Raw genomic sequence first — 57,671 nt, 5'->3', positions numbered from 1 at the left:
CTCCTTTAATAATGGCATTGACACTTTGTTTTTACCGCTAATGTTTATACCACGTAAAAGAGCAATATATTTTTCCAACCTAAAGAACCTCCATCTATTATAAATAATCTTCGCTTACCTCCAATGCTTAAATACTACAATCTCAGCATCAGAACCATAACCGCTATACTCAGATACCATGAGATATTTTTCGTCAGCAATAATTCCATAATATCTGTCACTGTCTTTTTTGCAAAGCTGATTTCCAAAATAAATTTGTAAATTTTATTTTATCGAGTACGCCTTATCCACTTAGTGAGTATTTTACAGTGGATAGGCTTACATCTTTTTCACAGGTCTAATGTACTTAAAATACTGTTCTGGGTCATAATAAAAGTACATGATTCTTCCAGGGGTAATATCAGGACAGTAACCCTTACCAGTGTAATCAAAAGTTGCCATAGCCGTTTCAATCTTTTCTTCCACACTGCAATTTTCCTGTTCATAATTAAACGGACCATGTTCAAAGATAATATACTCAGCTTCGGGAATATCAACCATAAGCATTTGTGGTGGCAGTTCCCCTTTATAATCAAAAGGAAGTCGTACGCCCCAACACTCTGTACGAAGAATACCCCAATCGCAGAGCCTGCCGTCCGAATCGTTCATGTAAGCCATAATCTGACCGCTTCCGCAGTTAACTTCACTTCCACCATCATCGTCCAATTTACCCTTGATACTGTCGAGCAAACCACAAATTGTTTCGTGGTCCTGTTCTGGAATAAGGCTTTGCTTTCGCCAAAAATCCCAATACCCGTTACTCTCATTGTTTTTAATGTACAAAAATTTGTGAGCAGGTATGGTTGCGAAATAAATCTTGACACCATCTGTTGATTTAATCATACCTATTTCTCCCAATCCTAAAAAGTAGCGGTCAAAAGGGGTTATTTTTGTACGAAGAACGACTGGCTTAGGATTTTTTCGATATTCACTCGGAGTTACACCATAAGTTCCTTTGAAAGCTCTGGTAAAAGCTTCATGCGATGAAAACCCATAATCAAAAGCAATATCCAATAGACTTTTATCACTGTCCCGAACCTCTTTTAATGCAAAGGCTAATTTTCTATTCCGCAAGTAATCTCTAAACTGTATACCCGATATTTCTTTGAATTTTTTCGTTGTATAAAACTCAGAATATCCCAATTTGCGAGAAAGAAAGCGTAGCGTTAAGACTTCGCCATTGTAATTTTTAATACATTTGTCAATCTCGTCAATGATTATCTGAATTTGTTGTTGCCACTCATACATTTAACTATTCACCTCGTTTCAATCACTCTATATTCATTATAACGAAATAAAGAAGTTATAGCTTGATTTTACTTGCTGTCACTTGATTTTAATTCTATTCATTTATGTATTGTCTAATTTACGATATTATGTTACATCGATATGACAGCTTAAAAGCAGGCTTTAATTTGCCTTGGTGTTAATTTCAACTTTTAATAGTGAAAATGACCGAATAGCTGATAAAATGAAGCTATTTAGATATATAAGAAGATTTAAAGAAATAATCAAAAATTTAGAGAAAGTTTACAAAAACTCAACAGGAATTAGGAATTATGGACTATTGACAAAGTATAAATTTAGCAGTAAAATAATTGCATGAGCAAATAGATTATTGCGCTCGCAATTAAAATATAAATAACAATATAAGGAGAAAAGATGAGAGAGCTATTAAAATGGGTTTCCATTATAAATAGATATAACACAAACTATATTGACAGAAAATTGGCTGATATTGGAATTAACAATAGCCAATATTTTTATGTATTACACATATGTAGTAATCCAGGTATTACACAGGATACTATATTTAAAAGAATTCTTGTAAATCCTAGTAACATAACAAGAGCTTTGGCAAACCTAGAAAAAGAAGGATTTATCACTAGAGAGCCAAGTGTTAAAGATAAAAGAACGTGGCATTTGTATCCTACAGAAAAATCTTTGGCATGTTACGATGAAATAATAAAAATAACGAATGGGTATGTAGAAGAATTGTTAAGTTCATTTGAAAAAGAAGAGCAAGAGTTGTTCATGTCAATGTTAAAAAAGACTGCTTTTATAGCCATTGATATGAATGAAGAAGCAAAATTGGAGGCGAAGGAAGATGGAAGAAAAATATAAAGAACCATTGGAGTATGAGAAAGTTTCAAAATTATTGACTAAGTATGCAATACCCAGTATTATAGCGATGTTAGTAAGTGCCTTATATAACATTGTTGACCAAATCTTTATCGGGCAAGGTGTTGGGGTATTAGGTAATGCTGCTACAAATGTTACCTTTCCACTAACAACAATATGTACTGCAATTGCTTTATTGTTAGGTATTGGAGGAGCATCTAAGTGTTCATTAGAATTAGGAGCTAAAAATTCAGAAAAAGCTACAAAAGCAGCAGGAAATTCTATTTGCTTGATGGCTATATTTGGAATAAGTTTATTTATAATAGTATCAATATTTTTAACACCACTGTTAAAATTCTTTGGTTCCACATCAGAAATATTACCTTATGCACACACATATACAAAGATTACATCAATTGGATTGCCATTTCTTATAATGTCTACTGGAATGAGTAAGTTGATACTTGCTGATGGAAAACCAAAAGCTTCTATGTTTTGTATGTTGGTAGGAGCAGTTATCAACACCATTTTAAATCCACTATTCATATTTGTGCTTGATATGGGAATTGCTGGGTCTGCTTTAGCTACTGTTATTGGGCAACTTATATCTTTTGGAATTAGTGTTTATTATGTAATGAATTTTCAACATATTAAATTACATAAGAAGAGTTTTAAATTAGAGAGTATGATTTATAAACATATATTTGCACTAGGTTCAAGTTCATGTTTTAACCAATTAGCAATGACTGTAACACAAATAGTTATGAATAATACACTAGCATATTATGGAGCAATGTCAGTTTATGGAAGTGAGATTCCACTTGCTTGTGTTGGTATCATTATTAAAGTAAATATGATTTTTATATCTATAATTATTGGTATATCACAAGGAATGCAACCAATCATAGGATACAATTATGGGGCTGAAAAATATAATCGTGTAAAAGAAGCTTATAAGATGGCAGTAGGAAGTGCAACTGTTATATCTGTTATTGCATTCTTATGTTTCCAATTATTTCCACGACAAATTACATCTATATTTGGTAATGGGAACGAAACTTACTTTATATTTGCAGAACATTACTTTAGAACTTTCTTGTTATTAACATTTATAAATGGTGTTCAAATAGTATCATCAACTTTCTTTACATCAATTGGGAAATCAGTACTGGGACTTTTTACTTCTTTGACTCGTCAGATTCTGTTTTTAATTCCATTAATAGTGATTTTACCGATGTTTATGGGTATTGATGGAGTAATGTATGCAGGGCCAATAGCTGACGCCGCTGCTGCAATGGTATGTATATATTTTGCAGTTCATGAAATGAAAGCATTGACTATAAAGCAAAATAAAGTGGTGAGTAATCATAAGGAGATTGTAGAGGTATAAGATAATCTTCAATAGTTCTAGTAGTATAGTAAGCAAATTATTTTTTATGGTAAGTAAATTGTTTTTATTGAATTTACTTACCATATTTTGGTTATAAATAGTTATTTATCTCCATTCAGTTACATCATTTAATTTTAATCTAGGTCTTTTTGATGGTTGTTCATCAGGATAACCTAAGGATATTGCTGCAACCAATTGACTATTTGTATCTAACCACTCACATAATTCATGATATGCAAAGTACACATCACAAATCCAAAGACTACCTAGGCCTAACTCTACAGCTGTAAGAGACATATTTTGAATTGCAGCTCCAATTGATTGTATATTTGCCATTTCATAAAAACGTTCTTCAGCAGATAAGTTTTCTAAAGGTGACTTTCCTAACTTGTTTAAAATAAAAATTGTTATGGGGGCTTGTTTCATAATTTCAACAGTATAATTTGCTCCTGCAATATGTTGGCGACTTTCTGGAAGAAGTCCATTGTTATCAATTTCATTTTGAATACCTTTGCTCATAGCTCTAAGCATAGATTCTTTTTCTTTTTCAGTGACAACAATAAATTTCCATGGTTGTCTATTTTTAGATGAAGGTGCATTTATTCCAGCTTCAATTATTTTCTCTATAGTTTCATGTGAAATACTTTGATTTTTATATTTTCTAATGCTACGTCTTTTCGATATAGAATCGCTTATCATTGTAGTAACCTCCATTTAGTTTTGTTAATTTTTTCAAGTATGGTTTTTTATTTTAAAGATTATATTAGTTTTAAACATATATTTACATAAAATATGTTTATATAAAATATATTTACGTTATGTTTACATAAAACATATTTGCATATAGAAAAATTGTTTTAATTATTTTATCATTAATTTAGAAAAAAGTCATTGTCTTTAGAAGTAGAGCATAAGAATTCTGGTAAAAATAACACTAAAAATTTAATATAGTTTTATCAAGGTATTAGTACTTGTATATTTACATTAAGTGATTAATATACTATAATTATCTAAACATAAACATAAACATAAACATAGACATAAAAACAAATATAAATACTGATGAGGTGATGTAATGAGATTGGATATGGATAATCTGTTGTATATACTAATTTATATGACATTATTAGTATCTATCCTTGGATGCATAATTTACTTTTGTAAAGACCTCTTATATCATAGAGTTAAATATGTTTTGATAAGAAATATATTTATAAATAGATTTACATATTCTGAAAAAAGATTGCCTAAGCATTATATTGTTTTTCAAAAATATGATATTTGGAGGTATTATAGTATATTTTAATTTGAAATGATTCTATTACAGTTCAAGAATTTAAAATAAAAGGAGAGAATAGAATGGATTTCATTTCAAATATACTACAAGAGGTATTAAATATATTATTTAGTTTTACAGGAGATTTTGGGATTGCAATAGTACTTATAACTTTAATAGTAAAGTTGGTACTAATGCCATTGTCATTAAAACAAAGATTTTCTATGAAAAAACAACAAGAATTGGCAGAAAAAATGGAACATATAAAAGAAAAATATAAGGATAATGCTAAAGAACTTGAAAAGCAACTACAGATACACTCTGTAGAAAGTATGAAGAGTATGATTGGGTGTTCCACGATTTTACTACAAATGCCAGTAATATATGCACTGTATCATGTATGTTTAAACATGCCAAAGGGATTTACAACAGTTATAATTCCTTGGATTGCTAATTTAAATACAGCTGATAATTTATTTATACTACCTTGTATATACACATTAACTATGCTAGCTCCAAATTTGATAAATTATATACCATATTTTAAGGTGAATTCTCAAAGAACATTTAATAAACAAACGGTTATAATGACTACTATAATGAGTCTTATATTAACTGTTAGAACTCCAGTAGCCTTAGGTCTATATTTTATAACAAGTGCAATTTATACATTAATTGAAGAAATTTGTTTTAGAATATATTTTAATCAAAAAAATAAACTAGCATTAAAATAATATAATAAGTATTTTTAAAATTTTTAGCCTGCCAACATGAAGCAAAGTTGGCAGGCTATTTTTATAAATTGGTAGATTATTTTTATAAACATGTTATTTTCTAAAAAACAGTTACAAAATAAATAAATTAATATAAACTAAAATAAAGTTAAAAAGCTGAGGTGATAAAATAATAATGGCTAAAATACTAGTTGTAGAAGATGAAAAAAGAATGCAAGATATTATTGTAGAATATATGCAAAAAGGAGGGTATACTTGCATAACTGCTGATGATGGAGTAGAAGCACTTACAATACTAAAGAATACTGATATAGATTTAATGATATTAGATATTATGATGCCGTATTTAGATGGATTCTCAGTATGTAGAGTTTCACGTGAAATTACTAATATACCTATTATTATGTTGACAGCTAAAGGTGAAGAAGAAGATAAATTAAAAGGCTATGAGTATGGAGCTGATGATTATATAACAAAGCCATTTAGTCCAAAGGTACTATTAGCAAAGGTGACAGCCTTACTTCGTAGGTATACTGTCGATATTCCAAAAAGTTCATTAAGTGTAGGGAAGATATTTATTATACTGAAGTCAAGGCAAGTATATGTAGAAGATAAACTTATTGATTTAACATATAAGGAATTTGAATTATTACGTTTATTTGTGGAAAATCCTAATCAAGTTTTTTCTAGAGATAAACTATTGAATTGTATATGGGGATATGATTTTGAAGGAAATACGCGAACTGTAGATACACACATAAAAACTCTGCGTAAAAAACTTGGTAATGAAGGTCATCATATAGTTACATTAATTCGTTCAGGATATAAGTTTGAGGTTAAATAATGGATAATTTAAGAAAGTTTATAAATAAATTAAAGAATGTAAATATGTCAAATTGGCTTAAGACAAATTTTGGATTATACTCAGTGAGAAAGAAAGTATTTTTTCTTTCTAAATTAGCAGGAGCAACTATTATATTGTTTTATCTTATTGTTGAGGAATTTCCAATAAATAGTAAGTTTGGATTTTGGATTTGGTTTATAGTAATGATTATATTTATTTTAGGTATTGATTTTTTATTGGGAAGGTTTATTTCAGAGCCAATTACTTCTATAAATAAATCTGCAAAGAGTATGTCACAACTAGATTTTTCTAATCCGTGTACTGTTAATACGAATGATGAATTTGGAGAGCTTTCTAGGAGTCTAAATACAATGTCTACAAATTTACAACAGGCTTTGTTAGAACTGGAAGATGCAAATATCCAACTTGAAAAAGATGTAAATAAGGAAAGAATGTTATTAGAGCAAAGAAAGGAATTAGTGGACACAATTTCACATGAAATGAAAACACCACTTGGTATTATTCGTGCCTATACAGAGGGTCTTATGGATGAAGTTGATGAAGAGAAGAAGAAGCTTTATATGAACATCATTATAGAAGAAACTGATAGAATGAACAATATGATTGTATCTTTATTGGATTTATCTGCTTTAGAAGCAGGAGTCTCTAAACTCAATCCAGAGCGTTTTGATTTTATAGAATTTGTTGAAACTGTAGCAGGGCGTCTATTAATTGATGTTCCAGATATTGATTTTTATTTTACTTATGATTTGCCAGAAAATAAAGTTTTTGTTGTTGTAGATAAAATGAGAATGGAGCAAGTAGTAGAAAATTTAATTATCAATGCAAAAAAGCATGTTAAATATAATGGCAATTTAGACTTATCTGTTATATGCTGTAATGATTTACTTGTTTTTAAGATTTATAATGATGGTAAGACTATAGATTTAGATGAGATTCCAAAGATTTGGTCTAAATTTTATCGTAGTACTGAATCTCAAAGAAAAGGTGGTTCTGGTCTAGGGCTTGCTATTGTTTCACAAATACTTACAATGCAGGGTTTAAAATATGGAGTTAAAAATCGTGATAAAGGAGTAGAGTTTTATTTTATGATTCCAGTTGATGATGAGTGAAGAATAGCTTATAAATCATAAAAGATAAAAAATAAAAATACCTAATAAAAAAATTAATAAAAAGTTTTGATGTAAAGTATTTAATAAAAAGTATTTAATAAAAAGTCCTGTTTTCTTGGTGAAAACAGGACTTTTTATTATTTCACTTCAATTTCACAAGAGAGACACTTTGATTTCACTTGATGGCAATAAAATAAGCTAAAGAAATAAATAAGATAATGGTTAAGTAAAACAGGAGGGTGGGGTATTTGTGAAATGGTATACATGGTTAATTATTGTATTAATAGTTTTAATTTCTATTCCATTTAAAGTTAAATTTATAAAATGGTGGGATAGGCGACAAAAAGAAAAAAAGGACAAGGAGGATTATGATATATGATAAAAGTCAAAGAACTGACATTCTCTTATGGAAAAGATAAACAGATATTACATGGGCTTTATTTTGATGTAAAAGAAGGTGAGATATTTGGATTTCTTGGACCTAATGGTTCAGGAAAATCCACAACACAAAAAATTTTAAATGGAGTTTTAAAAGGGTATGGTGGTCAAGTGTCTCTTTTTGGCAAAGAAGTTGAAGAATATACAGACTCTTTATATCAAAAGATTGGTGTCCTATTTGAGTTTCCTTATTTATATACAAATTTAAGTGCAATTGACAACCTTGAATATTTTTCATCTTTTTATCCTAAGAGACAGAGAAGAGATATAGGTGAGATTTTAGATTTGTTAGAGTTTAAGAAAGAGTTCATAAACAAGCCTGTATCATCTTATTCAAAAGGAATGAAACAACGTATCAGCATGGCAAGGGCATTGATAAGTAATCCAAAACTGTTGTTTTTAGATGAGCCTACTAGTGGGCTTGACCCATCTGGAGCTGTATTGTTCCGTAAAATTATTGAAGAGGAACGAAAAAAAGGAACAACTATATTTTTAACTACTCATAATATGTTGGATGCTGATTTAATGTGTAATAGAGTAGCTTTCATTGCAGATGGCAAAATCATAGCAATAGATAGCCCTAAAAATCTAAAGGTGAAAAACAGTAATAATAAGGTTGAAGTTGAGTTTATACATCATGGTAAACGAGATGTTAAGAGTTTAGATATAGAGGAATTGGAATCTGGTATGACTTTTGAGTATGATGAAATAGTGAGTGTGCATTCAAAAGAACCGACCTTAGAAGAAATTTTTATTAAATATACAGGAAGGATGTTATATTGATGTATTCTAAATTTTTTACTTTAATGAAAAAAGATTTACGGATGATTATTTATGGCAAATTCTTTATATTAGCATTTTCATCTCTTATACTTTATTCATGCTATATTAATTTTGGCTATATAAAATTTATGGATGAAGATTCCTATCACAATAGTGTTTATATGTACGAACCAGAGAATACAAGTGTGTATGAATCTCCATTAATTCATCCTGTTTCTTCTATTGATGAATTAAAATCAAAACTATCTGAAGATACAAATGCAGTTGGGATTGATGCTAGTGGGAATAGAGCAAAAGTAATTTTGCATGAAAGTCTTGAAAGAGTTGATAATTATAGAGCTGATTATGCATTGTCCTTGTTACTATCAGAAAAAGATAATGATGTAAAAACATCAGGAAAAGATGAAGTAATTCAAATCGATGATAAAGAGACATCTGAGATGAAACTTAGAAAAGAAATGACTTGTGAGATTTTGTTTTTTGAAATTGTAGCAATTGGATTTTTAGGTATTGCTTCTTTACTATTTAAAGAAAAGCAAATGGGTGTAATGCGCATAACAGGTATTTTGCCTGTAAAAAGAAGTCTTTTTATATTATCAAAAGTATCTATATTTCTGATATGTGACCTATGTTTTACAGTGCTTTTGTTAATAATTAATGTTGGATTGTTTGAAGGAATAAAAATACTACCTCAGGTACTAGTTCAAACTGGAATTTTATCCATAATTATGTCTTTAGTTGGATTTGGATGTTCAATGTTATTAAAGGATTTCAAACAATTCTCTCTTGCATATCTTTTAGTTGCAGTGTTTATAACTACACCTGTGTTTTTATCTGCAAATACATCTTTTGAAATAAGTTGGATTAAATATCACCCTTTTTATCATGTTTATAATGAGTTAAAAAATGCTTTTTTTATAAGTTTCTCAAGTGAAATTAGTTATTTTATTGCATGCTTTCTGACAATAATAGTTCTTTTTTTACTTGTTAAATATGTTTTTGATAAAGAATTGATTAGGGAGGGATAGTGTTGATTGGATTACGATATCAGTTGAAGAGTATAAGAAAAGATAAAATGTGCATAATTTCCTTCTTTTTACCAATTGTTATGGCTGTTTTAATAAATCTTGTTGGAACTATTGATATATCCTCAATAGGAGAGTTGCAATTTGGTACAATAAAAAACAACCTTTCTACACAAACAGAGCAATGGCTAAGTAGATATGGGTCAGTGAAACAATATAAAACTAAGAATCATTTAATAAGTGAAGTTAAAAACATTAAAACAAATACAATTGGGGTTATTAGTAATGGTGAGGGGATTCAAACTATACTTTATGGAAATGAGATTAATGCTATAAAAAATGTAGCAAAGATGTTACCTAAAATTTTTATACTAAAGGGAAATTTAGAAAATATTGAGGTTACAATACTACCTAAAGATAATGTGTTAAAAGAATTTCAAAATATTTTTATTGCTATGATTCTAATTACAGCTATGTTTATGGGATGTACTTTTAATGCAATGAATATCATATCTGAAAAAGAAGATGGAATTTCATTTATCAATGAAATCTTACCACAAACTAGGAGTCAATATATTATTCAGAAAATATTTATAGGTTTTCTATGTGGGTGTCTATCTTCAATTGTAACTGTATTTATATGTCTAAGGATTTCAATATTAGATATGGTAATGATGTTGTTACTTATCATATTTTCGACATTTATATCATCACTAATAGGTTTATTTATTGGTAAACTATCAGAAGGTCTTATGGTAGGGATTATTTATATTAAGCTAATAATGATTTTATTTATAGGGACTCCATTATTGGTATACATTTTAGGCGTTGATATTAGAGGAATAGGCAATTTATGTTATATAATGCCATCAATAGCAACATTTAAAGGAATTATGGAAATTATTGATGGAAATATTACTGTTATAAAAGAAGTTGTAGTTTTAGTGGGACATTGTATTGTATGGTTTTTGCTGTATATGACTTTAGATAAGAAAAGAAATCTATTTTTTAGTAGATAATTAAATCTAATTGCTTGATATACTTATATTATATGTTTATTATATGATTAAGATGGATAGATAATTTGATTATAAAGACTTATGATAAGTGAAAATATCTTATTAAAATGATTTTTTATAATGATACTGTTCAAAAACTTCATGATTCCAATAATTAGAGTTGTTCAAGAATTAAGAATACTATAGAAAGGTATAATATATTATGAAAATGCCCAATAAGATTGAAAATATTATGCTTGCCCCTTGTGGTATGAATTGTAAAGTCTGTTATAAACATTGTTATTCAAAGAAATCTTGTCAGGGATGTTATGTAAGTGATTTAGGGAAACCAGAACATTGCAGAACGTGTAAGATAAAAGAGTGTGCAAAGATAGAAAAGATTACATATTGTTTTGAGTGTGAAAAATTTCCATGCAAATTGGTCAAAAACTTGGAAAAAAGCTACAATAAAAGATACGAAGAGAGCCTTATAAAAAATAGTCTTTTAGCGAAAGAGTCTGGAATAAGTACTTTTATGGAAGAAGAATTAAAAAAATGGACTTGTGTTTATTGTGGTGGAATTATTTCTTTACATGACTCTGAATGTTCTGAGTGTCATGCTAAAAGGAATCAAAATAATAATAAACTTATTGGCATATTACTTTTCTCCGTTTCATTTAATCTTTGATGTAAATGAAACGGAGATTATAAAATTTGAACTAGGCTAATTAAAACTATCTTAGTGTATTACTTAATTTTCCTAGTGCATTACTTAATTTCTATAGTATATTACTTAGTTTCCTTTGATTTAAAGATACCTTGTGCATAAAATTGCCTTGAGTAAGGAATAGATAAAGCAAAAAATGCAATTATTACGCCTGAAACAATAATCAAACTGTTAATAGATAATATATCAGCGAGTGGTCCAAAAAGTACCATCCCAAGAGGTATAAGACCAGTATATATAATAGTAGGTAAGCCCAATACACGACCTTGCATTTCTGGTACTACATGTTCTTGCAACATGGTCATAGCTGTTGCTTGAATAATTGGAATTGAAAAACTGGTAAAAAACATAAATATAAAAAATTGCCAAGCTTGTGTAACAGACCCCAAAATAATGGAAAAGATGGCGTAAGATAACATTGACAAGAAAAATGTCTTATTTCGATTTTTAAAGCCACCAAATATTCCTATAACTAATCCGCCTAAAACCATACCTGCAAAGCCAATCATTTCAATAATAGATAGATAAACATAGCCTTTACCAAATGTACGCTCAATCAATAATCCTATAAGAAAGCCTGATGGTACACAAAGAAAAATGAAAGCTCCATAAGTAAAAACTACTTTTCTAATAAATTTATCCGAAAAAGAGTATTTTATTCCAGATATCATGTCTGTTAAAAATGATACTTTTTCAGTCTGTTTTACTATATTATGTTTAGGGATTTTAATGAAGCAAAGTAATACAATAGCTATAATTGCAGTAATGATATCAATTAAAAGTACCTGAGATATTTTATTGCCTAGACCAAGAATCGCTGCAGCTACAACAGGAACTATAAATTGTACTATAGATTGAAGACTGCCATTTATACCATTAAAACGCATTAAGTGTTCTTCTGGTACAAGTTGAGGAATCATTGCATTTACAGCAGGTGTCTGTACACCACTTCCTAAAGAACGAATAATGGATACGACTGCAATTGCGATTAATTCATTTTCTCCTTTAATTCCTGACATCATAAGCAGAAGTAGTATCAGTGTAGAAGCAGCGATTATGGCATCAGATATAATGATGAGTATTTTTCGATTGTAGTAATCTGCCCATACTCCTGCAAAAAAAGATATTAGCATTTGTGGTATGAAGGAGCATACGGTTAAAATTGTTACCCATAGGCCTGATGATGTTTGAAGTGTGATATACCATATCATTGCCATCTGTACAAGTGATGAACCAAATAGGGAAATATATTGGCTCACTAAAAAGGTAATGATTTTTTTCTTCCATGTAAAATGAGTATTTTTGTTTTCCATTCTATTCCTCCTTTGATTTGTGTGTTTAATTTTTCTCGCTCTTAAGAATAACACACAAATCAAAGTATGGAGTTAGAGTGGAGGGTTAAGAAAATTGTTCTTTCATGCTTTGAAGATGAGATTTCATTGCTTTTGCGTTATATTCTGCCTCTTTCAATGAGGTTATCAATTTGTCACATACTGAGATGATTTCATCGTCATCTTTTGGAGTGTCAATAACAGTTTTAATATTAGCATTGGGATTACAAGACAAAGCATTTAACATTCTTAAAATAGCTGAAAGAGAATAGCTTGCACAACGTAATGAATTAATAATTTTAAGTCGTTTTATATCTTCATCAGTATATACACGATAACCATTTTGTTTTCTTTTTACTTTTAACAACCCGTTCATTTCCCAATTTCTTAAAGTGTCTATTGTGACATTTAGGTGTTCTGCGGTTTCTTTTCTAGTTAAAAATAACTTGTCTGTTTCATGTGTGTTTCCTTTTAAAATCTCTGTAACAATAGTGATTGCTTCTTCAGCATTTGATTTTTCTATTTCTAATTGTTGTAAGTAATGACTCACAAGACAAATAGCTTTGTCAAAATCTTTATTTGCTGATGTTCTGACAATCTCAACTGCATTTTTTCTCAATCCTCTTTGTGTAACTTCAATTTTTAAGGCTGTACGAGCAAATTTAAACTGCTCTATATGAAAATCGTTAAAGATACGGTAGCCATTAGGATTACGTTTAGGTTTAGGTATTAGTTCAAGTTCTTCATATAAACGTACTGTATTAGGATGTATACCAATTAAATCTGCTATTTCTGATGTCGTGTAGGTATTCATTTATATTCAACTCCTCTTGTATATATAGCATCAACAATAATATCACTAAACTAAAGTCTGGTGTTATAGTGGAGGGTTGTTATAATCATTCTATATACAACTATTCTATTATAGAAGTAAGTATATGTTTTTTAATAAACTGCCATCTATCACGAGGTTTAAAAACTATCTTAGATGGTATTGCTATCACCAAGTCATAATGTGGTATACAACAGATAGCATTTCCTCCAGCTCCCATTGCTGAGTACCAAAGAACTCCATCTTCTTCACATAGCCACCATAGATAACCATACTCATTGGAATTCATTTTAGTTGATTCTTCAATCCATGATTTAGATATAATACGTTTATTATTCCAAATACCATCATTTAAATACAGAGAACCAAATCGTAACATATCTCTGGCACTCAATGTAAGTCCCCAGCCACCTGTAGTATTACCTTGTCTATCTTTTGCCCAACCTTTAAGGTTTTTTCCAAACAAATCTTCAAAGCCAAAATCTTTTATATCATAATCTGGTATTTCTCTCATACCAATAGGTTTGAATAGATGTTCATTAGCAAATTCACGAGCACACTTTCCTGTGGTATTTGTAATAATAGCTGAAAGTAGATGAACTCCAGCTGAAGAATATTTGAAAGTTCCAATATTTTTGTTTTGACCAAGTTGATTTAGGGTGTATTTTACCCAATCTCGTTGCTTAGAAAGCCTCTCCAATGACTCAGTTGTATTTTTAAAAGGGTATGGTGCAGTCATTGTAAGCAAATGGCGTATAGTTACTGCTTTTTTGTATATATCAGCAGGGCTACAATTATATTCAGGGAAAAAATCAACAACTTTTTGCTCAACATCCTTTATATAACCCTTGTCTATTGCGATACCAATTAAGGCTGATATGATACTTTTTGTGACAGATGCAACATGAAAAGTATCGTCAGCATTATAACCATTATAATATTTTTCAAAGACGATATTTCCTCTTCTTGCTATGATTATTGCGTTTATATTGCTATATTGTGAGATTATTAAAGGTTCAAGTTGTGAAAGTTTTTTTGAATCCATTCCAACACTTAAAGGGTCTATATTTTCAAATTTCAAATCTAAGCAGTAGTCTTTATCCATTATAAATACCTCCCTGTTATAGACTTTGAGTTTTCTTTTAGTTGTTGAGGAGAACCCTCTGCAATGATATATCCGCCTTTGTCTCCACCTTCTGGACCAAGTTCAATAATCCAATCACAAGTATTTAGAACTTCTATATCATGTTCAACAACAATTACAGAATTTCCATTTTCGACTAGTTCATCCAACAATTGAATTAGTTTAGCAGTATCATATAAACTTAGACCAGTAGTGGGTTCATCCAATACATAGAGAATATTGCCTTTTCGCTTTTTGCCAATCTCTTTTGCAAGCTTGATTCTTTGAGATTCGCCACCACTTAAAGTAGGGGTAGGTTGACCTAGCTTTATATAACCCATACCGATTTGTTCTAGTACTTTTAAGTGTGAAACAATATTTGGAGTATCTTCGAAAAAACTAACAGCTTCGGATACACTCATATTTAGGACATCATAGATATTTTTATTCTTATATTTAATGGATAGGGATTCATCATTAAATCTTTTTCCATGACACTCATTACATATACTGTCCATACTTAAATTATTTCCCAACCAGATTTTTTCATATCCGCTACCACTACATTTAGAACAAGCACCCTTTGAATTGAATGAAAAATGTCCAGCAGTGAAATTTTGTTTTATTGATTCTGGTTGACCTGCAAATAAAACACGTATCTTATCCCATATACCAATATAAGATGCAGGTGTTGAGTTCATATTTCTACCAATAGGAGTTTGAGATATTTCTGAATATCCAGAGATATATTGTGTACCACTTAATTTATCTGCAATAGTTTCTACAATTGCATAATCATCCTCATCACTTACTTCATTTTCTTTAATAGTGGCTTTATTATTATTTGGTTGATTATTGAAGTAACTTCTAAGAAGAGGTAGCAATGTATCTGATATAAGGGAACTTTTTCCACTGCCAGATTTTCCAGCTATTCCAATCATAGCACCTAAAGGTAATGATGCAGTAACGTTTTTAAGATTATTCGTACTTGCATTTTGAACAACTATACAAGGCATTTTTTCAATATCTGTAATATTTTTAGATGCTGTTCTAGTAGGCATGGAGTATTTTCCTGATATATATTGTCCAGTAATTGACTCATTTGACTTAAGCAGACCTTCTAAATCTCCTTGATATATTAACTGTCCACCTTCAACACCAGCTTTTGGACCTATATCAATAATATGTTCCGCCATATTAATTGTATTTTTATCGTGTTCAACTACAATGACAGTGTTACCTAAATCTTTTAACTCTTTAATGGATTTTAGAATATCGATTTTTTCAGATTCATGTAATCCCGCAGTTGGTTCGTCAAGTACGTAAATTAATGAATCCATCTCTGAATCAAGGTGAGAATTTAAAAATAGCCTTTGTATTTCTCCACCACTTAAAGTTGACATCTCTCTGTACAAGGACAGATGACCTAGTCTTGATTTTATTAGATTGTTTGTCTTAATCAAAATATCATCTATTAAATTTTTACCTAGAGTAGTTAGCTTGTCTTGATTTAATAGGGACCTTAGGAATTCATGAACTTCTAAAATGCTCATTTTTCCAAGTTCACCAATATGCTTTCCATTTAATAAAACTTGGCGTGCTTCTTCACCAATTTTAAAACCATTGCACTCAGAACAAGTAGTCATGCTATAAATACCATTTAAGTCTTCACCTCTTTGGTGACGACCATGAAGTACTTTTGCTAAACAAGAACTTCGTTTTCCATTTTCATAATGGCCATAGAGTACCTCGTTTTGTACTTCCTCAGGCAATTGTAAGAATGGTATCTCTAAATAATCTTTGAACTTTTTAGATAGAACTCTCAAATATCCTGGTGTAATTTGAGCTCTATCTAAAACTTTTTTTAGGGTAGTGTGCTTATCCAAGATAAGTTTTTCAATATTAATTTCAAAGTATGCTCCACGTCCAGAACACTTTACACACATTCCATCTGAAGATGTATATGAAAAATAACTTGGTCTTAATCGTTCTTCTTTATTACCACAATTATTACAAACAAGATTGTTGTCTACAGGAGTGTTACACGCAGAACATAGTACTTGTCCTTCTCCTGCATATAATAGTGTAAGCATACTAATAATATTGGTTCTAGTACCTACTGTTGAACGAGGATTACTCTGACGAATGATATTTTGTTTAACAGCTATAGTAGGAGCTAATCCTTGAATGTTATCGAATTTATTCTCATTATCAATGCCTGAAAGTATGCCTAAGGACTGTAAGTACTGTTTACGCCCTTCCTCAAATACAATATCAAACATAAGACTGGACTTACCTGAGCCACTGACACCTGTTGCAACTACAAGCTTATTTTTGGGGATAGAGATATCTATATTTTTTAGGTTATGAATTTTTGCTCCTTTAATTTTTATTTCTTTCATTAATTCACCTCATTTTATTAATTTTATCAAACTATAAAATTGGGATGTTTTAATCCTTAATATAAGAAGAGGTTAAGCGAAATCATAGTATTAAAAAGGCTCTATAGGTAAATATATATCAACTATATGTTTATTTTGTGGGTGACTATTTGGGTCATTAAGGTATACTTCAAAAGGGAAAGAATTACGTAATTTATGCTCATCATTTGATAGCCATTCATTATACATAAAATCCCAAGCATCACTATATTCATTTTGAAAAATACTAAAATGTCCCACAAGATATTTACCAGAAGGTATTGTCATATTACCAAGGTCGCTATTTTCTTTGACAACAATATTATCTGGAATTGTCATACAAATACTAGTCCTCAAATGATGTTCTTGTGTAAATTGAGGATTATCATGATAAATAGCTAATATATTTGTCTTTTCAAGTTCAACTAGATTCTGCTCATTTGCATATTCAAAGAGTTTTTCTACAATCTTTGGAAAATGACTAGCTAAATTTCCATATGACCCAGTGTATCTAATATAAGCTGTATTTACATTATCAAGTTCTAAGATTTCAATTTCTCCTTTAACCTCTCTATTATTTTTAGATTTAAGTTTTGATATGTATCTATTATACTGAGAAATTTTATATGGTTCTTTGCAATTCTTGCTATAATTATTTCTATATTTTATAGGGCTTATCTTATAGTAATTTTTGAATGCTCGTGAAAAAACCGCGGAATCAGTAAAACCAAAATAATGTGCAATATCAGTAATTGTCATGTCAGTACGATGAATAAGAAAAGACGTGGCTCCTTCTAGTTTTAACCTACTTACATACTGTGATAATGTTTCTTTTTCTATCGCTTTGAAAATCCTATGAAAATGAAACTTTGAAAAACCTGCTATATTAGAGAGCTCTTCAAGAGAAAGAGAATCATACAAATGCTCTTCTATATAGTCCTGTACTTTGCAAATACTACGTAAGTATTCTTTTTTACTTTGGGAATCAGTCATAAGTATACCTCCTTATTACAAAAATATATATTTTAAATACCCTTATTTATAGTAAATAAAGCGTTGAGTATGTGAGATTTAAAGTAAACAAAATGTTAAATAGATTTTTTATTAGGAATTTTTCTTATATATAATAACAATTTATATTATAAGAGAATTAGTATCTTACTTTGTAACACTTAGTATAACATAATGATATATTTTTCGATTGTATATTTGGTTATATATTTATATAAAGTTAGAGACTATAACATGGACAAAAACTTAATATCTAGTATGGCTGTAAATTTTGATACTGAGAACTATATATCAATTTTAAGAAAATATTTATAAACCAAGAAAATATTTATATTAAAAAAATTATTAAATTTATTGTTTAAATAAAAAAGTTAAATCTCATCTATTAACATAATGCCTTTAAAACTTTAAAATGAAAAATATAGAAGAATGATTTTTAATAAAATATAATCATCTAATAAATTATTAAGAAATACAAAAATATTTACAAACAACTATTTATTTGAATTGGGGGAATAAGAATATGAACAATGGTTTTTATCAATTAAATTCAGCAGTATTATATTTTAACGAGCGAAGTGATGTAAATAAAATAAGGTTTAATCACTATATAATGAGAAAAGAAAATATACAAAGATTAAAGGGAACTTTACCAAGGGGACAGTTTCAGATGACCGTAAGAAAGGCTGCATCTGACCTTGATTTATCAATATCTACAATAAGTAGGCTTGTAAATGAGTTTATAGATTTAGGAATATTGAGACTAATAAGTCGAGGAGTGAAGGGAAATTGTTGCTCTGTATATAGTTATATATGTTCTGAAAGTAGTGATACAGGTGTAATAAAGAAACGTAGAAGTTTTTTTGAAGATATCTTGGAAAATATTAATGAAACAAATAATAGTAGCCAAAAGGTATCAAAATATGAATATAAGTATAAGAAAGATAAAGTCAGTGATATCAATATGTACAGTTATATGGATAAAGAGTATAGAACATGGGGTTATGACCCAGAACTTCATACTGTAGATGAAACAGAAGATGTAACAAAGAAAAAAGAATTATTAAAAAAAAATTTAAAAAAAGAGTTATTAAAAAAGAATTCCAAGAAAAATACTGATGTGGAAGAGGATGACTATTATATAGAAAGTATTTATGAAAATATTATAAAAAAATTAAATAAAGAATCAGGGGAAAGTTTTAGGTTTGATTCAGAAACAGCCAACAAACTTATAGCTGAAAGAAGAAAAGAAGGTCACAGATTAGAAGATTTTTATAAAGTTATAGAATCAAGAGTTAAGAACTGGAAGGATACTCCTATGCTAGTGGATATAAAACCAGAGACTCTGTTTGGTCAAGAATTCAAGACTTATTTAAATGAAAAGTGATTATAATGGTGAAGAGATATACTAGAATAGATATTACAAAAAATCTAAAATTCAGATATAGTTTATGTTCAGATATGTTATATGTATAGAAAATAGGATTGTTAGTATTAAATAGAATTGTTAGTATTAAATAGAATTGTTAATATTAAATAGGATTCTTAGTGTTATTGATAATAAAAAATATTACTGGAATTTTTAAAATTCCAGTAATATAAAATAAGAAACTTTTTATAAACTGTATAATTAGAACCATATACTATATTGTATCAACTTCATATTCTAATATTTTTCCAGTGATTGCACTGATTGTTATATCATATTCGTTGCTTCCTTTTATTATTTCGCCTTCATATTCTTTATCATCTTCATCGTATTCAAATTTTACTATTTTACCACCAGGTACTTTATTTAGCATTATTGACTTAGCTTTTTCAATGCTAATTATAGATTTATTGTTATTAGCATTAGAATCACTATTATTTTGATTATTATCAGAATCATCATAATCATTATCATCAGAATCGTCATCCATATCAATATCTATAATTCTTCCATCAAATGCATTTATTTCTATTTCATATGTTTTATTATCTTTTACAACTTTAGCCTCATATTCATTATCGTCAGCATCATATTTACAGTACATTAAATTACCATTAGGAATAGCATCTAGGATTATAGATTTAGCTTTATCTAAAGATATATTTTTTACATTTAAGTTATCGTTATTTATATCATCATCTTTTTCAATTTCTATTATTTTACCAGAGTATGCATCTATTTCTACTTCATATACAATATTATCCTTTATAACCTTACTGTCGTATTTGTTATCATCTTGGTCGTAGTAACAAACTAAAACATTACTTCCTGGAACAGCTTGCTTTAATATTTCTTTAGCTTCAATTAAAGATATTTTTTTAGTTTTATTTCTTATATCGACATCTTTTAGTTTTAAGATATCCTCAAAGGCTTTTTGGTTATCACCTCCGCCAACTTGTGTTACTTCTTTTATGTCTTTATTTTTAATAAAATCTTTTTGGCTGTTTGCAAGAGTACCATTAGATATTATTACAGGAGAATTTTCTTTGGCTGCCAATACTCCTATTGATAATGCGTCTACTAGTGCATTTTCTTTGTTCATACCATCTTTAGTAACAAATACATTTTTTATGCTTTTGTTTTTATAAAATTGCTCAATAATTTTGGCATTAGTATTGTTTCTATCTGAACCACTGATTCTCTCTTTATTTGGATATTTTTTTACTGTATTGTCTGATAAAATCTTATTTCCTCCAACTATATAAGATTTTTTTATAGACCTATTATTTAAGAAATTTATACTGCTATTATTGCTGTTTTCCTCAGATACTAGTATTATAGGCATATTATGTATTGCTGATGGAGAAGCTATGCTAACTGCATCAGATAACCCCTTTAATCCATTTACAACTGCTACATTTTCTACTTTTTTTATCTTATCTATTTCTTTAAGTACATTTGTAGACATTTCATAGATATTATTTCCTACTATTTTATTTACTTTTATGTTAAGTGATTTTATTTCATTTTCTACTTTATTGGATATACTATTTCCACTGTCCACTATATATACATTATCTACTCCAAGTCTTTTAAGTTCAGTTTTAGTTGAACTTTCTATGCTATTATTATTTACTAAAAGTATAGGAGCATTTTTTAATTTAGCAAAAGGATTTGCACAAAGTGCGCTTTGAATAGAGTTACCATTGACTATAATTGCTGTTTTTGATTGAACCCACCCTACTTTACTCACTTCTACAGCCGTTTCATATCTTGTTTTACCTATTAATCTTTCTTGTTTTGTTAAGTTGTTTGCAAATATTACTGAAGAGCTAGAAAAAAACAGCATACCTGCCACTAATATAGCTAAGTTTTTCTTATTCATATTTTTTACCTCACAATCCTTATATTTTCTTATTTAGTATGAACTAGTAAAATATAATCTTAAAATCAAGTTACTATTAAATGTAACATTTTAAAAATAACAGATAAGATTATTCAATATAAAGTTTTTATTTTCTTATTTAACATTGTATCATAAATACTTGGGAAAATGTTTCTAACCTTGAATATATGTAAATCAGTATGGATTACTTTTATCATTTGATAAATAGGTTTTGCCCATTGTTTAATATGTTCTAAAACAGGTAAAAAGCTTATTCCTAAATCTGTTAGGGAATATTCTACTTTGGGTGAAATTTCTTGATAAATTTTCATAGTATTTAATTAAAAAATAAAAAAAACTATTGACTTGAAGTTAACTCTAAGTAGTAAAGTATAATTATAGAAAGTTTATAAGTATTTAAAAGAATAAGTTAAAGTAGAGAATACTTAAAGGGGGAAGCAGGACAATGGAACAAAAAAAATTAGGATTTGGATTAATGCGTTTACCAGTAAAAGATGAAAATGATGCTACAAGTATTGATATGGATTACTTAAATAAGATGGTTGATACTTTTTTAGAGAGAGGATTTACATATTTTGATACAGCATATGTATACCATATGGGTAAAAGTGAAATAGCACTTAGAGAATCTCTAGTAAAGAGACATAAAAGAGAAAGTTTTACTGTAGCTACAAAACTGCCACTAATGGCTTTGAAAGCAAAAGAAGAGCAGGAACCTATTTTTAATGAACAGTTAGAAAAATGTGGTGTAGATTATTTTGATTATTATCTTTTACATAATATAGGTGTATCACATTATGAGGTAGCCAAGAAATTTGACAGCTTTAAGTTTATTGAAGAAAAGAAAAAAGAAGGAAAAATAAAAAATATTGGTTTTTCTTTTCATGATAGTGCAGAACTATTAGACAAAGTATTGAATGAACATCCAGAAGTAGATTTTGTTCAGTTACAGATTAACTATTTGGATTGGGATAATGAAAGCATACAATCTAGAAAATGTTATGAAGTAGCAACAAAACACAATAAACCTGTTATCGTTATGGAACCAGTAAAAGGTGGTACACTAGCAAAAATACCAGAAAGAGCCGAAAAATTATTTAATGATTACAATCCAGATATGTCAGTGCCATCATGGGCAATTCGTTTTGCAGCAAGTAAAGATAATGTCATGATGGTTTTAAGTGGAATGTCAAATATGGAACAACTATTAGATAACACAGGATATATGCAAAATTTTGAACCATTTGTACAGAAAGAATATGATGTTATAGATGAAGCAGTAGAAATTATAAATGAAGCAATTGCAGTTCCATGTACTGCTTGCCAATATTGTGTAGAAGGATGTCCAAAAAATATTGCTATTCCAAACTATTTTGCTTTATACAATGCAGAAAAGCAAGCTCTTAATACTGGATTTTCAACACAAATGGTTTACTATAATAACTACACTAAAACTTATGGAAAAGCGTCAGATTGTATTGGATGTAAACAGTGTGAAAAAAATTGTCCACAACACATTAAAATTGTAGACTCTTTAAAGAATGTAGCAGAAATTTTTGAAAAATAATTGTTACCATAAAATAATTAATGTTATACGGAAAAATTGAAGTTAATGAAATATAAGTAAAATAATTAATGATATATAGAAAAGTTGAAATTGATGAAATGTCAGTCAAACTGTTTAATCGAATTTTAAATTATACACTATCAAGAAAGGAGGAGGATTTGTGTGACAATTTCAGAAGTGAGTAAAAAATACGAACTTTCAGCAGATACTTTACGATATTATGAACGAATTGGCTTAATACCACCTGTAAGTAGAAACAAAAGTGGAATTAGGTCTTTTACAGAAAAAGATTGTGAGTGGGTTAATTTCATCAAATGTATGAGAAGTGCAGGGCTTTCCATTGAGACATTGATTGAGTATGTAACTATGTTTCAAAAAGGGAATGAAACTATAAAAGCGAGAAAAGACCTTTTAATAGAACAACGAAATCAGCTTTCTAGAAGAATAGAAGATATGCAGAAAACTTTAGAACGATTAAATAGTAAGATTGATGGATATGAAGATAAAGTTATTGAAAAAGAAAAAACATTAAAGAATAATAGTGAGAGTCAAAGAACGGAGGTATTGTCTTATGAATAAAAGTGTACTTGTACTGTCTGCAAGCCCTAGAAAAGGTGGGAATTCTGATTTACTATGTGACCAATTTATGCAAGGGGCATTGGAATCTAAAAATCAAGTAGAAAAAATATTTTTGAAAGATAAGGAAGTTAATTATTGTGTAGGATGCGGAGTCTGTTATGAGAAAGGTGGAAGTTGCCCACAAAAAGATGACATGGAAGAAATTCTTGAAAAAATGATTAAAGCAGATGTTATTGTTTTGGCAACTCCAGTTTATTTTTATACTATGAATGCACAAATGAAAACTATGATTGATAGAACCTGTTCGAGATACACTGAAATTTCTGGAAAAGAGTTTTATTTCATTGTTGCCGCAGCAGACAATAGTGAGCAAGCTATGGAAAGAACATTAGAAGGATTCAGAGGATTTACATCATGTCTAAACGGTGCTAAGGAAAAAGGTATAGTTTATGGCGTAGGAGCTTGGCATGTAGGTGATATTAAAGAAAGTGTAGCAATGAAACAGGCATATGAAATGGGTAAGTCAGTGTAGGTAAGAGGTATTTTTAAGAGCGTTAGATTCTCTAAATTTTATTGATGGAGTGACTCCAGAATAATCTAGATAAAATAAATAGTAGACTAAGAGTATTCTACCATTTAGAGGCTGTAAGTAGATTTGTGTAAAACAAATTTACTTACAGTTTTTTGTTGTATATAATTGCTAGATTTGAAAATTAGTTTTTTCATCTAATTTAATTTATATAATATCATTTTGAGTTGTATCAAGTCTGTAATCAGTCATATCAAGCTTATTGTCAATTATATCAAGTCTGTTGCTAATTTTAATACTATTATCTAATTTTAATAATATTTCTAAAGATTTTTCATCTATAACATCAGTCCTCATATTTTATTATCATATCATAAATATAAGTACTAACTTTTAATAAACTAACTAATAATTTTATAAAATAAGTAAATTATAAATGATTTATAAATTAAATGTAAATAAAAATATGGACAAAATATAAACAGTTTATAAACAAATCAACTACTGATAAGATGAATTTTAATGCTAGTATAGGAGTTACAGGAAATGTGTGACTATGAGAAGATAAAATCTATCAGCTTATTTGGCATACAATATTGAATCTATTTAGTATATTTTATATGATTTCACAGATTAATTTTTTAGTAGTAATAAGACTAAAAAGAACAGCTCTATTAATTAGCAAAAAATAAAGTATTCTAATGATAAAGATTATCTCAAATGTCATAAACAAATATAGATTTATTATGATTATAGTAAAAATACACTTCTTCCTGTATATACAAATAATTTAAATTTTAAAAGGAGGAATTAATCATGGCAATTGAAACTAAAACTCCAGACTGGGTTAATGTGCTGGAACTAAATAGCAAAATAGACATTACTGGAAAATCTGATGTAAGTGATATGATACAAGATATTGTTTCTGATGAATCACTAAAAGATTCTGTTATATATTTTCCAAACGGTGACTATTTATTTGAAAAAGGTATTAAGATTAGCCAACAAATAACACTTCAAGGAAATTCTTATTATGGAGGAGATGTTCTAGAATTAAGTGAAAGTGAAGACAATAAAAAACCATTTATAGGAGCAACAAATTTTATAACTAGAGGCGTTTCTAATATGAGTATCATTACATTGACAGAGACAAATCAAACTATAAAAAATATTAACTTTTACTATGATAATCGTGAAATAAAAAATGAATTACCTAAAGATGTATCTGCTATAACAGAAGGTGAAGGAGTACAAGGTTTATCACATTTTGAACATCTATATATTTCTGGATTTTCGGGAACAGGAATTGAAATTCCACTTTATGCAACTGGTAATGATATTACTGTTACTTCATGTGGTCTTGGTATAAAACTTGGAGAAAAATCTATGCTTTCTAGTAGTAAGGTTTATAGATGTAAAAATGGAATGGAAATTACAACTGGTGTCAGCTTAAACAATGTAAAAATAGAAGATATTCAAGAAGTAGGTATTAATAATAAAGGACTTGGTTTCAATCTTATGATTAATCTTGCAGTTGATAAATGTGGATACTGTGGGTTTATGTTTGAAAAAATGTCTCATAGCCAGATAACTGCAAGATTTACTAACTGTAGCCAATATTATAAAAACGTTGACTATGATACTTATAAAAATCTTCCAGATAAAAAAGAAGGAGCTTATTCTATACTTTATGGAGACACTTTAGACAACTGCAATATTGTATTGATGAATAATAATGTTGATACTCTAGAAAATGGTCTAGAGCGCAAGATACATGTAATCAAAGCGAATGAAACAACTAATGTAACTCTAGAATGTGATGCTGAAGCTGATAGCTTTATACAATGTGCAAAAGGTAACTTACTATTAGAAAATGGTAGAAATACTTATAAGTTCTATGATGGCGAGATTTGTTCTGTAGGCGGAGTTCAAGTTTCTGATGTAAATCAAGGTGATTTACTTAAGATAATTGATAATACACTTTATGTAGATGATGGGGGAAAAGATTTAGTGGTTCCTAAATTACAGAAGAATTCTGTTATATCTTCAATATTAGATTCAGAAGTAGAGATAAGTAAATTGCATAGTGGAACATGGGAACAAATTGGTGTAAAAACACTTAATGGAGAACCTATGTACTATTATAAAAAAATAAACGATTAGTTTTAAACTTAGGAGGTAGCGAATTATGGGAGAACCTATAATAATTAAAGAAACAGGTGGCTGGATTAATGTTTTAGATTATGGAGTTTGTAGAGATGAAACAGAAGATGTAAGTTCTAGGGTGCAAGAAATTATAAATGCTGCACCAGAAGACTCTATTATATATTTTCCAAAAGGGAAGTACTTATTTACAAGTGGTATAGAGATTAACAAACGATTAACACTATGTGGAGACACATATTTTAGGTCAAATAATCCAAATAGTCCAGATTATTATTCAGGAACAACACAATTTTCTGGTAAATTCGATCAAAAAAAGGTAGAAGATGGTACAATTGAAAGTTTTACAATGATAACCATAAAGGGAGTAAAGCATTGTATTAAAAGTATTTCTTTCCAATCAAACAATTGCAATAGCAAGAAGACACCTGAGGAACCTCCTGCAAATGGTGAATCAGGATTTCATCATGAAATAATATTCACAAGTGAACACAAAGGGAAATGTATATCAGCAATTGTATGTGAAAATGTATCAGAAGGGCCTGGACATTATGAAAATGTAGACTTTGGTGGCTTCGGTGAAATTGCACTTAAGATGCCTAATAATTCTACAGTAAACGATATTACTGTTTTTTCATGTAATCGTGGTATTAGTACAGGAGAAGATTCAATAATTACTAATGGAAAGACTTGGGGATGTGATTATGGAATGGAAATTTCTACTGGAACTTTTATTAATGGTATGAGAGTAGAAGAAGTTGGTAGGATTGCTATTGACAATATTGGTAAGGGCTTAAACTTTGTTACAAATGTTACAATTGACCAATGTGGATATTGCGGATTCAAGTTTGACTCAATGTCTAATACCTACGTATCAGGAAATATCTCAAGATGTGGTCAATTTTATTTTAATTTTAACTATGATGACTATTTGAAGTTAGACGAGAGAGTTAAGGAAGCTTATTCCTTATTTTATGGGAATTCAATAGAGTCAAGTAATATAACAATCGCAAATGACAATGGAGACTATTGGGATGATAAAGGGAAAGATAAATTTAAGGAAGGGGATTTAAGATTTAGGGAACATAAGATATATCTTATAGAAGCTTTTGAAGCCAAGAATGTATTATTAAGATGCAATATAGATGCTACTGATATGGTTGTTAATTCAGAAAAAGGAAACCTAATATACAATAATAAAGAACAAATAGTTATATTTTATGATGGTGAACTTAGTAGTATTAATGGAGTTGGTATATCTGAAAAAGGTCATAATGACAAAATAAAGATAAAAAATGATGAGATGTATATAAATGGCAATATTAAGATGCATAGCCCACAGGTAAATGATATTATATCAACATCAACTAGTAATATCAATACAGTTTCTGGTCAATATAAAGTAAAATTGGAGAAAATAAGTCAAAAAGTAGAAGTTGGAAGAACTATACACTATTATAAAGTGATAGATAAGTAAGTAAATATATTAGACTTAAGCAAGTATTTTGCCAATGGTCTAGTTATTAGTTTCAATAAATTTTATATAGTACAATTGGTAACTATAAAAATTCATTTAATACCAAAAGCACATAACCTTTTGGTATTGAGTAAATTAAGAAAGGAATAGATAATATTATGGAAGAAATTAAGAATAAAAAATGGATTAACGTATTAGAAAGAGAGCCTGATATTAAAAATGATGGGACAGAAGATGTAGGACCTTTTATACAGAAAATTATTAGTGAAACAGATTTTTGTATTTTGTATTTCCCAAAAGGTAAATACCTATTTAAAACTGGTATTGCGATTGATAAAGAAATAACCTTACATGGAGATTCTGATTCATCAACATCTGCTACAGAATTTATAACACGTGGAGTTCCTAATATGAGTATTATTACATTGACAGGAAGAAAACAATGTATTAAAAATATAAGTTTTTATTCTGATAGCTGTGAGATGATTGTTCATGATGAACCCCCAACAAAAGGAAATCCACATTATCATTATGAAATGTTCATTAAGAGAAATGAGAATAATGAAGAAATGAAGGGGGTATCAGCAATTACATGTACTGCTGAAACTACAGGCCTAGGTCATTATGAAAATCTTTATATAACTGGCTTCTCAGGTACAGGAATTCAAATTCCTTACTATTCAATTGTAAATGATATTACAGTTTCCTCTTGCGGGCTAGGTATTGATACAGGAAATGACATAATTATTTCAAACAGTAGAATATATGAATGCCAAAAGGGTATGGAAATTAAGGTAGGAGCTAGTCTGAATAATATTAAAATCGAGAAAATACAAGAAGTAGGCCTTAGAAGTAAGGGTGGCGGTAGTTATAAGATTAATAATATTACTATTGATCAATGTGGACATTGTGGTTTTGCATTTGGTACAATGATTAATACTTCTATATCTGGGATTATAAGAAGATGTGGTCAGTATTATTATAATACAGATTATGATACTTATTCAAATATGGAAAATAGGAAAGAAGATGCATATTCATTATTCTATGGAGAGAATTTTAAGAATTGCCATGTTAATTTGCTTAGTGATAATAAAGATAATTGGGATGATGGATTAGAATATAAGCATAAAGTTTATGTATTTGAAACTCTTCAAATACCAAATTCTACACTGAAATGTAGCATAGATGCTTATGATTATATAGTAAAATCAGTACACGGAGGTGGAAATTTAAGGTTACAAAATAACTTTAATGATTATATATTTATTGACTCATCTGTTCCAGAGATTGTTAATGGTATTAACTTGAAGGGATATCACAAAAATAGAAATTTGTTAATGTTAGATAATGGGAAATTGAGTTTTAAAACTGGCACTGGCACTGGCGATGAGAAAAAAAATATATTTAGAGCTCAACAGGGTCTTATTGTTACATCATTAGATTCAGATATTTCTCAGATAAAATCTACCTATGGAGGAGAATGGGTAAAACTTGGTTCTGAACTTATTGGAAAAGAAACTGTATATTATTATGAAGTCCCTGCACCCCCAAAATCCCCTGAAACTCAAAAAAATAAGTAATAAATAATATAAAAAAATGAATCCTTACAACAGGGTTCATTTTTTATAAATATAGCTGAATATAATAATACAAAAACTAATAAAGAAGTTTAAAATACTAGTCTTATATTATTGCAGAATTAACAGAATATTTAATATAGTTTTCTAATGTCATAGAATAGTTATCTTTACTACAGATATATTTTAATACATGTTCTTATGTTGCTGATAGAGTTATGTCATTTTCAGATAACTCCTTAAGTTTATGTATTTAAAGCTTATTATCTGATAAAGTCGATATTGAAATGTAACATAAATGATTGTGATTATATAATAGAAACAGTACATGGAGATGGGAATTTAAGATTACAAAATAACTTTAATGGTTATATAGTAAAAGCAATACATAAAGGCTATAATTAGATTTACAGAAAAGTAAATTTATCTACAGCCTTTTTGGTATACTCAGTTTTTTAATATACACAGATTTTTGATATACATACAAATCTATGCACATTTTTATCATTTATTTGATATCTAAATTTATATGTGTTTTAGTAGTTGTTTTGCTTTTAGTAGTTAGTAGCGTATTAAATAGATTCTTTCATAATATCATTTTCTTTAATAATTAACTTTTTTAGATTTTTCCAATCGATTTCTTCCATATTAGCAAAATAATGTCCACTTCCTACACAAGTTAAATAGGATTTACCATCTAATTCAAATGAAGAACCACCAATACACTTTGGATTACATTTTTTACAAGTACGAGTTTTTGTAATACTATCTTTAATAACTTTAGAGCATTCTTCTACAGTGTCTCTATATGTATCTAGATTATAAAGGTTTGCTTTAACTCTCCATTTTTTCTCATTACATTCAATAGTAAATAGACTACGTTTTGGTTTTTTAGTTGAATATAGTATACGATAAGAACGGGCTCCTGTTCGTGGTTCAATCTTGCAATCTAGTGATTGACCAAGTTCATGCAAATCATAAGCAATACTATAATCTTTCCCACTTAGTACTTTTAGCATTTCTTCTGTTGTTTCTGCTGTTAATGGACTTTTGTTCATAATTAAAAACCCCCTATATAAATAAAAATTTTGCATATAAATAGTAGCTTTATACAAATAAAAACTAATAATAGTATAGTCAATCAAGTTATCAAAATCAATAAAATAGCTGTAATCTTACATTATTAGGCATGAAATGAGAGGTAGTGTTTTGTAGAGGGAAAGACTTAATAGTATGAAAATTCACTCAAACATGATACAATTCTATAAAAGATTTAAAAAATATGAAGGGAGAAAGTTGCTGAAAGAATTAATTTTATACTTTACTTATATTTTATAAAATAAATGTATAGCTTATAAGATAAATGGGCTCATTAAAAAATAGTTTTGTAAGTTTTCAGCAGCAGTAGTGGAATATTGATAATTTTTTGGTTACTATTATACTTGGCTATTATATTTTCAATAGGTTCTATGATAACAAAAGTAAATAAGGTCTGGATTAAAGTGTTGCTATTTGTAGCAGTAGGATTGTCAACCATAGTTCTTTCATACATGATAGCCTAATAAATTAAAACTTTAGAACTATTTAAATAAAATTTGCGAATTCTCAAAACAAGAATTCTCAGGTTGGTAAAATTCTAGATATGAGAAAAAATTAATGTTATAAAAAAACGAATTTCTGATTATTTTTTATGGGAAGGTTGCAATTTAGGTGTTTTAAGTGCTTACATAAAGTTTTATGAATAAAAAGAAATTGGCATGCTAATTGCTTTAATAAATATTAACATGAACACAAATAAATATAATAATCTGAGTATTGATTATTTGAAACTTTGGATTTGATTTCTTGTCTAAAGGTTCATATTAATATTGGTGTTTAGGAAATTTTATTTTCCTGTAAATATAACTTAATAATAGGAGGTGAAATCATGTCAAAAGTAGTAATAGCTACAGAGAAAGCTCCAGGAGCAATTGGACCATATTCTCAAGCGATACAAGTTGGAAATATAGTTTCTACATCAGGTCAACTTCCAATAGACATGAAGACAGGTGAGTTAGTATCTGACCCAAAAGAAGCAACAAAAGCTTCTTTAGACAATGTAAAAGCAATACTAGAACAAGCTGGTACAACTATGGATAAAGTATTTAAAACTACAGTTTTCGTAAAAGATTTAAAGGATTTTAATGATATTAACGAAGTGTACGCTACATATTTTAAAGAAAATCCACCAGCAAGATCATGTGTACAAGTTGCTCAATTACCAAAAGATGCAGTTTTAGAAATTGAAGCAATGGCAGTATTATAATAAAATCAATGACAAAACTAATAAAAATTAAAAACTAATAAAAAAAGTCTACAATTAAAAAGTTTATATTAAAAAAGTCTATATAAAAATCTATCTAAATATTTAACTATTGAGCTTTTCTTATATAACATATATTTTTGTGCCAAAAATATATTTGTTATAGGAGGAAAGCTTTTTTGTATTTTATTATTTGTGTATTATAATTAAAGTAATCCTAATATAAAACAATCTTTTTATAATTATTATTATGTATTTCAATGTAAATATATAAATAAGTAATGTTTTATATATATTTTAAAAATTAACTATATGTTAAAATATAGTTAAACTGATAATTTGGTAAATTAAATTCTAATGGGGGAAACTATGGTAAGTAAATTAAAGGAATTTCAACAGGAAATGATAAAATACACTGAAACAGTAGCTAGTGTGCTAGATGTAGATATTGAAATAGTTGATGATAGATTAATAAGAATTAGTGGCACAGGTCTGTATAAATCAAAAATAAATGAAAGCGTTGTTACTGAAGGTTTTCTTTATGATAAAGTTATACAGACAGGTCAGGAATTAGTCGTATTAGATATATGTGATAATCAGCTTTGTATAGAATGTTCCCATTACATGAAATGCCTAAATAAAGTAATAATAGCAGTCCCAATAAAATATAATAATCGTACTATAGGAGTAATTGGTGCTATTAGTACAGATAAAACTAAAAAAGTAGAAATAAGTGCAAAAATAGATAATTATTTGAAGTTTGTCAATCATATATGCGATTTAATTTCTATGAAGATAGAAGAACATGAAGTGTCAAAAAGTAGCAGTAGAAAAATGAATATGATGATAGAAATAATAGAAAATGTTGAAAAAGGTGTCATTATATTAGATATAAATAGCAAAATATCTTATATAAACAATATTGCTTTGAAAAAATTAGATATTGGAAAAGATATAATAGAAAATACAGTAAAAATAATATCTGTTGAATCTTCTTCAAATGGGCATGAATTACTAGAAATTGATATTGATAACAAAATTTATAATATAAATGCCAAAATAATTCCTGTATATCCATATATAAATCAATATGACAAGATAATCATATTTGATAAGACATATATAAACCATAAAGGACATGGAAAAGTCAACAGTGGATGGGGAAATAGTGATATAGAGTCTATAATTGGTAACTCAGAATCAATGGTGAAAGTTAAAGAGAGAACTAAGAAATTAGCAAAGTCAAATTCAACAGTTCTTATAACTGGTGAAAGTGGTACAGGTAAAGAGTTAATTGCTAGAGCTATACATGCTGAAGGAAGTAGATGGAATAAGCCATTTATTGCTATAAACTGTGCTGCTATTCCAGAAAACCTTCTTGAAAGTGAGTTATTTGGCTATATAAAAGGTGCATTTAGTGGAGCTAGTAGTGGAGGTAAGGTTGGTAAGTTTGAACTTGCAAATGAAGGGGTCATATTCCTTGATGAAATGGGGGACTTATCTATGCCTTTACAAGCGAAGTTACTTAGAGTTTTGCAGGAAAGAAAATTTGCAAGGATTGGCTCAAATAAACTTATAGATTTAGATATAAGAGTAATTGCTGCAACAAATAAAAATTTACTTAAGTTAGTGAATGAAGGCAAGTTTAGAGATGATTTGTACTATAGGTTAAATGTAATTCCTATAAATTTACCACCCCTTAGGGAAAGAAAAGATGATATTGAAGCTATAATGATGAAATTTGTTTCCAAGTATTCTTTAGAATTAGATATAAAATTGAATCAAATAGAAAAAAATGTGATGAATATGTTGATTAATTATAATTGGCCGGGAAATATAAGAGAATTAGAAAACGCAGTTGAATATATGATGAATTTAGTTGGAGAAGATGGAATAATCTATAAAGATATGCTTCCATTAGATATTTTGAACTATTATAATATTAAAGGAAATAGTTTTAAGAGTAATAATGAGGTAATAAAGTTTGAAGATGATATAGTTGATGGAATAGTAGAAAACCAAGAAAAAATACTTTCAATTAAAGAATTGGAGTTAACTTACATACATAAGTTGTTAAATAAATATGGAAGAGATACAAAGACAAAAAAGAAAATAGCAAAAGATTTAGGGATAGGTTTAGCTACATTATATAGAAAGCTAGAAGAGGAACAACAATAAACTAGATATAGAAAATAGTTTTAAATGTATTGTAATGTGATTGGTAGGTCAATAAAAATAACAGTACTAATAGAAAGCTAAAATAAAAACATAAAATATAGAAGGTTATAACCATATAAATATAGAAGGTAAAAATAGTAATATACAAGACAAAATAATAGACATATAGAAAATTAAAGGCATAATAGAAGGAAAATAAAAATAAAGAAACGGTTTCTCGAAATGATAATTCTCGTATTGATAAAAATTTCCCAATATGAGAATTTTTTCTTTTATAAATCTTATTTTTCACACTCAGATTTTACAGAATTTAAATAAATTTGAAAAAAGTATGTAATTCCAACATAAAAAAATTGTTTTTAGAATAAATAATATTGGCACAGTAATTGCTTTGTATAAAGACACAAAGATAAAAAATTAATAATGACATCGAAAAATTTGAAAGGGGAATATAAAATAAATGAGAGAAATAAAATGGAAATTAAATAACTTACCTAAAGCAGAGAAAAAAGAAAAAGGAATTGAATTTTTAAAGGATGAAGAAATTGCAAAAGCGAAAGCATTTCATGAGAGTTTTCCACAATACGAAAAAACTCCTTTAGTTAAATTAGATAACTTAGCAAAATTATTAGGGGTTAGCGGAATATATGTAAAAGATGAATCTTACAGATTTGGATTAAATGCATTTAAAGTTTTGGGTGGTTCTTACTCTATGGGTAGATACTTAGCTCAAAGATTAAATAAAGATATATCAGAGTTAGGATATGAAAAATTAATTTCAAAAGAAATAAAAGACCAATTAGGAGAAATAACTTTCTTTACAGCTACAGATGGAAATCATGGTAGAGGAGTTGCTTGGACAGCTAATAAATTAGGTCAAAAATCTGTTGTGTTAATGCCAAAAGGTTCTTCTGAATTTAGATTAAATAAAATCAAGGGAGAAGGTGCAGATGCTAGTATAACAGACTTAAACTATGATGATGCTGTAAGATTAGCTAATGAATATGCAGAAGCTGATGACCATGGAGTAATGGTTCAAGATACAGCATGGGAAGGATATGAAGAGATACCAGCATGGATAATGCAAGGATATGGAACTATGGCTAAAGAAGCTATAGAACAATTAAAAGAATATGGAGTAGATAGACCAACGCATGTATTTGTGCAAGCAGGAGTTGGTTCGCTTGCTGGTGCAGTTCAAGGATATGTTGCTTCAATATATGATGAATGCCCAATAACAGTAGTAGTAGAAGCTGATGAGGCAGATTGTTACTATAAATCAGCAGAAGCAGGAGATGGAAAACCAAGATTTGTAGGTGGAGATATGCCAACTATAATGGCAGGTCTTGCTTGTGGAGAACCAAATACTATAGGATTTGAAGTATTAAAAAATTATTCATCAGCATTTGTTTCAGCACCAGACTGGGTTTCTGCTAAAGGTATGAGAGTTTTAGGAAATCCTCTAAGAGGAGATGAAAAAGTAATCTCTGGAGAATCTGGAGCAGTTACAACTGGAGCATTAGTTTCAATACTTGAAAGTGAAGATTTAAAAGATTTAAGAGAAGCTTTAAAACTAGATGAAAACTCTAAAGTATTATTAATAAGTACAGAAGGAGATACTGACCCAGACAAATATAAAGATATAGTTTGGAATGGAGAATGCCAAAGTAAATAGAGGGTTCAAGATAAATAAAAGTAAAGTGCTAACAAATCAAATAAGTTAAACATTATAAATGAAAAATCAAAATGCCAATAAATAAAAATTAAGAATTATATGGGGGAATATCAAAATGTTAAATGAAATAAGAAAAAAACAATTAACTGAAGTTTGCCAAGATTTAATAAGAAATGCTAGTTATTCAGGTCAAGAAGAAAATGTAGTAAAGGCAATTGAAGAAAATTTTGCTATATTAGGTTTTGACAGCTGGTCAAGAGATAGATATGGAAATATAGTAGGATGTATAAAAGGAAATAAACCAGGTAAAAAAATATTATTTGATGGTCATATAGATACAGTTCCAGTTCCAGATGCAAGTAAATGGAGTGTTCCTCCTTTTGAAGCAAGAATAGTAGATGGTAAAATATACGGTAGAGGAACTTCTGATATGAAGGGTCAAGTAAGTGCTATGATGGCGGCTGTTTCATACTTTGCAGAAGATACTAATAAAGACTTCGAAGGTGAACTATATGTAGCAGGAGTTGTTCATGAAGAAATATTTGAAGGAGTTTCAGCTAGAGAAATAAGTAAAGCTGTTAAACCTGATTATGTTGTAATAGGAGAGTCTTCAGAATTAAACTTAAAGATTGGTCAAAGAGGTAGAGGAGAAATAGTTGTAGAAACTTTTGGTAAACCAGCTCACTCTGCTAATCCAGAAAAAGGTGTAAATGCAGTTTATAAAATGGCTAATGTAATTCAAAGAATACAACAATTAGTACCTCCAACTCATCCAGTGTTAGGTGATGGAATACTAGTTTTAACAGATATAAAATCTTCTCCATACCCAGGAGCATCAGTAGTGCCAGATTATTGTAAAGCAACTTTTGATAGAAGATTATTGGTTGGAGAAACAAAAGAAGGAGTATTAGCTCCAATACAAGCATTATTAGATGAAATGATGAAAGAAGACTCAGAATTAAATGCAAAAGTTTCTTATGCATCTGAAAAAGCTGACTGTTATACAGGAAATACTATAGAAAGTGAAAGATTCTTCCCAGGTTGGTTATATGATGAAAATGATGAATTTGTTCAAGCAGCATACAAAGGATTAAAAGAAGCTGGAATAGATTCAGAAATAACTCAATACTCATTCTGTACAAATGGAAGCCATTATGCAGGTGAGGCTGGAATAAGAACTATAGGATTTGGTCCTTCTAGAGAAAATCTTGCTCATACAATAGATGAACATATAGAATTAGACCAATTATTCAAAGGTGCAGAAGGATATTATGGTATATTAAAATCAGTTTATAAAAAATAATTAGGAGATGGTTTTGTGAGAACTTTAATAAAACATGGGCTTATAGTAGATGGCAATAAAACACCAGCATATGAAGGGGATATTTTAATAGAAAACGAAAAAATATTAAAAATATCACAGGATTTAAACGAAGAAGCTGACAAAGTTATAGATGCAAAAGGTAGAGTTATATGTCCAGGTTTCATAGATACTCATAGCCATTCAGACCTAGTGATTTTAGTTAATCCATATAATGAGGTAAAGATTAGACAGGGAATTACAACAGAAGTGTTGGGCCAAGATGGAATATCTATGGCCCCTCTACCTCAAGAGCATATATCTTCTTGGAGAAAAAATTTAGCAGGCCTAGATGGTGAAAGTGATGAAATTGATTGGAAATATGAAACAACAGAAAATTATTTGAAAATGATGGACGAAAATGGGGTGGGATTAAATGAAACTTATTTAGTACCTCATGGAAACGTAAGAATGGAAGCAATGGGACTTGAAGATAGACCTGCCACTAAAGAGGAAATTCAAAAGATGTGTGAAATCACAGAAAGAGAATTAAAGGCAGGAGCTATAGGATTGTCAACTGGACTTATATATATACCTTGTGCGTATTCATTGACAGAAGAAATTATAGAGATGTGTAAAGTAGTAGCAAAATACGATGGAGTATTTGTAGTTCATCAAAGAAGTGAAGCAGATACGATTTTAACATCAATGGAAGAAATTATAGAAATTGGAAAACAATCAGGAGTAAAAGTTCACTTCTCACACTTCAAGGTTTGTGGTAAATCAAATTGGAAGTATATACCTCAAGTTATAGAACTTTTAGAAAAAGCAGAAAAAGAAGGTATAAGAGTATCATTTGACCAATATCCTTATGCAGCTGGAAGTACAATGCTTGGAGTAGTTTTACCTCCATGGGCACATTCAGGAGGAACTGATAAATTAATAGAAAGATTAAGTGATGAAAACGAAAGAGCAAAAATGAAAAAAGATATAGCAAATGGAATCGAAGGTTGGGATAACTTTATAGAATTTGCTGGAATAGACCAAATCTTTGTAACAAGTGTAAAGACAGAAAAAAATCAAGATACAATTGGTAAAAGCCTACTAGAAATTGGAAAGATGAGAGGCAAAGACCCATTAGATGCAACGTTTGATTTATTGAAAGAAGAAGAAAATGCAGTTGGAATGGTAGATTTCTATGGATTAGAAGAACATATAATAGGTTTTATGAAAAGAGACGAACAAAATGTATGTACAGATGGTCTTTTAGCAGGTAAGCCACATCCAAGAGCATATGGTTCTTTCCCTAAAATACTAGGAAGATATGTTAGAGAATTAAATGTACTAACAGTTGAAGAAGCTGTTTACAAAATGACTAAAAAAGCAGCAGTAAGCTTTAGTATAAAAGATAGAGGGGAACTAAAAGAAGGATATTTTGCAGACATAGTTATATTTGACAAGGATACAGTTAGTGGATGTGATGATTTTATCAATTCTATGCAATATCCTACAGGTATAGATTATGTAATTATAAATGGAAATTGTGTTGTTGAAGAAGGAAAATACAATAAAATTAAAGCAGGAAAAGTACTTAAAAATTAAATCTTAGCTTTAAGGAGGAATAAATTTATGATTTTAGTGGGGAATGGGAGGCTAATAAGCCAAGATTCTTTAAATCCCTATATGGAAGATGGATGTGTTGTAATAAATGACAATCTGATTGAAGATATAGGTACTACTGAGGAAATGAAAGCGAAATATCCAGTACATGAATTTATAGATGCAGGCAAGAAGATAATCATGCCTGGTCTAATAAATTCACATATGCATATATACAGTTCATTTGCTAGAGGTATGGCAGTTCCAGGAAAACCATCTGAAAACTTTTTAGAAATATTAAACAATTTATGGTGGAGACTTGATAAACAACTTACACTAGAAGATACAAAATACAGTGCATATGCAACTTATATAGAATGTATAAAAAATGGTGTCACAACAGTTTATGACCATCATGCAAGTCCAAATGCAATTGAAGGTAGTTTATTTACAATATCAGATGTTGCAAAAGATTTGGGGATAAGAACATGCCTTTGTTATGAGGTATCTGATAGAGATGGTGGAGATACAATACAACAAGGCATCAATGAAAATGTAAATTTCATAAAATATGCTCAAAAAGATGATACAGACATGATACAGGGAATGTTTGGTCTTCATGCTGCATTTACATTGTCTGATGATACATTAAATAAGTGTGCTTCAGAAATGGCTGGTCTTGATACAGGTTATCATGTACATGTTGCTGAAGGATTAGCAGACTTACAATACAATGTAGATAAATATGGAAAAAGAGTTTTAGAAAGATTTAATGATTTTGGTGTGCTAAAAGAAAAGACTATAGCAGTTCATTGTATATATATAAGTACAGATGAAATCAATCTTTTAAATAAAACAAATACCTTTGTAGTTCATAATCCAGAATCTAATATGGGAAATGCAGTTGGATGTTCTCCTGCAATAGAATTACTAAAAAGAGATGTTACAGTAGGTCTAGGAACTGATGGATACACTAGTGATATGTTTGAATCGTTAAAAGTTGCTAATATAATTCATAAACACCGCTTGAGTGACCCAAGAGTTGGATTTGGAGAATCACAAACAATGTTATTTGATAACAATAAAAAAATAGCAAAAGCTTATTATAAAAATGACCTAGGCATACTTAAAAAAGGAGCTTATGCAGATGTTATAGTAGTTGATTATATACCACACACTCCATTGACAGAAAACACAATAGGGGGACACATCATATTTGGAATGAGTGGAAGAAGTGTGGACACAACTATTATAAATGGAAAAGTACTTATGAAAGACAGAAAATTAGTAAACATTGATGAAGAAAGTATTCTAGCTAAGAGTAGAGAACTAAGTCAAAACCTATGGAGTAGAATCTAAATAATTGATATTAACATACAAGTAAGAAACAAGAACTTAACTGTTAAGAATAGAATTTAGACAAAAGTAGAATTTAAATGAAGTATATAGATAAAAAATATATGGAATAGAATATTAAACTAAATATAGAAGGGAGACCCAACATGTCTCAAAATGAAAGCCCTAAAATAGCTCCAGTAGATGAAAGGTTACCTGTATCCAAATCTTGGGTATTTTCACTACAGCACGTTTTAGCAATGTGTGCAGGAGCGGTAGCAGTTCCTATGATGATAGGAAGTGCTGCACGACTAGATCATGCTAGTATTGTTTTTTTAATAAATGCTTGCTTGTTTATGGCAGGTATAGGAACACTCATACAAAGTGTTGGTATAGGAAATATTGTAGGCGCTAAAATACCAGTAATTGAAGGAACTAGTTTTGCCGCTGTGGCAGGTATGACAGCAATAGCCTCATCATATAGTGATTCTCAAGTTGCAATACAGACAGTATTTGGCTCTGTAATAGTAGCTGGACTGTTTTGTATATTACTTGCTCCAGTATTTGAAAAACTGATAAGATTTTTCCCTAGTGTAGTTACTGGAACAGTTGTTATGGTAATAGGTATTTCACTATTCCCAGTTGGGATAAAGTGGATAACTGACAACAAATTGGAAGCGGTTGAACCAAACTCATTAGCATTAGCTTTAGCAGTATTGGCGATAACTTTACTTTCATTTAAATTCTTAAAAGGAATTTGGAATAGTACAGCGATATTGGTAGGTATAGTACTTGGTACATTACTTTCTATGGCAGTTGGAATGGCTGATTTTAGTGCAGTAAATGGTGTTGGATGGCTTAATCTAAATGTGCCTTTAAAATTTGGAATGCCTAGATTTGAACCATCTGCAATATTATCATTATGCTTAATTATGTTAGTACTTATGACAGAATCAGTTGGTAATATGATAGCTATTCACGAAATGGTAGACAAAGAGGTAACTGGTAAAAATATTAAAAGAGGTCTATTTGGAGATGGAATATCTACAGCTTTATCTGGGATATTTAATTCATTCCCAATAACTCCATTTGGTCAAAATACAGGAATTGTTGGGCTTACAGGTATAAAATCAAGATTTATTGCAGTTTATGCAGGGGTAATATTGCTAGTGCTTGGTTTCTTACCAAAGTTTGCAGCCATAATAGGAGCAATACCTAAGCCTGTTCTTGGAGGAGTAGGATTTGCAATGTTTGGAATGGTAATGGTTGGAGGAGTAAAAACTCTAAGTAAAGTAAAATTTGATGGAACTAAAAATGGAGTGATAGTAGCAGTTAGTGTTGGGTTATCTATGATACCACTGACAAATCCTGATTTCTATCATAATTTTCCAACTTGGGTGCAAACGATATTTCACAGTGGAATAACAACAGGAAGTTTATCAGCAGTACTTTTAAATATATTCTTCAATGAATTAGGTTCAAAAAAGGAAAAAACTCCTAAGACTGAAGAAGCAAAATAAGATGAAATAAACGAAAAGCAACATAGACAAAAGAGTATCTAAGCTAAATATTAAAAAATATATTTAATTAAGGGAGAGATAATAATATGGCTAATTTAAAAGTTAATTTATATGGAATGGAATTCTTAAATCCAGTTATGACAGCGGCAGGTCCTGGAGCAAAAGATGGTGATCTCTGTCAAGAGGCAGCAAAAGGTGGAGCAGGAGCTATATGTACAAAAACTATATCTGTATTAGCAGCAGATGTACCAAGACCATGTATGGCAAAAACTAACAGTGGTTTCTTAAACACAGAATTATGGTCAGAGCTTCCAAAAGAACAATGGATAGAAGAAGAATACAAAAAAGTAAAAGCAGCAGGTCTTCCAGTAATAGTAAGTATGGGATATTCAGCAGAACAAATAGCTGAGGTTGCACCTTTAGTAAAACCTTATGCAGATGCAGTTGAATTATCTACTCATTATGTAGGTACAGACGTTGCTCCAATAGTAAATGCTTTAAAAGCTGCAAAAGCTGTTTTAGATGTACCAGTATTTATGAAAATGAGTCCTCATACTGATATTCAAACTATTGCAAAAGCTGTTGAAGAAGCAGGAGCAGACGGACTTGTAATGATAAACTCATTTGGACCATGTATGGCAATAGATGTAAACACAGGATACCCTATAATGGGAAGTAAAGCTGGATATGGATGGCTATCAGGAGCTCCAATAAGACCACTTGCAATAAGATGTATATATGAAGCTTCTCAAGTTGTAAATATACCAATTATAGGTGTTGGTGGAATAACTTGTGGAAAAGATGTAGCTGAAATGATGATGGCAGGAGCAAGTGCTGTTCAAGTATGTACAGAAGCAATCCTTAAAGGGCCTTCTATATATGGAAAAATTGCTAAAGAATTAAATGATTTCTTAGATGAAAATGGATATGCTGATGTTAATGAAATCAAAGGATTAACTCATAAGAAAATGGCAGCTAGAGGATTTAGAACTCATGCAGTAGCTCCAGTTGTAGATGATAATAAGTGTATCAAATGTAAACAATGTGTAACAAGCTGTGTATATGAAGCTCTAGAAGTTACAGATAAATTAAATATAGATGTGGATAAGTGCTTTGGTTGTGGATTATGTGTAACTAGATGTCCAAAAGGAGCTTTAAGCATTTGCTACAATCAAGTAGAAGCTGTTAATGAATAATAAATATATAGAATTTTAGTAATTAACTTAGAGTAATAGATATATTAGGATAATAAAATATATTAGATAAGCAAGTATTATATTTTAATAATACAACATGAAGTTAATAATTTTATTGAGTTGATTTAACTAAACATTAGTTTAACTAAATATTAATTTAATTAGATATTGGTTTAATCTAAATATAGATTTATTGTGTATAAGTGCAATAGTCAAATTACTTTAAGTTAATTTCTTCAGATAAAATAAATTGATACGTTATAAGTAAGGTGGAGTCTATATGGGAATTGTTTTAAAAGGTGGGAAAGTAGTAACAAGTGAAAAAACTTACTGTGCAGATGTAAGAATAGAAAATGAGAAAATAGTTGATATAGGTGTTGATATATCAAAAGAAAATGATGAAATAGTTGATGTTAGTGATTCTTATGTTATACCAGGAGGTATAGATACACACACTCACTTTGACTTAGATACAGGAACTACTAAGACAGCAGATAACTTTGAAACAGGAACAAAAGCTGCAATAGCTGGAGGTACTACTACTATCTTAGATTTTGCTACACAATCGAGAGGTTGTTCTTTAAAAGAAGGATTAGATGAATGGCATGAAAAAGCTAGAGATAAATCTTATTCAGACTATGGTTTTCACATGGCTATAACAGATTGGAATGCTTCAATTTGTAATGAAATGGAAGATATGGTGAAAGAAGGAGTATCTTCATTTAAATTGTATATGGCATATAAAGGAAGCCTTCAAGTTGATGATGGTGTTATCTTTGAAGCTTTGAGAAAAGCAGAAGAAGTAGGAGGAATTATTGGATTCCATTGTGAAAATGGGGATATAATATGTGAACTTGTGGATAAAGCAAAAGAAGAAAATAACTTATCTCCAAAATATCATCAATTAACTAGACCAGCTATATTAGAAGCAGAAGCTACTTCAAGACTTATGAAGATAGCAGAAGTTGCAAATTCTAAGGTGTATGTTGTTCACCTAAGTTGTAAAGAATCTTTGGAAGAAGTTCTAAAAGCTAAGCAAAGAGGAGTAGATGTGATAGTTGAAACTTGTCCTCAATACCTTCTATTAAGTGATGAATTATACGATTTAGATGGATTTGAAAGTGCTAAATATGTAATGTCACCACCTTTAAGAGATAAAGAAAATAATGAAATTTTATGGAATGCTATTTTAAATAATCAAATAGATACTATAGGTACAGACCACTGTTCTTTTAATTATAAGGGGCAAAAGGAACTTGGAATAAACGATTTCAGTAAAATTCCTAATGGTTCTCCAGGTGTGGAACATAGGATGAGTCTTTTATACACATATGGAGTCTGTAAAAATAAAATATCTATCAACAAGATGGTAGAGGTAACATCAACTAATGCCGCTAAATTGTTTGGAATGTATCCTGAAAAAGGCACTATAGAAATAGGTAGTGATGCAGATATATTAGTTTTAAATCCAAATAAAAAATCTAAAATAGAAGCAAAAAAACAATTACAAAATGTAGATTATACGCCTTATGAAGGTTATGAAGTAGATTGTCAAATAGAACATGTTTATTTAAGAGGAAAAGAAGTTGTTAGAGAGGGAGAATTAATTTGTAATACTCCAAGTGGGAGATATATAAAAAGGCGTCTAACAGAGGAGGCTAGAGAATGGTAGAATTTATATTAAACGGAGAGAAAGTTGTTGCAAAAGAAGGTAAAAAACTTTTAGACTTCCTTAGAGAAGATATGAATATAACTTCAGTTAAAAATGGCTGTTCAGAAGGTGCTTGCGGAACTTGTATGGTTATAATAGATGGTAAAGCAACCAAAGCATGTGTATTTAAAACTGATAAATTAGCTGGAAAAAATATAACAACTATAGAAGGATTATCAGAAAGAGAAAGAGATGTTTTTGCATATTCTTTTGCCAGCCAAGGAGCTGTTCAATGTGGATTTTGCATCCCAGGTATGGTAATTAGTTCAAAAGCACTTATAGACGTTAATAATAATCCTACTGAAGATGACATAAAAAAAGCTTTAAAAGGTAATATATGTAGATGTACAGGTTATGTAAAAATAATTAAAGCTGTGAGTTTGGCAGCAAAGATATTTAGAGAAGATATAGATGTGCCAAAAGTAAACTGCAAAGGTCTAGTTGGTGAAAGTCTTCACAGAGTTGATGCAGTAGGTAAAACACTTGGATACTCTGAATATGTAGATGATATAAGATTAGAAGGTATGATTTATGGTTCAGCAGTTAGAGCTAAATATCCAAGAGCGTTAGTTAAAAAGATAGATATAGAAGAAGCAAAAGCTTATCCAGGAGTTGTTACAGTTCTTACAGCTAAAGATATTCCAGGAACTATAAAAGTAGGTCACTTAAAGAAAGATTGGGATACATTAATCCCAGAAGGTGAAATAACTAGATATTTAGGAGATGGAATAGTTTTAGTAGCAGCAGAAACTAGAGAAGCATTAGAAGAAGCGAAAAAACTAGTTAAGATAGATTATGAAGAATTGACACCTTTAAGTACTACAGCAGAGGCTCTTAAAGAAGATGCTCCAAAGATACATGAAACAGGTAATGTACTTGTTAAGGAACACTTAGTAAGAGGAAATGCTGAAGAAAAAATAAGGAATTCAAAATATGTTGTAACTAAAAAATACACTACACCTGCAACAGAACATGCATTTTTAGAACCTGAATGTGCAGTAGCAGGTCCTTATGAAGAAGATGGAGTAATAATTTACTCAACAGACCAAGGAGTATTTGCTACTCAACATGAATGTGCAGATATGTTAGGATTACCACATGAAAAAGTAAGAGTGATAAATAAGATGGTAGGAGGCGGATTTGGTGGAAAAGAAGATATGAGTGTTCAACACCATGCAGCCTTACTTGCATACCACACAAAGAGATTTGTAAAAGTACAGCTTACAAGAAAAGAAAGTATTATTGTTCATCCAAAAAGACACGCTACAGAAATGGAATTTACAACAGCATGTGATGAAAATGGATATCTAACAGGTATGAAAGCAACTATAATATCTGATACAGGTGCTTATGCATCTCTTGGAGGGCCAGTATTACAAAGATTATGTACTCATGCAGCAGGACCATACAATTATCAGGATATTGATATAACTGGAACAGCAGTATATACTAATAATCCTCCTGGGGGAGCATTTAGAGGTTTTGGAGTTACACAAAGTTGTTTTGCTACAGAATGTAATCTAAATTTACTTGCTGAAATGGCTGGAATATCACCTTGGGAAATAAGATATAAAAATGCAATAAGACCTGGTCAAGTTTTACCAAATGGTCAATTTGCAGATGAAGGAACAGCAATGGCAGAAACATTAGAAGCTGTAAAAGAAGAGTATGAAAAACACCCACGTGCAGGTATAGCTTGTGCAATGAAAAATAGTGGTGTAGGGGTAGGTATACCTGATGTGGGAAGATGTAGATTGGTAATAAAAGATGGCAAAGTTCATATAAGAACAAGTGCTTCTTGTATAGGTCAAGGTCTTGGTACTGTTATGACTCAAGTGGTTTGTGAAACTGCTAATTTACTACCTGAAAACATAGTACATGAAGTTCCAGATACTCACTTGACACCAGACTCTGGTAATACTACAGCTTCAAGACAGACCGTGTTTACAGGGGAAGCTACTAAGGTTGCATCAATTAAGTTAAAAGAAGCTTTAGCAACTGGTAAAGTATTGTCTGATTTAGAGGGAGAAGAATTTTACGGAGAATATGCAAGTGTTACAGACAAAATGGGTTCTGATAAAGAAAATCCAGTAAGCCATGTAGCTTATGGATATGCAACACAAGTTGTAATGCTAGATGAAAATGGAAAATTAGAAAAAGTAGTAGCAGCACATGACGTAGGAAGAGCTATAAACCCAATCAGTTTAGAAGGGCAAATAGAAGGTGGAGTTGTTATGGGTCTTGGATATGCCTTAACAGAGGATTACCCAGTAGTTAACTCTGTGCCTACAGCTAAATTTGGTACATTAGGCTTATTTAAATCTACAGATATACCAGAAATACAAGCTGTAATAGTTGAAAAAAACAAAGATTTATTGGCGTATGGAGCAAAAGGTGTAGGAGAGATTTGTACAGTTCCTACTGCACCAGCAGTGCAAAATGCTTATTATGTATTTGATAAAGAGTTTAGAACTGAACTACCACTTCAAAATACGCCATATAGTAAAAAAAAATAACAAAAAAATAAATATTAAATAAAAAAAATCAATTAAATTGTAAATAAAAAAAACCCTTTTGCATAAGGTATATTTTAAATGATAGAATATACATATACAGGAGGGTTTTTCTTTTATAAAATAAGTTTAATAAAATTGAGAGGTGAGCAAAATGAATTTTAATAATAGTCTAGAGTTAACTCAGTCTCAGAAGCTAATAATGACTACACAACTTAAGCAATCATTATCAATATTAAATATGAGTAAGTTAGAGTTAGAAGAAGAGATTAAAAGGGAAGCAGAGAATAACCCATTAGTCGAAGTTGAGAAAAGTGGGGAAATAAATTGGGAAGAATATATAAAAGATATGGAAAAATCAAGACGTTTAGATAGAACAGAAATAAGTTATAATCCCGACAATGAAGTTAATCTAGAAAATTTAGTTAAATATTCGTCAAATTTATATGAGGATTTGAAGTTTCAGATAAGCCTATATAAGCTAACAGATAAACAAATGGAAGTCTGTGAATATATAATTGATAGCTTAGATGAGGATGGATATTTGAGAACTGAGGAAAAAGTAATTGTTGATACTTTAAAGATAGATGAAGAATTTTTTGAAAAATGCTTAATTAGTGTTCAGCAATTGGAACCTAGTGGAGTAGGTGCAAGAAGTCTTTCTGAATGTCTGATGATTCAAATGGCAAGCTTAGGAATATATAATGAAATTTTAGAGGAAATCGTTACAAAAGACTTAAATTTAATTGCAAATAATAAATATAAAGAGATAAGCAAAAAATACAATATGTCACTACAAAAATGCGTTGAACTAATAAATATAATTAAGACATTAGACCCTAAGCCAGGAAGAACATGTTCAGTAGAAAAAAGTGTATATATCCAACCAGATGTAACAGTTGAAAAAATTGATGATGAATTTATTGTATATTTAAATGAAAAAGACTCCTATCAAATAAAAATAAACAGTTATTATAAAGACATACTAAAAAATTCACAGTCTGATGAAAGTGCAAAAGAATTTATAAAAGAAAGACTAAATTCAGCAACAGGGCTTATGAAAAATATAGAAAGTAGAAAGACTACAGTACTTAGAATTGCAGAAGAAATAGTAAAAGCACAAGATGAATTTTTGCGAAAAGGAACAAAATATATAAAGCCTTTAAAAATGAAAGACATAGCAGAAAAATTAGATTTTCATGAATCTACTATAAGTAGAGGTGTAAATGGGAAATATATGCTGACACCTTTTGGAGTATATGAATTTAGATACTTTTTCAGTAGTGCTATTGAAACAGAAAACCATGAAATGGCATCTAGTACAAGCATAAAAAAAATTATAAAGGAAACAATAAAAGACGAAAATAAAAAGAAACCTTTAAGTGATGACCATATATCTAAGCTATTAAAAGAAAAAGGAATCAATGTTGCAAGAAGAACAGTTGCCAAGTATCGTGAAGAATTAGGAATTTTGTCTTCAAGTAAGAGAAAAGAATTTTAGTAAAATAAGGGGAAAAGGCCAATTACAAGACAAATGAGCATTATATAAATGAATTTAAGTATTGGAAAGAAAATTAAATATTAGGAAAAAATCAGGAATTATAACGATAACTAGAGTTAAAAATACAGAGATAAATAAACTGTTATTGTTAATTTTGAGAATATAAAAATAAAAACATAAAGTATAAAAACAAAGACATATAGAATCTAGCAGAGTAGAACATATAAGATTGAGTCAAAATATTAGAATAAAAACCATAAAAATATATGGAAAAAATATTATATAAAAAAGAAAAAATACTGTACTTTGAAAATGGTGGAGAAATTGCTATAAAACAAAAAAATAAAAAAGTTTTTGAAAAACTATTGAAATCTATACGCAAATCCTATAAAATAAAATTATCTTGTGGGACTGAAATAAACACTAGGGACAAAAAAAGTCCCTAAAGGAAAGCAATAAGGAGTATGTTATGAAGAACTTATTAGAAATTCAAAAGAAACTAATTCCACAGGCAATTGAACTTATGGAAAGAAGATACTCTATTTTAAGACAAATATCTTTAAGTGAACCAATAGGTAGAAGAACTTTATCAAATGTATTAGAAATTAGTGAAAGAATAATTAGGTCAGAAACAGAGTTTTTAAAAGAACAAGGACTTATAGATGTTGCTGTATCTGGAATGACTATCACTAAAGAAGGTTCTGATTTGTTAGATAAACTTAAAGACATCATGAGTGACATCATGGGATTGTCTAAGTTACAAGATAGGGTCAGAGAAAAGCTTGGAATAAAAAAGGTAATACTAGTTCCTGGAAGCTGTGATGAAAATGGAAGCTTACTAAAAGATGTAACTAGATATGGATGTGAGCATTTCTTAAGTATTTTAAAAGATGGAGATATCGTTTCAATAACAGGGGGAAGCACTATGTTGGAGTTTTCAAACGTTATTAAAACTGATAAAAGGTATCCAAATTCTACAATAGTGCCAGCTAGAGGAAGCATGGGAACTGATGTAGAGATGCAGTCTAATAGTATAGTTGCTTCAGTAAGTAAGAAATTACACTCTAATTGCAAACTTTTACATATACCAGATGAGCTGGACGAGAGTGCAATGAAAACTCTTAGCCAAGTGCCAGAGATTAAGACAACTTTGGAGTATATTAAAAGAACAGACATTTTAGTTTTCAGCATAGGTAGAGCAGATGTCATGGCAAAGAGAAGAAAACTTCCAGAAGATAAAGTTAACGAGATATTATCTAAAAATGCAGTTGGAGAAGCATTTGGATATTATTTCAACAAAGATGGAGAAATAGTTTACAAATTAAATACTGTTGGAATTGATTTAGAGACAGTTAAAGAAGTAAAAGAAACTATTGCAATCTTTGCAGGAACAGAAAAGGTAGAAGCCTTATTAGCCATATCAAATATGCATAAAAACATGGTTCTTGTAACAGATGAAGAAAGTGCTTATAAGATATTGTCATTATTATAAAAGTCAAGAACTAGCATAGAGCTAGACAACATACATTTACTTTATAGGAGGTAGCGAAAATGGTTAAAGTAGCTATAAATGGATTTGGAAGAATAGGAAGATTAGCATTAAGAAAAATGATGGAGCAACAAGATAAGTTTGAAGTTGTTGCAATAAACGACTTAACAGATGCTAAAATGTTAGCTCATTTATTTAAATATGATACAGCTCAAGGAAGATTTAACGGTGAAATAGAAGTTAAAGAAGGTGCTTTTATAGTAAACGGAAAAGAAATAAAAGTAACAGCAGAAAGAAATCCTGCTGACCTACCATGGGCTGAATTAGGAGTAGATATAGTATTAGAATGTACAGGATTCTTTACTTCTAAAGATAAAGCAGAAGCTCATATACAAGCAGGAGCTAAAAAAGTTGTTATATCTGCACCAGCAACTGGAGATTTAAAAACAATAGTATTCAACACAAACAGTGACATATTAGATGGTTCTGAAACAGTTATATCAGGAGCTTCTTGTACAACTAACTGTTTAGCTCCAATGGCTAAAGTATTAAATGATAAATACGGTATAGAAAAAGGATTAATGACTACTATACATGCATACACTAATGACCAAAACACTTTAGATGGTCCTCATCCAAAAGGTGATTTAAGAAGAGCTAGAGCTGCTGCTGGAAACATAGTTCCAAACACTACAGGAGCTGCAAAAGCAATCGGTCTAGTAATACCTGCATTAAAAGGAAAATTAGATGGAGCAGCACAAAGAGTACCAGTTGTAACTGGTTCAATAACTGAATTAGTTTGTACATTAGGAAAAAATGTTACAGTTGAAGAAATAAATGCAGCTATGAAAGAAGCTTCAAACGAATCTTTCGGATACACTGAAGAAATGTTAGTATCTTCTGATATAATCGGAATAAGCTATGGTTCATTATTTGACGCTACTCAAACAAAAGTTATGGAAGTAGATGGAAAACAATTAGTTAAAGTTGTTTCTTGGTATGACAATGAAATGTCTTATACTTCTCAATTAATAAGAACTTTAGGATACTTTGCACAATTAGCAAAATAGTCAGCTTTTAGAAAATAGAAAAGTAGATTGACAAAGTCCGAGTTTGTAGTTTAACACTACGGACTCTGGACTTTTTTTAAGAAAAAATATATAAAATACACCTAAATAATGTTACATACTATATATAAAAATATGATAATATGATATATTTAATAGGGTAAAAGTATGTACTATATTATACTTGGCAATAAAAAATTACTTTATTAAAAGGAGAGATATTTATGTCAATGCTAAACAAAAAAACTATAGAAGATATTGATGTGTGCGGGAAAAAAGTATTAGTGAGATGTGACTTTAATGTACCATTACAAGATGGTGTAATTACTGATGAAAATAGATTAAACGGAGCTTTACCAACAATTCAATATTTAATTTCTAAAGGAGCAAAAGTTATATTATGTTCTCATTTAGGAAAACCAAAAGGAGAAGCTAAACCAGAATTATCTTTAGCACCAGTTGCAAAGAGATTATCTGAAATGTTAGGTAAAGAAGTTGTATTTGCAGCAGATGATAATGTTGTAGGAGAAAATGCAAAAAAAGCTACTGAAAAAATGGAAAACGGAGATGTAGTATTATTAGAAAATACTAGATATAGAAAAGAAGAAACTAAAAACGAAGAAAACTACTCTAAAGAATTAGCTTCACTTGCTGAAATATTTGTAAATGATGCATTTGGAACTGCTCATAGAGCACATTGTTCAACAGTTGGAGCAGGAGAATTTTTACAAGAGAGAGTTTGTGGATACTTAATTCAAAAAGAATTAAAATTCTTAGGAGAAGCTGTTGCAAATCCTGTAAGACCATTTACAGCTATACTTGGAGGAGCTAAAGTTTCTGATAAATTAGCTGTTATAAATGAACTATTAGAAAAAGTTGATAATCTAATAATAGGTGGAGGAATGGCTTATACATTCTTAAAAGCTCAAGGTTATGAAGTAGGTACATCTTTACTTGAAATAGATAAAGTAGAATATGCAAAAGAAATGATGGAAAAAGCTAAGGCAAAAGGCGTTAATTTATTATTACCAGTAGATGTTGTTATGGCAGACCACTTTGCACCAGATGCAACTCCAATAGTAACAGAAGATGCTAATGTAAAAGAAGATTATATGGGACTAGATATGGGACCTAAGACTATAGCAAACTTTGTAAAAACTATAAAAGAATCAAAAACTGTAGTATGGAACGGACCAATGGGAGTATTTGAATTTGAAAACTTTGCAAATGGAACACTATCAGTAGCTAAAGCTATGGCAGAATTAACTGATGCAACTACTGTAATTGGTGGTGGAGATAGTGCAGCAGCAGTTAATCAATTAGGGTTTGGTGATAAGATGACTCACGTATCAACAGGTGGAGGAGCATCACTAGAATTTTTAGAAGGTAAAGAATTACCAGGTATTGCAGCATTAGATAATAAATAAACTACTATATAGAGGAGATTGTAAAATGAGAAAACCTATAATTGCAGGAAACTGGAAAATGCATAAAACAATAAAAGAAGCTTTAGAGTTTGTAAATGAAGTTAAAGGGAAAGTTAATGCTGATAAAGCAGAAGCTGTTATATGTGCACCATTTACTTTATTGAAGGATTTAAAAGAAGCTACTAAGGGTACAAATATAAAGATAGGTGCTCAAAATATGCACTTTGAAGAAAAAGGAGCATTTACAGGAGAAGTTTCACCTCTTATGTTAAAAGAAATAGATATGGACTATGTTATAATAGGACATTCAGAAAGAAGACAATACTTCAATGAAACTGATGAAACTGTAAACAAAAAAGTTTTAAAAGCTTTAGAAGTAGAAATAGACCCAATACTATGTGTTGGTGAAACTTTAGAACAAAGAGAAGCTGGAAAAACTAAAGATGTTTGTAAAGTTCAAGTTGAAAAAGCTTTAGAGAATGTTCTTAAAGATGATTTAGCAAAAGTAGTTGTTGCATATGAACCAATCTGGGCTATTGGAACTGGTAAAACTGCAACTGCTGAAGATGCGAATGATGTTATATCTTATATAAGAGAAGTTATAAAAGGATTATATGGAGAATTAGCTAATGAAGTTAGAATACAATATGGTGGAAGTGTTAAACCTTCAAATGTAGCTGAAATAATGGGTCAAAGTGATATAGATGGAGCTTTAGTAGGTGGAGCTAGTTTAGCTGCTAATGACTATTTAGACCTTGTTAATTTCTAAGGAGTGAAATGATGAAAAAACCAGTTGCTTTAATTATTATGGACGGGTTTGGATATAATAAGGAAGTTAAGGGAAATGCAATTGCTGAATCCAAAATTCCTAATTTAGACAGAATAATGAAAAAATATCCAAATACATTAATAAATGCTAGTGGTCTTGATGTTGGTCTACCTGATGGTCAAATGGGAAATTCAGAAGTTGGTCATACTAATATAGGTGCAGGTAGAATTGTATATCAAGATTTAACTAGAATAACAAAATCTATAAAAGGTGGTGACTTTTTTAATAATGAAGTTTTATGTGAAGCTATGGACAATGCAAAAGAACATTCTCTTCATGTAATGGGTCTTTTGTCTGATGGTGGAGTACATTCACATATAGACCATCTTAAAGCCATAATCAAAATGGCAAAAGATAAAGGTGTAGAAAAAGTGTATGTTCATGCATTTACTGATGGTAGAGATACTGACCCTCAAAGTGCATTGGAATATGCTAAGGAAGTACAATCTAGTATGAATGAAATTGGAGTAGGAGAATTTGCTACAGTTTCTGGTAGATACTATGCAATGGATAGAGATAAGAGATGGGAAAGAGTAGAGCTTGCATACAATGCTATGGTTAGAGGTATTGGTGAAAAAGCAACTTCTATTGAAGAAGCTATTCAAAACTCTTATGATAATGGAAAAAATGATGAATTTATAATGCCAACAGTTATTGTTAAAGATGATAAAGCAGTTGGAAGTATAAAAGAAAATGATTCAATTATATTCTTCAATTTCAGACCAGATAGAGCAAGACAAATAACAAGAGCTTTAGTAAGTGAAGAGTTTGATGGATTTAAAAGAGAAGAAATTAAAAACTTCTTTGTATGTTTAACAGAGTACGATATAACTATAAAAGAAGTGCATATAGCATTTGGTCCACAATCTTTAACTAACACTCTAGGTGAGTATTTAGCTAAGAATGGAAAAACTCAATTAAGAGCTGCTGAAACTGAAAAATATGCACATGTTACTTTCTTCTTCAATGGTGGAGTAGAAGAGCCAAACAAAGGTGAAGAGAGATTATTAATACCTTCTCCAAAAGTTGCAACTTACGACTTACAACCAGAGATGTCTGCATATGAATTAACAGACAAAGCTTTAGAAAAACTAGGAGAAGATAAGTTTGACTTTATAGTTTTAAACTTTGCAAACCCTGACATGGTAGGACATACAGGAAGTATTGAAGCAGCTATAAAGGCTGTTGAGACTGTAGATACTTGTGTAGGAAAATTAGTAGATAAAATAATAGAGCTAGGTGGAAGTGCAATAATAACTGCTGACCACGGAAATGCTGAATACATGTTAGACCCACAAACAGGAAAGACTGTAACAGCCCACTCTATTAATCCAGTGCCATTTGTGGTTGTTGGACAAGAATTTGAAGGTGCAAAATTATTAGATGCAGGAAGATTATCTGATATAGCGCCAACTGTTTTAGATATGATGAAGTTAGAAAAACCAGAAGAAATGACTGGTCATTCACTTATTTCAAAATAGTTAAATTTAAGTAAGTAGGATAGTAACTTACAATAAAATAAACTTAAAAAGTATTTTAGTTTGAGTGCATTTTATAAAGTTTAAATAAAATGATGTAAAAAATAATAATTAATATATATTATAAATATAAAGTCAAAAATTATTAGAATCATTAGTTGTACATTTTGTGTTTTATGTTTTAAATCTATCTATATATTTATGTATTGAAGATTGATTTTGAATAACAGATAAGTTAAAAATTATAAAAAATAAAATAAAAATAGAAACTTTTACAAATTTACCCATCAAATAAATTTGTATCTAATTTTCAAAAATAACTTTCTGTACTATAATATAATAAGTAGATTAAAACTAGTAGACGGATGTTTACAGTAAATGAAAATTTAACTAATAGAAAAATCGAAGGGAGATATACAAATGTCAGTTATTGAATTAGTATATGCTAGAGAAGTATTAGACTCAAGAGGAAATCCAACTGTAGAAGTTGAAGTAGTATTAGAAGATGGAGCAATGGGAAGAGCAATAGTTCCATCAGGTGCATCTACAGGAGCTTTTGAAGCTGTTGAATTAAGAGATGGAGACAAAGGAAGATACTTAGGAAAAGGTGTAGAAACAGCTGTTGCTAACGTAAATGAAATAATAGCACCAGAAATCGAAGGAATGGATGCATTTGACCAACCAGCTATAGATGCAATGATGATAGAATTAGATGGAACTCCAAACAAAGGTAAATTAGGAGCTAATGCTATCTTAGGTGTTTCAATGGCAGTAGCTAGAGCAGCTGCTGATGAAATAGGTTTACCATTATTCCAATACTTAGGTGGAGTAAATGCTAAGCAATTACCTGTTCCAATGATGAACATATTAAATGGTGGAGAACATGCTGATAATAACGTTGATGTTCAAGAGTTCATGATATTACCAGTAGGAGCTTGTTGCTTTAAAGAAGGTTTAAGAATGGGAGCAGAAGTATTCCATTCATTAAAGAAAGTTTTAGGAGAAAAAGGATTAGCTTGTGGTGTAGGTGACGAAGGTGGATTCGCTCCAAACTTAGGTTCAAACAGAGAAGCTTTAGAATTAATAGTTGAAGCTATAACAAAAGCTGGATATAAGCCAGGTGAAGATGTTATGTTAGGACTTGACGTTGCTGCTACAGAAATGTATAACAAAGAAACTAAAAAATACGTTTTAGCTGGAGAAGGAAAAGAATTAACTGCTGCTGAAATGGTTGCTTTATATGAAGACTGGTCAAACAACTTCCCAATAATAACTATAGAAGATGGTTTAGATGAAGAAGATTGGGATGGATGGAAATTATTAACTGAAAAATTAGGAAACAAATTACAATTAGTTGGAGATGACTTATTTGTTACTAATACAGAAAGATTAGAAAAAGGAATTGAAAATGGAGTAGCTAACTCTATATTAGTTAAAGTTAACCAAATAGGTACAATAACTGAAACTCTAGATGCAATAGAAATGGCTAAGAGAGCAGGATACACTGCTGTTATATCTCATAGATCAGGAGAAACTGAAGATTCTACTATAGCAGATTTAGCTGTTGCAGTAAATGCTGGACAAATAAAAACTGGTGCTCCATCAAGAACTGATAGAGTTGCTAAATACAACCAATTATTAAGAATAGAAGAAATGGTTGGAGAACAAGCTAGATACTGTGGATTAAAATCTTTCTATAACTTAAAAAAATAGTCTTCAAAGATTAAAAAGATAGTATAAAAGATTTTAAGTTTATCTTATAAGAAATAAAAGGGATGAGTGTTAATTGATTTTTCAAGGCACTTATCCCTTTTTGTATTTAAGTTATTATGAAGAAAATAAATAAAAGCTTTGAAATAATTGCTATAATTCAAAACTATAGATATATTTTGATTTAAATATTTTTCTTTCTAAAATTTATTAATTTTCCTATGTAAAAATACAGTAAAATCTTCTAGCAGTTTGATACCAGTTTTGTTTGTGATTTATAGCATAATAGTCTTGAAATGACTATATTATTGTGATACACTAAAGAGTAATGAAATTTAAGTAATAAAAAGATAGGAGGGGCAAGAATGAGCAACATTTTAATGGGTGTGCAAGTAGTACTAGGGATTTTACTAGTAATTAGCATAATGCCTCAAGATTCTAAGAATGCTTTACCTTCAGAGTTTGGTGGAGAAGGAAGTCAAGCTTACTTTAAACCAAAAGGAAAACAAGCATTTCTTGCTAGAGTTACAAAAATAACAGCAGTATTATTTTTTATAAATGCATTGGCACTACTTATAGTTAAGAAGTAGTGATATTGTTGAATAACTGGCCATTATTTAATTAGTGCATTTTGGTTACATTTAAAAATTAAATTTAGTTTTTAATAAAAGTACGTCAACATAAAAAAGTACGTAAAATAAAAGCTGGACTAATGATTTTATATTATTAGTCCAGCTTTTATTTTATGAATTGAGTTAGATATTTATAAAATAAATTTTTTAATATCTAGTTTTTAATATTCAGTTTCTAATATCTAGTTTCTAATATCTAGCTTTTAATATCTAGTTTAGATATATATAGCTTTGATATATCTAATTTTTAATCATTCTAGTATACACAATCAACTTGATGATTTGCAAAATAGATACCATACTAAGCATCATTATTAAAAAAAAGTAGGAACTATTAGTATATTGTGTATTTGTTAATATAAACTTTAATAAAAGAGTGTTGATTATTATTGTCAAAAGCCCCATTAATTTACCAAATAAATTATAGTTCTTTTTTAAAATGGTGTTTTGAATTAGCAATATAATTGCAATTATAGTAAAAGCGATAAGAATACCTATTAGAGCTATTTTAAGTGATTCAATAGGATAATCTCTTTCAAAGTTTCTGTTAGTGTATGTGACCCACCTGTGCATTCCCATTCTTGTATTTGCATATTTTTCAAAGACCTTACATCCTATTAGAAAAGCAATTTGAAATAGTATTGTAATACTATAGAGTATTTTCTTCATTAATATTTCTGCTACTCAAAATATGGTCAAATATATCCATATCGAGATTTTTCCTTCTTCACTGAACCTCGCCTTGCCTAAGCTA

At 29.7% G+C, this 57,671-nt stretch carries 48 protein-coding genes (1 of these 48 running past the window's edge); 35 read left to right on the top strand and 13 right to left on the bottom strand.

All coding sequences use genetic code 11. The features are described from left to right. Together KGF36_RS15400 and KGF36_RS15395 are read right to left on the bottom strand one after the other, a co-directional pair. A protein-coding gene (locus KGF36_RS15400) for a DUF1697 domain-containing protein (RefSeq protein WP_227854836.1) crosses the window boundary here: on the bottom strand, positions 1 to 78 show its 5' portion. Its footprint begins 471 nt before the window's first position; only the first 78 of its 549 coding nucleotides appear in the window; its start codon is at positions 76 to 78; the stop codon falls past the left edge of the window. Between the two features lie 240 nt (positions 79 to 318). After that, complete coding sequence (locus KGF36_RS15395; RefSeq protein ID WP_227854835.1) at positions 319 to 1,287, bottom strand: helix-turn-helix transcriptional regulator; 969 nt, start codon at positions 1,285 to 1,287, stop codon at positions 319 to 321. Positions 1,288 to 1,701: 414 nt separating this feature from the next. Between KGF36_RS15395 and KGF36_RS15390 the strand changes: the two genes are divergently transcribed. Both KGF36_RS15390 and KGF36_RS15385 read left to right on the top strand, forming a co-directional pair. Continuing rightward, positions 1,702 to 2,163, top strand: a complete 462-nt coding sequence (locus tag KGF36_RS15390) for a MarR family winged helix-turn-helix transcriptional regulator (RefSeq protein ID WP_227828354.1) — start codon at positions 1,702 to 1,704, stop codon at positions 2,161 to 2,163. Further along, positions 2,147 to 3,550, top strand: coding sequence for an MATE family efflux transporter (locus tag KGF36_RS15385; protein ID WP_227839728.1), 1,404 nt, complete (start codon positions 2,147 to 2,149; stop codon positions 3,548 to 3,550). The genes KGF36_RS15390 and KGF36_RS15385 overlap by 17 nt, the downstream gene beginning before the upstream one ends. 105 nt (positions 3,551 to 3,655) lie before the next feature. Here KGF36_RS15385 and KGF36_RS15380 read toward each other — a convergent pair whose 3' ends face one another. Next, positions 3,656 to 4,249, bottom strand: coding sequence for a nitroreductase family protein (locus tag KGF36_RS15380; protein WP_227842395.1), 594 nt, complete (start codon positions 4,247 to 4,249; stop codon positions 3,656 to 3,658). Between the two features lie 660 nt (positions 4,250 to 4,909). Between KGF36_RS15380 and KGF36_RS15375 the strand changes: the two genes are divergently transcribed. The 8 genes from KGF36_RS15375 to KGF36_RS15345 all read left to right on the top strand — a co-directional run bounded on the left by KGF36_RS15375 (position 4,910) and on the right by KGF36_RS15345 (position 11,469). Beyond that, a complete protein-coding gene (locus KGF36_RS15375; protein ID WP_227854834.1) occupies positions 4,910 to 5,560 on the top strand; it encodes a membrane protein insertase YidC in 651 nt (216 codons plus the stop codon). Between the two features lie 175 nt (positions 5,561 to 5,735). Continuing rightward, a complete protein-coding gene (locus tag KGF36_RS15370; protein WP_227828358.1) occupies positions 5,736 to 6,404 on the top strand; it encodes a response regulator transcription factor in 669 nt (222 codons plus the stop codon). Then, positions 6,404 to 7,537 (top strand): sensor histidine kinase, encoded by a 1,134-nt coding sequence (locus KGF36_RS15365; RefSeq protein WP_227828359.1) that lies wholly within the window; start codon positions 6,404 to 6,406, stop codon positions 7,535 to 7,537. The genes KGF36_RS15370 and KGF36_RS15365 overlap by 1 nt, the downstream gene beginning before the upstream one ends. A 250-nt stretch (positions 7,538 to 7,787) precedes the next feature. Further along, entirely contained in the window at positions 7,788 to 7,916 is a 129-nt protein-coding gene (locus KGF36_RS20255) for a hypothetical protein (RefSeq protein ID WP_304521268.1), read from the top strand. Continuing rightward, positions 7,913 to 8,758 (top strand): ABC transporter ATP-binding protein, encoded by an 846-nt coding sequence (locus KGF36_RS15360; RefSeq protein ID WP_227828360.1) that lies wholly within the window; start codon positions 7,913 to 7,915, stop codon positions 8,756 to 8,758. Before KGF36_RS20255 ends, KGF36_RS15360 begins: the two co-directional genes overlap by 4 nt. Further along, the gene (locus KGF36_RS15355; RefSeq protein WP_227828361.1) at positions 8,758 to 9,786 is read left to right on the top strand and encodes an ABC transporter permease; all 1,029 of its coding nucleotides are present in this window, start codon (positions 8,758 to 8,760) and stop codon (positions 9,784 to 9,786) included. Before KGF36_RS15360 ends, KGF36_RS15355 begins: the two co-directional genes overlap by 1 nt. A 2-nt stretch (positions 9,787 to 9,788) precedes the next feature. Further along, on the top strand, positions 9,789 to 10,802 hold the full coding sequence (locus KGF36_RS15350) for an ABC transporter permease (protein WP_227854833.1): 1,014 nt from the start codon (positions 9,789 to 9,791) through the stop codon (positions 10,800 to 10,802). A 202-nt stretch (positions 10,803 to 11,004) separates the two neighbouring features. Then, positions 11,005 to 11,469: a DUF3795 domain-containing protein gene (locus KGF36_RS15345; RefSeq protein ID WP_227854832.1), complete on the top strand. Its 465-nt coding sequence runs from the start codon at positions 11,005 to 11,007 to the stop codon at positions 11,467 to 11,469. A gap of 101 nt (positions 11,470 to 11,570) precedes the next feature. On the opposite strand, the gene KGF36_RS15340 is transcribed toward KGF36_RS15345, so the two are convergent. From KGF36_RS15340 to KGF36_RS15320, 5 genes are all read right to left on the bottom strand, one after another. Beyond that, a complete protein-coding gene (locus KGF36_RS15340) occupies positions 11,571 to 12,821 on the bottom strand; it encodes an MFS transporter (RefSeq protein WP_227828364.1) in 1,251 nt (416 codons plus the stop codon). Positions 12,822 to 12,906: 85 nt separating this feature from the next. Beyond that, a complete protein-coding gene (locus tag KGF36_RS15335; protein ID WP_227828365.1) occupies positions 12,907 to 13,653 on the bottom strand; it encodes a MerR family transcriptional regulator in 747 nt (248 codons plus the stop codon). Positions 13,654 to 13,753: 100 nt separating this feature from the next. Further along, positions 13,754 to 14,776, bottom strand: a complete 1,023-nt coding sequence (locus KGF36_RS15330) for a serine hydrolase domain-containing protein (RefSeq protein WP_227828366.1) — start codon at positions 14,774 to 14,776, stop codon at positions 13,754 to 13,756. Beyond that, positions 14,776 to 17,196, bottom strand: a complete 2,421-nt coding sequence (locus KGF36_RS15325; protein ID WP_227854831.1) for an excinuclease ABC subunit UvrA — start codon at positions 17,194 to 17,196, stop codon at positions 14,776 to 14,778. The genes KGF36_RS15330 and KGF36_RS15325 overlap by 1 nt, the downstream gene beginning before the upstream one ends. A gap of 90 nt (positions 17,197 to 17,286) precedes the next feature. Continuing rightward, complete coding sequence (locus tag KGF36_RS15320) at positions 17,287 to 18,207, bottom strand: AraC family transcriptional regulator (protein ID WP_227854830.1); 921 nt, start codon at positions 18,205 to 18,207, stop codon at positions 17,287 to 17,289. 541 nt (positions 18,208 to 18,748) lie between these two features. On the opposite strand from KGF36_RS15320, the gene KGF36_RS15315 reads away from it, so the two are divergent. Next, entirely contained in the window at positions 18,749 to 19,612 is an 864-nt protein-coding gene (locus KGF36_RS15315) for a conserved phage C-terminal domain-containing protein (RefSeq protein ID WP_227828369.1), read from the top strand. Positions 19,613 to 19,868: 256 nt separating this feature from the next. Here the strand turns inward: KGF36_RS15315 and KGF36_RS15310 are convergent, their stop codons facing one another. Both KGF36_RS15310 and KGF36_RS15305 read right to left on the bottom strand, forming a co-directional pair. After that, positions 19,869 to 21,539, bottom strand: a complete 1,671-nt coding sequence (locus tag KGF36_RS15310; RefSeq protein WP_227828370.1) for a cell wall-binding repeat-containing protein — start codon at positions 21,537 to 21,539, stop codon at positions 19,869 to 19,871. A gap of 113 nt (positions 21,540 to 21,652) precedes the next feature. Continuing rightward, a complete protein-coding gene (locus KGF36_RS15305) occupies positions 21,653 to 21,871 on the bottom strand; it encodes a winged helix-turn-helix transcriptional regulator (RefSeq protein WP_227828371.1) in 219 nt (72 codons plus the stop codon). Between the two features lie 134 nt (positions 21,872 to 22,005). On the opposite strand from KGF36_RS15305, the gene KGF36_RS15300 reads away from it, so the two are divergent. From KGF36_RS15300 to KGF36_RS15290, 3 genes are all read left to right on the top strand, one after another. Continuing rightward, positions 22,006 to 23,127 (top strand): aldo/keto reductase, encoded by a 1,122-nt coding sequence (locus KGF36_RS15300; protein ID WP_227850503.1) that lies wholly within the window; start codon positions 22,006 to 22,008, stop codon positions 23,125 to 23,127. Between the two features lie 162 nt (positions 23,128 to 23,289). Continuing rightward, on the top strand, positions 23,290 to 23,706 hold the full coding sequence (locus tag KGF36_RS15295; protein WP_227828373.1) for a MerR family transcriptional regulator: 417 nt from the start codon (positions 23,290 to 23,292) through the stop codon (positions 23,704 to 23,706). Continuing rightward, positions 23,699 to 24,238, top strand: a complete 540-nt coding sequence (locus tag KGF36_RS15290) for a flavodoxin family protein (RefSeq protein WP_227828374.1) — start codon at positions 23,699 to 23,701, stop codon at positions 24,236 to 24,238. Before KGF36_RS15295 ends, KGF36_RS15290 begins: the two co-directional genes overlap by 8 nt. 204 nt (positions 24,239 to 24,442) lie before the next feature. Here KGF36_RS15290 and KGF36_RS15285 read toward each other — a convergent pair whose 3' ends face one another. Then, positions 24,443 to 24,592 carry a hypothetical protein gene (locus KGF36_RS15285; protein ID WP_227828375.1) on the bottom strand — a complete coding sequence of 50 codons (150 nt, stop codon included), beginning with the start codon at positions 24,590 to 24,592 and terminating at the stop codon, positions 24,443 to 24,445. 459 nt (positions 24,593 to 25,051) lie between these two features. Between KGF36_RS15285 and KGF36_RS15280 the strand changes: the two genes are divergently transcribed. From KGF36_RS15280 to KGF36_RS15270, 3 genes are all read left to right on the top strand, one after another. Next, a complete protein-coding gene (locus tag KGF36_RS15280; RefSeq protein WP_227828376.1) occupies positions 25,052 to 26,398 on the top strand; it encodes a glycoside hydrolase family 55 protein in 1,347 nt (448 codons plus the stop codon). A 25-nt stretch (positions 26,399 to 26,423) separates the two neighbouring features. Continuing rightward, complete coding sequence (locus KGF36_RS15275) at positions 26,424 to 27,875, top strand: glycoside hydrolase family 55 protein (RefSeq protein WP_227828377.1); 1,452 nt, start codon at positions 26,424 to 26,426, stop codon at positions 27,873 to 27,875. Positions 27,876 to 28,033: 158 nt separating this feature from the next. After that, positions 28,034 to 29,458 (top strand): glycoside hydrolase family 55 protein, encoded by a 1,425-nt coding sequence (locus KGF36_RS15270; protein ID WP_227828378.1) that lies wholly within the window; start codon positions 28,034 to 28,036, stop codon positions 29,456 to 29,458. A 569-nt stretch (positions 29,459 to 30,027) separates the two neighbouring features. On the opposite strand, the gene KGF36_RS15265 is transcribed toward KGF36_RS15270, so the two are convergent. After that, positions 30,028 to 30,513 (bottom strand): hypothetical protein, encoded by a 486-nt coding sequence (locus tag KGF36_RS15265; protein WP_227828379.1) that lies wholly within the window; start codon positions 30,511 to 30,513, stop codon positions 30,028 to 30,030. 869 nt (positions 30,514 to 31,382) lie between these two features. On the opposite strand from KGF36_RS15265, the gene KGF36_RS15260 reads away from it, so the two are divergent. The 18 genes from KGF36_RS15260 (at position 31,383) to secG (ending at position 56,875) form a co-directional block, all read left to right on the top strand. Beyond that, positions 31,383 to 31,760 (top strand): RidA family protein, encoded by a 378-nt coding sequence (locus KGF36_RS15260; protein ID WP_227433761.1) that lies wholly within the window; start codon positions 31,383 to 31,385, stop codon positions 31,758 to 31,760. 366 nt (positions 31,761 to 32,126) lie between these two features. Beyond that, complete coding sequence (locus KGF36_RS15255; RefSeq protein ID WP_227828380.1) at positions 32,127 to 33,935, top strand: sigma 54-interacting transcriptional regulator; 1,809 nt, start codon at positions 32,127 to 32,129, stop codon at positions 33,933 to 33,935. 460 nt (positions 33,936 to 34,395) lie between these two features. After that, positions 34,396 to 35,610: a diaminopropionate ammonia-lyase gene (gene dpaL, locus KGF36_RS15250; protein WP_227828381.1), complete on the top strand. Its 1,215-nt coding sequence runs from the start codon at positions 34,396 to 34,398 to the stop codon at positions 35,608 to 35,610. Between the two features lie 115 nt (positions 35,611 to 35,725). After that, positions 35,726 to 36,913: a YgeY family selenium metabolism-linked hydrolase gene (locus KGF36_RS15245; protein ID WP_227828382.1), complete on the top strand. Its 1,188-nt coding sequence runs from the start codon at positions 35,726 to 35,728 to the stop codon at positions 36,911 to 36,913. Positions 36,914 to 36,928: 15 nt separating this feature from the next. Then, on the top strand, positions 36,929 to 38,512 hold the full coding sequence (locus tag KGF36_RS15240) for an N-acyl-D-amino-acid deacylase family protein (RefSeq protein WP_227828383.1): 1,584 nt from the start codon (positions 36,929 to 36,931) through the stop codon (positions 38,510 to 38,512). A 27-nt stretch (positions 38,513 to 38,539) separates the two neighbouring features. Further along, positions 38,540 to 39,868, top strand: coding sequence for a putative aminohydrolase SsnA (gene ssnA / locus KGF36_RS15235; protein ID WP_227854829.1), 1,329 nt, complete (start codon positions 38,540 to 38,542; stop codon positions 39,866 to 39,868). 143 nt (positions 39,869 to 40,011) lie between these two features. Next, positions 40,012 to 41,364 carry a nucleobase:cation symporter-2 family protein gene (locus KGF36_RS15230; RefSeq protein WP_227828385.1) on the top strand — a complete coding sequence of 451 codons (1,353 nt, stop codon included), beginning with the start codon at positions 40,012 to 40,014 and terminating at the stop codon, positions 41,362 to 41,364. A gap of 86 nt (positions 41,365 to 41,450) precedes the next feature. After that, positions 41,451 to 42,560, top strand: a complete 1,110-nt coding sequence (locus tag KGF36_RS15225) for a 4Fe-4S binding protein (RefSeq protein ID WP_227854828.1) — start codon at positions 41,451 to 41,453, stop codon at positions 42,558 to 42,560. A 280-nt stretch (positions 42,561 to 42,840) separates the two neighbouring features. Continuing rightward, positions 42,841 to 44,232 (top strand): dihydropyrimidinase, encoded by a 1,392-nt coding sequence (hydA, locus tag KGF36_RS15220; RefSeq protein ID WP_227842374.1) that lies wholly within the window; start codon positions 42,841 to 42,843, stop codon positions 44,230 to 44,232. Further along, complete coding sequence (xdh, locus tag KGF36_RS15215; RefSeq protein WP_227828387.1) at positions 44,226 to 46,787, top strand: selenium-dependent xanthine dehydrogenase; 2,562 nt, start codon at positions 44,226 to 44,228, stop codon at positions 46,785 to 46,787. The genes hydA and xdh overlap by 7 nt, the downstream gene beginning before the upstream one ends. Positions 46,788 to 46,938: 151 nt before the next feature. After that, positions 46,939 to 48,285: an RNA polymerase factor sigma-54 gene (gene rpoN, locus KGF36_RS15210; protein WP_227828388.1), complete on the top strand. Its 1,347-nt coding sequence runs from the start codon at positions 46,939 to 46,941 to the stop codon at positions 48,283 to 48,285. A 469-nt stretch (positions 48,286 to 48,754) separates the two neighbouring features. Then, complete coding sequence (locus KGF36_RS15205) at positions 48,755 to 49,777, top strand: sugar-binding transcriptional regulator (RefSeq protein WP_227828390.1); 1,023 nt, start codon at positions 48,755 to 48,757, stop codon at positions 49,775 to 49,777. Between the two features lie 59 nt (positions 49,778 to 49,836). Continuing rightward, complete coding sequence (gap, locus tag KGF36_RS15200; protein ID WP_227433773.1) at positions 49,837 to 50,844, top strand: type I glyceraldehyde-3-phosphate dehydrogenase; 1,008 nt, start codon at positions 49,837 to 49,839, stop codon at positions 50,842 to 50,844. 221 nt (positions 50,845 to 51,065) lie between these two features. Continuing rightward, positions 51,066 to 52,268, top strand: coding sequence for a phosphoglycerate kinase (locus KGF36_RS15195; protein WP_227839635.1), 1,203 nt, complete (start codon positions 51,066 to 51,068; stop codon positions 52,266 to 52,268). 25 nt (positions 52,269 to 52,293) lie between these two features. Beyond that, positions 52,294 to 53,037, top strand: coding sequence for a triose-phosphate isomerase (tpiA, locus tag KGF36_RS15190; protein ID WP_227433775.1), 744 nt, complete (start codon positions 52,294 to 52,296; stop codon positions 53,035 to 53,037). A gap of 11 nt (positions 53,038 to 53,048) precedes the next feature. Further along, the gene (gene gpmI / locus KGF36_RS15185; protein ID WP_413926888.1) at positions 53,049 to 54,578 is read left to right on the top strand and encodes a 2,3-bisphosphoglycerate-independent phosphoglycerate mutase; all 1,530 of its coding nucleotides are present in this window, start codon (positions 53,049 to 53,051) and stop codon (positions 54,576 to 54,578) included. 417 nt (positions 54,579 to 54,995) lie between these two features. Further along, positions 54,996 to 56,288 carry a phosphopyruvate hydratase gene (gene eno / locus KGF36_RS15180; protein ID WP_227433777.1) on the top strand — a complete coding sequence of 431 codons (1,293 nt, stop codon included), beginning with the start codon at positions 54,996 to 54,998 and terminating at the stop codon, positions 56,286 to 56,288. A 362-nt stretch (positions 56,289 to 56,650) separates the two neighbouring features. After that, the gene (gene secG, locus KGF36_RS15175) at positions 56,651 to 56,875 is read left to right on the top strand and encodes a preprotein translocase subunit SecG (protein ID WP_003421948.1); all 225 of its coding nucleotides are present in this window, start codon (positions 56,651 to 56,653) and stop codon (positions 56,873 to 56,875) included. A 282-nt stretch (positions 56,876 to 57,157) separates the two neighbouring features. Here the strand turns inward: secG and KGF36_RS15170 are convergent, their stop codons facing one another. Beyond that, on the bottom strand, positions 57,158 to 57,586 hold the full coding sequence (locus KGF36_RS15170) for a hypothetical protein (RefSeq protein WP_227828393.1): 429 nt from the start codon (positions 57,584 to 57,586) through the stop codon (positions 57,158 to 57,160). Positions 57,587 to 57,671: the final 85 nt, after the last annotated feature.

This window comes from Clostridioides sp. ZZV14-6009, from assembly GCF_020658095.1.
Classification (GTDB): domain Bacteria; phylum Bacillota; class Clostridia; order Peptostreptococcales; family Peptostreptococcaceae; genus Clostridioides.
The sequence above is the reverse complement of the archived record's forward strand: the minus strand, read 5'-3'. Positions and strand labels throughout refer to the sequence as shown.

Bases quoted from the DNA above. Each gene is read 5' to 3' on its own strand.
- KGF36_RS15340 (WP_227828364.1), bottom strand. From the start codon at position 12,821: ATGGAAAACAAAAATACTCATTTTACATGGAAGAAAAAAATCATTACC.
- KGF36_RS15205 (WP_227828390.1), top strand. From the start codon at position 48,755: ATGAAGAACTTATTAGAAATTCAAAAGAAACTAATTCCACAGGCAATT.
- KGF36_RS15345 (WP_227854832.1), top strand. From the start codon at position 11,005: ATGAAAATGCCCAATAAGATTGAAAATATTATGCTTGCCCCTTGTGGT.
- tpiA (WP_227433775.1), top strand. From the start codon at position 52,294: ATGAGAAAACCTATAATTGCAGGAAACTGGAAAATGCATAAAACAATA.
- KGF36_RS15360 (WP_227828360.1), top strand. From the start codon at position 7,913: ATGATAAAAGTCAAAGAACTGACATTCTCTTATGGAAAAGATAAACAG.
- KGF36_RS15385 (WP_227839728.1), top strand. From the start codon at position 2,147: ATGGAAGAAAAATATAAAGAACCATTGGAGTATGAGAAAGTTTCAAAA.
- KGF36_RS15375 (WP_227854834.1), top strand. From the start codon at position 4,910: ATGGATTTCATTTCAAATATACTACAAGAGGTATTAAATATATTATTT.
- KGF36_RS15255 (WP_227828380.1), top strand. From the start codon at position 32,127: ATGGTAAGTAAATTAAAGGAATTTCAACAGGAAATGATAAAATACACT.
- KGF36_RS15365 (WP_227828359.1), top strand. From the start codon at position 6,404: ATGGATAATTTAAGAAAGTTTATAAATAAATTAAAGAATGTAAATATG.
- secG (WP_003421948.1), top strand. From the start codon at position 56,651: ATGAGCAACATTTTAATGGGTGTGCAAGTAGTACTAGGGATTTTACTA.
- KGF36_RS15285 (WP_227828375.1), bottom strand. From the start codon at position 24,592: ATGAGGACTGATGTTATAGATGAAAAATCTTTAGAAATATTATTAAAA.
- KGF36_RS15320 (WP_227854830.1), bottom strand. From the start codon at position 18,207: ATGACTGATTCCCAAAGTAAAAAAGAATACTTACGTAGTATTTGCAAA.
- KGF36_RS15275 (WP_227828377.1), top strand. From the start codon at position 26,424: ATGGGAGAACCTATAATAATTAAAGAAACAGGTGGCTGGATTAATGTT.
- KGF36_RS15270 (WP_227828378.1), top strand. From the start codon at position 28,034: ATGGAAGAAATTAAGAATAAAAAATGGATTAACGTATTAGAAAGAGAG.
- KGF36_RS15335 (WP_227828365.1), bottom strand. From the start codon at position 13,653: ATGAATACCTACACGACATCAGAAATAGCAGATTTAATTGGTATACAT.
- KGF36_RS15225 (WP_227854828.1), top strand. From the start codon at position 41,451: ATGGCTAATTTAAAAGTTAATTTATATGGAATGGAATTCTTAAATCCA.
- KGF36_RS15355 (WP_227828361.1), top strand. From the start codon at position 8,758: ATGTATTCTAAATTTTTTACTTTAATGAAAAAAGATTTACGGATGATT.
- KGF36_RS15305 (WP_227828371.1), bottom strand. From the start codon at position 21,871: ATGAAAATTTATCAAGAAATTTCACCCAAAGTAGAATATTCCCTAACA.
- hydA (WP_227842374.1), top strand. From the start codon at position 42,841: ATGGGAATTGTTTTAAAAGGTGGGAAAGTAGTAACAAGTGAAAAAACT.
- KGF36_RS15195 (WP_227839635.1), top strand. From the start codon at position 51,066: ATGTCAATGCTAAACAAAAAAACTATAGAAGATATTGATGTGTGCGGG.
- KGF36_RS15330 (WP_227828366.1), bottom strand. From the start codon at position 14,776: ATGGATAAAGACTACTGCTTAGATTTGAAATTTGAAAATATAGACCCT.
- KGF36_RS15290 (WP_227828374.1), top strand. From the start codon at position 23,699: ATGAATAAAAGTGTACTTGTACTGTCTGCAAGCCCTAGAAAAGGTGGG.
- rpoN (WP_227828388.1), top strand. From the start codon at position 46,939: ATGAATTTTAATAATAGTCTAGAGTTAACTCAGTCTCAGAAGCTAATA.
- ssnA (WP_227854829.1), top strand. From the start codon at position 38,540: ATGATTTTAGTGGGGAATGGGAGGCTAATAAGCCAAGATTCTTTAAAT.
- KGF36_RS15390 (WP_227828354.1), top strand. From the start codon at position 1,702: ATGAGAGAGCTATTAAAATGGGTTTCCATTATAAATAGATATAACACA.
- dpaL (WP_227828381.1), top strand. From the start codon at position 34,396: ATGAGAGAAATAAAATGGAAATTAAATAACTTACCTAAAGCAGAGAAA.
- gpmI (WP_413926888.1), top strand. From the start codon at position 53,049: ATGAAAAAACCAGTTGCTTTAATTATTATGGACGGGTTTGGATATAAT.
- eno (WP_227433777.1), top strand. From the start codon at position 54,996: ATGTCAGTTATTGAATTAGTATATGCTAGAGAAGTATTAGACTCAAGA.
- KGF36_RS15300 (WP_227850503.1), top strand. From the start codon at position 22,006: ATGGAACAAAAAAAATTAGGATTTGGATTAATGCGTTTACCAGTAAAA.
- gap (WP_227433773.1), top strand. From the start codon at position 49,837: ATGGTTAAAGTAGCTATAAATGGATTTGGAAGAATAGGAAGATTAGCA.
- KGF36_RS15170 (WP_227828393.1), bottom strand. From the start codon at position 57,586: ATGAAGAAAATACTCTATAGTATTACAATACTATTTCAAATTGCTTTT.
- KGF36_RS15325 (WP_227854831.1), bottom strand. From the start codon at position 17,196: ATGAAAGAAATAAAAATTAAAGGAGCAAAAATTCATAACCTAAAAAAT.
- KGF36_RS15280 (WP_227828376.1), top strand. From the start codon at position 25,052: ATGGCAATTGAAACTAAAACTCCAGACTGGGTTAATGTGCTGGAACTA.
- KGF36_RS15315 (WP_227828369.1), top strand. From the start codon at position 18,749: ATGAACAATGGTTTTTATCAATTAAATTCAGCAGTATTATATTTTAAC.
- KGF36_RS15310 (WP_227828370.1), bottom strand. From the start codon at position 21,539: ATGAATAAGAAAAACTTAGCTATATTAGTGGCAGGTATGCTGTTTTTT.
- KGF36_RS15395 (WP_227854835.1), bottom strand. From the start codon at position 1,287: ATGTATGAGTGGCAACAACAAATTCAGATAATCATTGACGAGATTGAC.
- KGF36_RS15260 (WP_227433761.1), top strand. From the start codon at position 31,383: ATGTCAAAAGTAGTAATAGCTACAGAGAAAGCTCCAGGAGCAATTGGA.
- KGF36_RS15230 (WP_227828385.1), top strand. From the start codon at position 40,012: ATGTCTCAAAATGAAAGCCCTAAAATAGCTCCAGTAGATGAAAGGTTA.
- KGF36_RS15380 (WP_227842395.1), bottom strand. From the start codon at position 4,249: ATGATAAGCGATTCTATATCGAAAAGACGTAGCATTAGAAAATATAAA.
- KGF36_RS15265 (WP_227828379.1), bottom strand. From the start codon at position 30,513: ATGAACAAAAGTCCATTAACAGCAGAAACAACAGAAGAAATGCTAAAA.
- xdh (WP_227828387.1), top strand. From the start codon at position 44,226: ATGGTAGAATTTATATTAAACGGAGAGAAAGTTGTTGCAAAAGAAGGT.
- KGF36_RS15245 (WP_227828382.1), top strand. From the start codon at position 35,726: ATGTTAAATGAAATAAGAAAAAAACAATTAACTGAAGTTTGCCAAGAT.
- KGF36_RS15370 (WP_227828358.1), top strand. From the start codon at position 5,736: ATGGCTAAAATACTAGTTGTAGAAGATGAAAAAAGAATGCAAGATATT.